The sequence below is a fragment of the [Zimmermannella] alba NBRC 15616 genome, from assembly GCF_001570905.1.
Classification (GTDB): domain Bacteria; phylum Actinomycetota; class Actinomycetes; order Actinomycetales; family Microbacteriaceae; genus Pseudoclavibacter; species Pseudoclavibacter albus.
Genome location: NZ_BCSO01000005.1, coordinates 1 through 57,671, shown reverse-complemented (window position 1 = coordinate 57,671; position 57,671 = coordinate 1). Strand labels below are relative to the sequence as shown.

50 protein-coding genes and 1 tRNA gene (1 of these 51 running past the window's edge) are annotated in these 57,671 nt (G+C 64.5%); 22 read left to right on the top strand and 29 right to left on the bottom strand.

Going from position 1 to position 57,671, the window contains the following annotated elements:
• Positions 1 to 762, top strand: partial view of an AMP-dependent synthetase/ligase gene (locus ZAL01S_RS05080; RefSeq protein WP_066080668.1) — the final stretch only. Its footprint begins 1,062 nt before the window's first position; 762 of the gene's 1,824 nt are visible here — the last part of the coding sequence; its start codon lies off the left edge, out of view; its stop codon occupies positions 760 to 762.
• 60 nt (positions 763 to 822) lie between these two features.
• Here ZAL01S_RS05080 and def read toward each other — a convergent pair whose 3' ends face one another.
• The 3 genes from def to ZAL01S_RS05065 are packed head-to-tail and all read right to left on the bottom strand — an operon-like array spanning position 823 to position 6,118.
• Positions 823 to 1,320: a peptide deformylase gene (gene def / locus ZAL01S_RS05075; protein WP_066080665.1), complete on the bottom strand. Its 498-nt coding sequence runs from the start codon at positions 1,318 to 1,320 to the stop codon at positions 823 to 825.
• Positions 1,317 to 2,708, bottom strand: coding sequence for a mycothione reductase (locus ZAL01S_RS05070; protein WP_066080662.1), 1,392 nt, complete (start codon positions 2,706 to 2,708; stop codon positions 1,317 to 1,319). Before ZAL01S_RS05070 ends, def begins: the two co-directional genes overlap by 4 nt.
• Positions 2,708 to 6,118, bottom strand: coding sequence for a pyruvate carboxylase (locus tag ZAL01S_RS05065; RefSeq protein WP_066080660.1), 3,411 nt, complete (start codon positions 6,116 to 6,118; stop codon positions 2,708 to 2,710). Before ZAL01S_RS05065 ends, ZAL01S_RS05070 begins: the two co-directional genes overlap by 1 nt.
• Positions 6,119 to 6,244: 126 nt before the next feature.
• Between ZAL01S_RS05065 and ZAL01S_RS05060 the strand changes: the two genes are divergently transcribed.
• The gene (locus ZAL01S_RS05060; RefSeq protein WP_066080658.1) at positions 6,245 to 7,036 is read left to right on the top strand and encodes a ParA family protein; all 792 of its coding nucleotides are present in this window, start codon (positions 6,245 to 6,247) and stop codon (positions 7,034 to 7,036) included.
• Between the two features lie 75 nt (positions 7,037 to 7,111).
• Here the strand turns inward: ZAL01S_RS05060 and ZAL01S_RS05055 are convergent, their stop codons facing one another.
• The 3 genes from ZAL01S_RS05055 to ZAL01S_RS05045 form a co-directional block, all read right to left on the bottom strand.
• The gene (locus ZAL01S_RS05055; protein ID WP_066080656.1) at positions 7,112 to 7,651 is read right to left on the bottom strand and encodes a MerR family transcriptional regulator; all 540 of its coding nucleotides are present in this window, start codon (positions 7,649 to 7,651) and stop codon (positions 7,112 to 7,114) included.
• A gap of 174 nt (positions 7,652 to 7,825) precedes the next feature.
• Positions 7,826 to 8,533 (bottom strand): transcriptional regulator FtsR, encoded by a 708-nt coding sequence (gene ftsR, locus ZAL01S_RS05050; RefSeq protein WP_066080654.1) that lies wholly within the window; start codon positions 8,531 to 8,533, stop codon positions 7,826 to 7,828.
• A 1-nt stretch (position 8,534) separates the two neighbouring features.
• Entirely contained in the window at positions 8,535 to 9,029 is a 495-nt protein-coding gene (locus tag ZAL01S_RS05045) for an FHA domain-containing protein (protein WP_066080839.1), read from the bottom strand.
• 119 nt (positions 9,030 to 9,148) lie between these two features.
• Between ZAL01S_RS05045 and ZAL01S_RS05040 the strand changes: the two genes are divergently transcribed.
• A complete protein-coding gene (locus tag ZAL01S_RS05040; protein WP_244875340.1) occupies positions 9,149 to 9,988 on the top strand; it encodes a DUF3097 family protein in 840 nt (279 codons plus the stop codon).
• Here the strand turns inward: ZAL01S_RS05040 and ZAL01S_RS05035 are convergent.
• Complete coding sequence (locus ZAL01S_RS05035; RefSeq protein ID WP_066080652.1) at positions 9,963 to 10,562, bottom strand: CDP-alcohol phosphatidyltransferase family protein; 600 nt, start codon at positions 10,560 to 10,562, stop codon at positions 9,963 to 9,965. The genes ZAL01S_RS05040 and ZAL01S_RS05035 overlap by 26 nt on opposite strands.
• 83 nt (positions 10,563 to 10,645) lie before the next feature.
• On the opposite strand from ZAL01S_RS05035, the gene ZAL01S_RS05030 reads away from it, so the two are divergent.
• From ZAL01S_RS05030 to ZAL01S_RS05020, 3 genes are read left to right on the top strand one after another with little or no spacing between them, the layout of a single operon-like run.
• Complete coding sequence (locus ZAL01S_RS05030) at positions 10,646 to 11,149, top strand: hypothetical protein (RefSeq protein ID WP_066080651.1); 504 nt, start codon at positions 10,646 to 10,648, stop codon at positions 11,147 to 11,149.
• Between the two features lie 9 nt (positions 11,150 to 11,158).
• Positions 11,159 to 12,322 carry an exonuclease SbcCD subunit D gene (locus tag ZAL01S_RS05025; RefSeq protein WP_066080648.1) on the top strand — a complete coding sequence of 388 codons (1,164 nt, stop codon included), beginning with the start codon at positions 11,159 to 11,161 and terminating at the stop codon, positions 12,320 to 12,322.
• Positions 12,319 to 15,588 (top strand): AAA family ATPase, encoded by a 3,270-nt coding sequence (locus ZAL01S_RS05020; RefSeq protein WP_066080645.1) that lies wholly within the window; start codon positions 12,319 to 12,321, stop codon positions 15,586 to 15,588. The genes ZAL01S_RS05025 and ZAL01S_RS05020 overlap by 4 nt, the downstream gene beginning before the upstream one ends.
• On the opposite strand, the gene ZAL01S_RS05015 is transcribed toward ZAL01S_RS05020, so the two are convergent.
• Positions 15,589 to 16,764, bottom strand: coding sequence for an acetyl-CoA C-acyltransferase (locus ZAL01S_RS05015; RefSeq protein ID WP_066080833.1), 1,176 nt, complete (start codon positions 16,762 to 16,764; stop codon positions 15,589 to 15,591). It abuts the gene before it with no gap.
• A 114-nt stretch (positions 16,765 to 16,878) separates the two neighbouring features.
• Between ZAL01S_RS05015 and ZAL01S_RS10480 the strand changes: the two genes are divergently transcribed.
• The 7 genes from ZAL01S_RS10480 to ZAL01S_RS04980 all read left to right on the top strand — a co-directional run bounded on the left by ZAL01S_RS10480 (position 16,879) and on the right by ZAL01S_RS04980 (position 25,280).
• The gene (locus ZAL01S_RS10480) at positions 16,879 to 17,595 is read left to right on the top strand and encodes a MarR family transcriptional regulator (RefSeq protein WP_217995469.1); all 717 of its coding nucleotides are present in this window, start codon (positions 16,879 to 16,881) and stop codon (positions 17,593 to 17,595) included.
• Positions 17,596 to 17,948: 353 nt separating this feature from the next.
• Positions 17,949 to 18,155: a cold-shock protein gene (locus ZAL01S_RS05005; protein ID WP_066080643.1), complete on the top strand. Its 207-nt coding sequence runs from the start codon at positions 17,949 to 17,951 to the stop codon at positions 18,153 to 18,155.
• A 131-nt stretch (positions 18,156 to 18,286) separates the two neighbouring features.
• Positions 18,287 to 19,348, top strand: coding sequence for a CobW family GTP-binding protein (locus ZAL01S_RS05000; protein WP_159421596.1), 1,062 nt, complete (start codon positions 18,287 to 18,289; stop codon positions 19,346 to 19,348).
• A gap of 314 nt (positions 19,349 to 19,662) precedes the next feature.
• Positions 19,663 to 21,003, top strand: coding sequence for an MFS transporter (locus tag ZAL01S_RS04995; RefSeq protein WP_066080638.1), 1,341 nt, complete (start codon positions 19,663 to 19,665; stop codon positions 21,001 to 21,003).
• Positions 21,004 to 21,175: 172 nt separating this feature from the next.
• Positions 21,176 to 22,570 carry an MFS transporter gene (locus tag ZAL01S_RS04990; RefSeq protein WP_066080635.1) on the top strand — a complete coding sequence of 465 codons (1,395 nt, stop codon included), beginning with the start codon at positions 21,176 to 21,178 and terminating at the stop codon, positions 22,568 to 22,570.
• 89 nt (positions 22,571 to 22,659) lie between these two features.
• Complete coding sequence (gene ectB / locus ZAL01S_RS04985; RefSeq protein ID WP_066080632.1) at positions 22,660 to 23,922, top strand: diaminobutyrate--2-oxoglutarate transaminase; 1,263 nt, start codon at positions 22,660 to 22,662, stop codon at positions 23,920 to 23,922.
• A 155-nt stretch (positions 23,923 to 24,077) separates the two neighbouring features.
• Positions 24,078 to 25,280 (top strand): cobalamin-independent methionine synthase II family protein, encoded by a 1,203-nt coding sequence (locus ZAL01S_RS04980; RefSeq protein WP_066080629.1) that lies wholly within the window; start codon positions 24,078 to 24,080, stop codon positions 25,278 to 25,280.
• Positions 25,281 to 25,305: 25 nt separating this feature from the next.
• On the opposite strand, the gene brnQ (ZAL01S_RS04975) is transcribed toward ZAL01S_RS04980, so the two are convergent.
• Positions 25,306 to 26,667, bottom strand: coding sequence for a branched-chain amino acid transport system II carrier protein (brnQ, locus tag ZAL01S_RS04975; protein WP_066080626.1), 1,362 nt, complete (start codon positions 26,665 to 26,667; stop codon positions 25,306 to 25,308).
• A 226-nt stretch (positions 26,668 to 26,893) separates the two neighbouring features.
• On the opposite strand from brnQ (ZAL01S_RS04975), the gene trpB reads away from it, so the two are divergent.
• Positions 26,894 to 28,081, top strand: a complete 1,188-nt coding sequence (gene trpB, locus ZAL01S_RS04970; RefSeq protein ID WP_066080624.1) for a tryptophan synthase subunit beta — start codon at positions 26,894 to 26,896, stop codon at positions 28,079 to 28,081.
• Positions 28,082 to 28,090: 9 nt separating this feature from the next.
• Here the strand turns inward: trpB and brnQ (ZAL01S_RS04965) are convergent, their stop codons facing one another.
• Positions 28,091 to 29,512, bottom strand: a complete 1,422-nt coding sequence (gene brnQ / locus ZAL01S_RS04965; RefSeq protein ID WP_066080621.1) for a branched-chain amino acid transport system II carrier protein — start codon at positions 29,510 to 29,512, stop codon at positions 28,091 to 28,093.
• A 217-nt stretch (positions 29,513 to 29,729) separates the two neighbouring features.
• Here brnQ (ZAL01S_RS04965) and ZAL01S_RS04960 point away from each other — a divergent pair, with 217 nt between their 5' ends.
• The 3 genes from ZAL01S_RS04960 to ZAL01S_RS09755 all read left to right on the top strand — a co-directional run bounded on the left by ZAL01S_RS04960 (position 29,730) and on the right by ZAL01S_RS09755 (position 33,307).
• Complete coding sequence (locus ZAL01S_RS04960; RefSeq protein ID WP_083523095.1) at positions 29,730 to 32,033, top strand: PhoX family protein; 2,304 nt, start codon at positions 29,730 to 29,732, stop codon at positions 32,031 to 32,033.
• Positions 32,034 to 32,124: 91 nt separating this feature from the next.
• On the top strand, positions 32,125 to 32,727 hold the full coding sequence (locus tag ZAL01S_RS04955) for a putative glycolipid-binding domain-containing protein (RefSeq protein ID WP_083523079.1): 603 nt from the start codon (positions 32,125 to 32,127) through the stop codon (positions 32,725 to 32,727).
• The gene (locus ZAL01S_RS09755) at positions 32,651 to 33,307 is read left to right on the top strand and encodes a class I SAM-dependent methyltransferase (RefSeq protein ID WP_306301591.1); all 657 of its coding nucleotides are present in this window, start codon (positions 32,651 to 32,653) and stop codon (positions 33,305 to 33,307) included. Before ZAL01S_RS04955 ends, ZAL01S_RS09755 begins: the two co-directional genes overlap by 77 nt.
• A gap of 54 nt (positions 33,308 to 33,361) precedes the next feature.
• Here the strand turns inward: ZAL01S_RS09755 and ZAL01S_RS04950 are convergent.
• Positions 33,362 to 33,435 (bottom strand) — tRNA-Pro (locus ZAL01S_RS04950).
• Positions 33,436 to 33,569: 134 nt separating this feature from the next.
• Here ZAL01S_RS04950 and ZAL01S_RS04945 point away from each other — a divergent pair.
• Both ZAL01S_RS04945 and ZAL01S_RS04940 read left to right on the top strand, forming a co-directional pair.
• On the top strand, positions 33,570 to 34,772 hold the full coding sequence (locus ZAL01S_RS04945) for a CobW family GTP-binding protein (protein ID WP_066080619.1): 1,203 nt from the start codon (positions 33,570 to 33,572) through the stop codon (positions 34,770 to 34,772).
• A gap of 23 nt (positions 34,773 to 34,795) precedes the next feature.
• Entirely contained in the window at positions 34,796 to 35,701 is a 906-nt protein-coding gene (locus tag ZAL01S_RS04940) for a 3-methyladenine DNA glycosylase (RefSeq protein ID WP_083523077.1), read from the top strand.
• Between the two features lie 27 nt (positions 35,702 to 35,728).
• Here the strand turns inward: ZAL01S_RS04940 and ZAL01S_RS04935 are convergent, their stop codons facing one another.
• Positions 35,729 to 36,502, bottom strand: a complete 774-nt coding sequence (locus ZAL01S_RS04935) for a dimethylarginine dimethylaminohydrolase family protein (protein ID WP_066080616.1) — start codon at positions 36,500 to 36,502, stop codon at positions 35,729 to 35,731.
• 171 nt (positions 36,503 to 36,673) lie between these two features.
• Complete coding sequence (locus ZAL01S_RS04930; protein ID WP_066080613.1) at positions 36,674 to 38,128, bottom strand: glyceraldehyde-3-phosphate dehydrogenase; 1,455 nt, start codon at positions 38,126 to 38,128, stop codon at positions 36,674 to 36,676.
• A 190-nt stretch (positions 38,129 to 38,318) separates the two neighbouring features.
• On the opposite strand from ZAL01S_RS04930, the gene ZAL01S_RS04925 reads away from it, so the two are divergent.
• Positions 38,319 to 39,290: a helix-turn-helix transcriptional regulator gene (locus tag ZAL01S_RS04925; RefSeq protein ID WP_066080610.1), complete on the top strand. Its 972-nt coding sequence runs from the start codon at positions 38,319 to 38,321 to the stop codon at positions 39,288 to 39,290.
• A gap of 42 nt (positions 39,291 to 39,332) precedes the next feature.
• On the opposite strand, the gene der is transcribed toward ZAL01S_RS04925, so the two are convergent.
• The 7 genes from der to ZAL01S_RS04890 form a co-directional block, all read right to left on the bottom strand.
• Positions 39,333 to 40,847, bottom strand: coding sequence for a ribosome biogenesis GTPase Der (gene der, locus ZAL01S_RS04920; protein ID WP_066080607.1), 1,515 nt, complete (start codon positions 40,845 to 40,847; stop codon positions 39,333 to 39,335).
• A gap of 9 nt (positions 40,848 to 40,856) precedes the next feature.
• On the bottom strand, positions 40,857 to 41,579 hold the full coding sequence (cmk, locus tag ZAL01S_RS04915; protein ID WP_244875339.1) for a (d)CMP kinase: 723 nt from the start codon (positions 41,577 to 41,579) through the stop codon (positions 40,857 to 40,859).
• Positions 41,576 to 42,658, bottom strand: a complete 1,083-nt coding sequence (locus tag ZAL01S_RS04910; protein WP_066080601.1) for a prephenate dehydrogenase — start codon at positions 42,656 to 42,658, stop codon at positions 41,576 to 41,578. Before ZAL01S_RS04910 ends, cmk begins: the two co-directional genes overlap by 4 nt.
• Positions 42,655 to 43,458 carry a pseudouridine synthase gene (locus ZAL01S_RS04905; protein ID WP_066080824.1) on the bottom strand — a complete coding sequence of 268 codons (804 nt, stop codon included), beginning with the start codon at positions 43,456 to 43,458 and terminating at the stop codon, positions 42,655 to 42,657. Before ZAL01S_RS04905 ends, ZAL01S_RS04910 begins: the two co-directional genes overlap by 4 nt.
• A gap of 353 nt (positions 43,459 to 43,811) precedes the next feature.
• The gene (gene scpB, locus ZAL01S_RS04900) at positions 43,812 to 44,423 is read right to left on the bottom strand and encodes an SMC-Scp complex subunit ScpB (RefSeq protein WP_066080599.1); all 612 of its coding nucleotides are present in this window, start codon (positions 44,421 to 44,423) and stop codon (positions 43,812 to 43,814) included.
• Positions 44,413 to 45,228, bottom strand: coding sequence for a segregation and condensation protein A (locus tag ZAL01S_RS04895; RefSeq protein WP_110467131.1), 816 nt, complete (start codon positions 45,226 to 45,228; stop codon positions 44,413 to 44,415). Before ZAL01S_RS04895 ends, scpB begins: the two co-directional genes overlap by 11 nt.
• Positions 45,229 to 45,248: 20 nt before the next feature.
• Positions 45,249 to 46,076 (bottom strand): ParA family protein, encoded by an 828-nt coding sequence (locus ZAL01S_RS04890; RefSeq protein WP_244875342.1) that lies wholly within the window; start codon positions 46,074 to 46,076, stop codon positions 45,249 to 45,251.
• Between the two features lie 525 nt (positions 46,077 to 46,601).
• Between ZAL01S_RS04890 and ZAL01S_RS04885 the strand changes: the two genes are divergently transcribed.
• The gene (locus ZAL01S_RS04885) at positions 46,602 to 47,114 is read left to right on the top strand and encodes a hypothetical protein (RefSeq protein WP_159421594.1); all 513 of its coding nucleotides are present in this window, start codon (positions 46,602 to 46,604) and stop codon (positions 47,112 to 47,114) included.
• A gap of 108 nt (positions 47,115 to 47,222) precedes the next feature.
• A complete protein-coding gene (locus ZAL01S_RS04880; protein WP_159421593.1) occupies positions 47,223 to 47,567 on the top strand; it encodes a hypothetical protein in 345 nt (114 codons plus the stop codon).
• Between the two features lie 122 nt (positions 47,568 to 47,689).
• Here the strand turns inward: ZAL01S_RS04880 and xerD are convergent, their stop codons facing one another.
• From xerD to ZAL01S_RS10445, 9 genes are read right to left on the bottom strand one after another with little or no spacing between them, the layout of a single operon-like run.
• Positions 47,690 to 48,622: a site-specific tyrosine recombinase XerD gene (xerD, locus tag ZAL01S_RS04875; RefSeq protein ID WP_066080587.1), complete on the bottom strand. Its 933-nt coding sequence runs from the start codon at positions 48,620 to 48,622 to the stop codon at positions 47,690 to 47,692.
• Positions 48,604 to 49,248 carry an NUDIX domain-containing protein gene (locus ZAL01S_RS04870; RefSeq protein ID WP_066080584.1) on the bottom strand — a complete coding sequence of 215 codons (645 nt, stop codon included), beginning with the start codon at positions 49,246 to 49,248 and terminating at the stop codon, positions 48,604 to 48,606. Before ZAL01S_RS04870 ends, xerD begins: the two co-directional genes overlap by 19 nt.
• A 5-nt stretch (positions 49,249 to 49,253) precedes the next feature.
• On the bottom strand, positions 49,254 to 50,969 hold the full coding sequence (locus ZAL01S_RS04865; protein WP_244875337.1) for a CTP synthase: 1,716 nt from the start codon (positions 50,967 to 50,969) through the stop codon (positions 49,254 to 49,256).
• A gap of 11 nt (positions 50,970 to 50,980) precedes the next feature.
• Positions 50,981 to 52,693: a DNA repair protein RecN gene (gene recN, locus ZAL01S_RS04860; protein ID WP_066080581.1), complete on the bottom strand. Its 1,713-nt coding sequence runs from the start codon at positions 52,691 to 52,693 to the stop codon at positions 50,981 to 50,983.
• Positions 52,690 to 53,652 (bottom strand): NAD kinase, encoded by a 963-nt coding sequence (locus tag ZAL01S_RS04855; RefSeq protein WP_244875336.1) that lies wholly within the window; start codon positions 53,650 to 53,652, stop codon positions 52,690 to 52,692. The genes recN and ZAL01S_RS04855 overlap by 4 nt, the downstream gene beginning before the upstream one ends.
• Entirely contained in the window at positions 53,649 to 54,512 is an 864-nt protein-coding gene (locus ZAL01S_RS04850; RefSeq protein WP_066080578.1) for a TlyA family RNA methyltransferase, read from the bottom strand. Before ZAL01S_RS04850 ends, ZAL01S_RS04855 begins: the two co-directional genes overlap by 4 nt.
• Entirely contained in the window at positions 54,509 to 54,682 is a 174-nt protein-coding gene (locus tag ZAL01S_RS10290) for a hypothetical protein (protein WP_159421592.1), read from the bottom strand. Before ZAL01S_RS10290 ends, ZAL01S_RS04850 begins: the two co-directional genes overlap by 4 nt.
• Entirely contained in the window at positions 54,679 to 55,734 is a 1,056-nt protein-coding gene (locus tag ZAL01S_RS04845; protein ID WP_066080575.1) for an HAD-IIA family hydrolase, read from the bottom strand. Before ZAL01S_RS04845 ends, ZAL01S_RS10290 begins: the two co-directional genes overlap by 4 nt.
• On the bottom strand, positions 55,734 to 57,434 hold the full coding sequence (locus ZAL01S_RS10445) for a hypothetical protein (protein ID WP_066080572.1): 1,701 nt from the start codon (positions 57,432 to 57,434) through the stop codon (positions 55,734 to 55,736). The genes ZAL01S_RS04845 and ZAL01S_RS10445 overlap by 1 nt, the downstream gene beginning before the upstream one ends.
• Positions 57,435 to 57,671 lie beyond the last annotated feature (237 nt).

The window sequence follows — 57,671 nt, the reverse complement described above, 5'->3', positions numbered from 1 at the left end:
AACCACCTCGGTCACTTCTACCGTGCCATCGGCGTCATCATCCTCGAGGGATACGGCCTCACCGAGACGACCGCGCCGATCAGCGTCAACGTGCCGTCGCACTCGAAGGTGGGCACGGTTGGCCCGCCGCTTCCCGGCTGCTCCGTCGCCGTCGACTCGGATGGCGAGATTCTCGCGAAGGGTGTCAACATCTTCCGCGAGTACTGGAACAACCCCGAAGCCACGAGGAACGCCTTCACGGAGGACGGCTGGTTCCGTACCGGCGACCTCGGTCAGCTCGATGATGATGGCTACCTCACCGTCACGGGCCGTAAGAAGGAACTCATCGTCACCGCTGGCGGCAAGAACGTCTCGCCGGCAACACTTGAGGACCCGATCAATTCTGACCCGATCATCGGCCATTGCGTCGTCGTCGGCGACAAGAAGCCGTTCATTGCCGCGATGATGACCCTCGACCCGGCGATGCTCACGAACTGGCTCGAAAACCAGGGCGAGGACCCCACGATGTCGCTCGCTGAGGCCGCGCAGAACCCACGCGTGCTCGCCCACATCCAGCACACGATTGACCGTGCGAACACGCGCGTCTCGCGTGCGGAGTCGATCCGCAAGTTCGTCGTGCTCGACCAGGAGTTCAGCGAGGACGACGGCACGCTCACGCCAAAGCTCTCGATTCGTCGCCACGTGATTCTCGAGAAGTACGCGGGCGTCATCGACGGCATCTACAACGTTGCCCCGCCTACGCGCGGCATCTCGCTGAAGTAGCGCAGAACGCGAGTGGCCCCGAGGATGCGCCCTCGGGGCCACTCGCGTGTTTGGCGTCGCTTAGCGCAAGAACCAGTCCGTCTCACGCAGCTCACGCATGGCTTCGCGTCGGCGTGGCTTCTCGAGGCGCTCGAGGTAGACCATGCCATCGAGGTGGTCGGTTTCGTGCTGGAGGATCTGGGCCATGAGGCCCGTGCCTTCGAGCACGATCTCTTCGCCGTCGAGGTTGATGCCGCGGACTCGGCAGTACTCGTAGCGCGGCGTCTCGCACCAGAGGCCGGGCACCGAGAGGCATCCTTCGCCGATTTCGCGGAGCTCGCCGGATCGCTCTTCCACGACCGGGTTGATGACGTAGCCGATCTCGCCGTCGCAGTGCCACGAGAAGACGCGCCAGGTGGCGCCGATTTGGTTGGCGGCGACGCCTGCGCGGCCTTCCATGTGGGTGGTGTCGAGGAGGTCCTGCACGAGGGCTCGGATGCCGTCGTCGATCACCTCGACTTCGCGAGTTGCTTCGCGCAGGACCGGGTCGCCGTAGAGGCGGATTTCGCGGATGCTCACAGTTGCTCCTCGAGCTTCAAGAGGGCGTTTTCAACGATTTCTGTTGCGGCGGGATGCGGCCAGTACTGACCCCGTGCAAGGCCATGCACGCTCTGGCCGAAGCTGGCGGCCTGCACGAGCGGCTGCAGGAGGATACCCGCATCCGGGCCGATAATGTGCGCGCCGAGGAGCGTGCCGCTCCCCCGCTCGGCAACGATTTTCACGAAGTGCTCGCTGTCGGCGAGGGCCCAGCCCCAGGCTGTTGCGCCGTAGTCGCAGCGTGCTTCGACCGCATCGCGGCCGTCGTCGTGTGCCTCAGCGAGCGTGCGTCCGAAGGTCGCGATTTGCGGTGAGCTGAACACGACGAGCGGGATAGGTCCGAGCACGCCGCTCGGCGCCTCGGCTCGGCCAAGGTCATGCAGGATGCTCTGCACGGCAACACGGGCCTCGTGGTTCGCCACGTGCTTGAGCTGTGCCGTGTTCGCGCTGTCGCCGACCGCCCAGATACCGGGAACCGGCTCACCACCCCGAAGCACGCGCTGCTGCTCGTCGACGACAAGGGCACCATTCTCGCGGTGGTCGAAGCCGAGTTCCTGGGTGCCGAGCCGATCGGTATTCACGACGCGGCCTGCCGCCACGAGGACATGATCGACCGTGAGCTCGTCTCCATTCGACAGGGTGAGCGTGACGCCGTCCGCGGTCGTGACGGCGCGCGTCACCTCAGTACCGAGGTGCAGGCCCCAGCGTCGCTTCGCCGCCTCGGTAAAGCACGCGCGGACCTCGTCATCCACGCCGCGCAGCAGCTCAGAGCGGTGAATCTGCACGACCTGCGTGCCGAGCCCCGCAAACATCGCGGCAAACTCGCATGCGATCGCCCCGCCGCCGATGACGGCGAGGCGCTCAGGCTGATTGTCGAGGCGAAGGATGGTGTCGTTCGTGTGGATGCGATCACCGAGCGGAAGCGCAGCAAGCTCACGCGGACGAGATCCCGTTGCAATGACGAGCCGGTCGAAGGTGATCCGCTCCCCCGATGCGCTCTCCAGCTCGTGCTCGCTGGTGAGGCGCACATGTTCGCGTAGCAGCGAGATGTTCGGCTCGCCCGAAGCACGGTACTCCTCGCCACCCTCCGAGATCACGTCGATCCGCCCGAAGACACGGTCCCGAATTCCCTGCCAGTCATAGCGAATCTCATCACTCGTCGCATTGAGCACATGACGGGCCTCGGCGACCTCGTGCGCGATCTCTGCCGGGTGGACGAACATCTTCGTCGGGATGCAGCCGACGTTGAGGCACGTGCCACCAAAGTGCACGCCGTCGTCAACGACGAGGATCTGTTCGGACGCGAGCGCGGGCCCGGGAATGGAGTTTCCCGAGCCCGCACCGATGACCACAAGGTCAAAATGACGCATTACGCACCTTCGGGTGTAAGGACGAGGATGAGATCACCGCCCGAGACTCCGCCCGAGGTGACGGCGATGCGTTCCACCGTACCGGCATGCGGCGCCGTGATGCCCGCTTCCATCTTCATCGCCTCGATCGTGGCGACCGTGTCACCGACCTCCACACGCTGGCCAACCTCGACGCGCGCGGTGACCGAGCCGGCGAACGGTGCGGCGATGTGGGCGGGGTTGCTGTGATCGGCCTTCTCGCGGCCTTCATCTGCTGCCTCGATGCGACGGTCGCGCACCATGACCGGCCGGATGCGGCCGTTGAGGCTCGCCATGACCTGACGCATGCCCTTTTCATCCGGTGCACCGATGGCTTCGAGCTTGATGAACAGCTGCACGCCCTTCCAGATCTCGACGACGTGCTCGTCACCGGTTTCCAGACCGTACAGGTAGTCGATCGTGTCGAGCTTCGAGATGTCGCCCCACTTGGCGTCGACCGCTTCGAAGTCGGCCGTCGGCTTCGGGAAAAGCAGACGGTTGAGGGTCTGGCGACGCGTTGCCGAGTCGCTCTCGAGTGCCTGCTCGTCAGCCTCCGAAATCGGCTTGATCTCGGGCTTGACGTTGCGACCCTCGAGCACCTTCGTGCGGAAAGGCTCGGGGAAGCCGCCCGGCACCTCACCGAGCTCGCCGGCGAGGAAGCCGATGACCGAGTCGGGGATGTCGAAGTGGCGCGGGTTCGCCTCGAACTCTGCCGGGTCGGCCTCGACTGCGACAAGGTGGAGGGCGAGGTCGCCGACAACCTTCGAGGAGGGCGTCACCTTCGGGATGCGACCGAGGATGCGGTCTGCCGCCGCGTACATGTTTTCGATGTGCTCGAAGCGGTCAGCGAGACCGAGCGCGATGGCCTGCTGGCGCAGGTTCGAGAGCTGGCCGCCCGGGATTTCGTGCGTGTAAACGCGTCCGGTCGGGCTTTCGAGGCCCGACTCGAATGGCGCGTACACGCGACGGATGGCTTCCCAGTAGGGCTCCATGTCGGCGATGGCCTGGAAGTTGAGCCCTGTGTCGCGCTCGGTGTCTTCGAGCGCGGCAACCAGAGCGGATGCTGCCACCTGGCTCGTCGTGCCAGCCATCGGTGCGCTCGCCACATCGACAGCGTCGACACCCGCGGCGCTCGCAGCAAGGAGCGTCGCAAGCTGGCCGCCAGCGGTGTCGTGGGTGTGCAGGTGGACGGGCAGGTCGAAGCGCTCACGCAGTGCCGTCACGAGCTTCGTGGCGGCGGCGGGACGCAAGAGGCCTGCCATGTCCTTGATGGCGATGACGTGTGCGCCAGCCTCGACGATCTGCTCTGCGAGACGCAGGTAGTAGTCGAGGGTGAATTTGTCTTCGGCGGGGCTTGCGAGGTTGCCCGTGTAGCAGAGGGCGGCCTCAGCAATGGCCTTGTCCTGTTCGAGGACGGCCTCGATCGCCGGACGCATCTGGTTCACGTCGTTGAGGGCGTCGAAGATGCGGAAGATATCCACGCCGGTGTCGGCGGCTTCCTTCACGAAGGCGCGCGTCACGGCATCCGGGTAGGGCGTGTAACCGACCGTGTTGCGTCCGCGGAGGAGCATCTGCAGCGGCAGGTTCGGGGCCGCTTCGCGCAGCTGTGCGAGGCGCTCCCACGGGTCTTCACCGAGGAATCGGAGGGCCACGTCGTAGGTGGCGCCACCCCATGCCTCAAGCGAGAAGAGGTTGGGAGCAAGCCGTGCCATGTACGGGGCAGCAGCCACGAGGTCACGCGTGCGCACGCGGGTCGCGAGCAGCGACTGGTGCGCGTCACGGAAGGTCGTGTCGGTCACAGCGAGGGCGGTCTGCTCGCGCAGGCGCTTCGCGAAGGCGGTCGGCCCGAGTTCGAGGAGCTCGTCCCGGGTACCGCGTGGCAGCTCACGCTCGAGGACGGCGGGGTCGAGCTTCGTGGCCGGGTCGATGAGGTTCTTCGGCCGCGGACCGTTGGGCTCGTTGACGGTGACATCTGCCAGGTATTGCAGCAGCTTCGTACCGCGGTCGCGCGAGGGGCTGTACTCGAGCAGTTGTGGCCGCTCGTCGATGAAGCTCGTCGAGAGGTCGCCCTTGCGGAAGCTCTCGTCGGCGAGCACCGACTGCAGGAACGGGATGTTGGTCGCGACACCGCGGATGCGGAACTCGGCGAGGCCGCGACGGGCACGGCGCACAGCCTGCTCGAAGTCGCGTCCGCGGGCGGTCATCTTCGCGAGCATCGAGTCGAAGTACGGCGTCACCTCCGCGCCAACGGCAACCGAACCACCATCGAGGCGGATACCCGCGCCACCAGCTGAGCGGTACGTCGTGATCTTGCCGATGTCGGGGCGGAAGCCCTGCGCCGGGTCTTCGGTCGTGATGCGGCATTGCAGTGCGGCACCCCGAATGGTGAGCATGTCCTGGCTCAGGCCCATGTCGGCGAGGCGGTCACCGGCGGCAATGCGCATCTGTGCCTGGACGAGGTCCACGTCGGTGATCTCTTCGGTGACGGTGTGCTCCACCTGAATTCGAGGATTCATCTCGATGAAGACATATTCACCGGCGCGTGGGCCAGCCGTGTCGAGGAGGAATTCGACGGTACCGGCGTTGACGTATCCGATCGAACGGGCAAAGGCGACGGCGTCGCGTGTCATTGCCTCACGAATTGCCGGGTCAAGACCAGGAGCCGGAGCAATTTCCACAACCTTCTGGTGGCGCCGCTGCACGGAGCAATCACGTTCAAAGAGGTGAATCGTTTCGCCGTGGCTGTCGGCAAGAATTTGCACCTCAATGTGGCGCGGGCGAATGACGGCCTGCTCGAGGAACATCGTCGGGTCTCCGAATGCGGTCTGCGCCTCGGCCATGGCCGACTCGAGGGCAGCGCGGAGGTCTTCACGGCGCTCGACGCGACGCATACCGCGTCCGCCACCACCGGCGACGGCCTTCGCGAAGATCGGGAAGCCGATCTCGTCAGCCTGGTCGATGAGGGCGTCGATGTCGGTGGACGGCGGCGTCGATGCCAGCACGGGGACACCTGCTCGGATGGCCTGCTCCTTGGCGTGCACCTTGTTGCCGGCCGATTCGAGCACCTCGGCACGAGGGCCGATAAAGGTGATACCTTCAGCTTCGGCGGCTCGCGCAAGTTCCGGGTTTTCCGACAGGAATCCATATCCGGGATAAATCGCATCCGCGCCGGAAAGCTTTGCGACGCGAAGAATTTCCTTCACATCGAGATATGCCCGAACTGGCTGCCCCTTTGTGCCAATTTGGTAGGCCTCGTCAGCCTTCAGACGGTGCAGTGAATTGCGGTCCTCATAGGGATACACCGCAACCGTACTCGCGCCGAGTTCCACCGCCGCGCGGAATGCGCGAATTGCGATTTCACCTCGGTTCGCTACAAGAATCTTGGAGAACACGCGGTCCTTCTTTCGCGTCTTGAACGGAATAGAAACCAGCCTATGCCCGGGGCTTCCTGGCCTGAACCGGGGCCAAGAAAGTTTGTATAGATCGTGCGTCCACCCTGGCGCGGTACCCTTTGACTCGTGTTCGTGCTCTCCATCTCCTCATTGAAGGGCGGCGTCGGTAAGACGACCGTGACGCTTGGCCTCGCTTCCGCGGCGTGGGCCCGTGGTCTCCGGACCCTCGTGGTCGACCTCGACCCGCAAGCCGATGTCTCCACCGGTCTCGACGTCTCACCCGAGGGAACCGGTTCCATCGCCGATGTCCTCGAGGACCCGAGCGAGGAGAACGTGCGCGGTGCCATCGTCCGTTCCTCCTGGAGCGAAGGCGACGAGCGCATCGTAGATGTCATGCTCGGCAGCCCCGCAGCGATCAACTTCGACGGCCCTCACCCAACGGTGCGTGAGATCTGGCGTCTCGAAGAAGCGCTCGCCCTGCTTGAGCCGGAATACGATCTCGTCCTCGTCGACTGCCCGCCCTCGCTCAACGCCCTCACCCGCACGGGCTGGGCGGCATCCGACCGCGTCGCCATCGTCACCGAACCGGGTCTGTTCTCGGTGGCAGCAGCCGACCGTGCCCTCCGCGCGATTGACGAGCTGCGTCGCGCGCTCAGCCCGCGCCTGCAGCCGCTCGGCATCATCGTGAACCGTGCCCGACTCCAGTCGGTCGAGCACCAGTTCCGCGTGCGCGAGCTGCGCGACATGTTTGGCCCGCTCGTGTTGCCGCCGTTCCTTCCCGAGCGCACGGCCCTGCAGCAGGCACAGGGCGCGGCAAAGCCCGTGCACCTGTGGCCGGGCGATTCGGCCGAGGAGATGGCCGAGCACTTCGACCGTCTGCTGGACCGCGTGCAGCGAGCAGGCCGGCTCAAGCCGTAACGCCCCATACAACGAGGGCCCCGCACTGCTGCGTGCGGGGCCCTCGTTCGTGGCTGGTCGTTGTGGTGGGTTCGCTTAGCTGGCGCGACGGGCACGACGAGCGGCGAGCTCGTCCATCGGGTCGATCTGGTCGCGTTCGACACTGTCAAGCGTGGCCTCAACCTCTTCGTACACCTTGCCGACGGCGATACCGAAGACGCCCTGGCCTTGGTGGAGCAGGTCGATGACCTCGTCGGTCGAAGTGCAGAGGTAGACGCTGGCACCGTCCGACATGAGGGTCGTGCGAGCAAGATCGACGATGCCGACCTCGTGGAGCTGCTCAACCGCGGAACGAATCTGCTGCAGCGAGATGCCAGTCTCGAGCAGTCGCTTCACGAGCTTGAGGACGAGGATGTCCCGGAACGCGTACAGTCGCTGCGAGCCAGAGCCGGAGGCGTTGCGCACAGTCGGCTCGACGAGGCCCGTGCGGGCCCAGTAGTCGAGCTGGCGGTAGGTGATGCCAGCAGCGCGTGCCGCAACGGCGCCGCGGTAGCCCTGAGTCGGGTCAAGGTCTGGCAGGCCGTCGGTGAACAACGGCTCGGCGTCCATGCCGCCTTGGTGCCCGTGCTCGCTCATGCTGTCAGCCCTCTCGTCCCGTTTCTTCGGTGGTGGTTTTCACGGTAGCGCCGACCTCCCCCATCCCGAGGGAAGCAAGCCCTCGTGTGACAGGTGTGTCGCATGTGACGCACACCAACAACCCCCGAGTTTAGGCGAGAGACGGGCCTGTGGCCAGGGTGAATAACAATGCTGTTATCTGCGGCGCTCAGGCGCGTCTTCCCGAAGCGCCGAGCGGACGAGCGACTGGCGCACCTCAGCGAGGTGCCCCGCGATCTCCTGCTGCTTCGCCCGAGTTGCCGAGTCGCGACGCTTTCGGCCGGGGCCGAGCGCCTGCTCAATGAGGCCGAGCTCGTGCTGCGCCGCGGTGCGGAAGGCACGAAGGTGACGCGGCTCAATGCCATCGCGCTCGAGCGCCACAAGCGTCCGAAGCATGGAGAGGTCGTCCTGGTAGTACGGACCGGCCGCAGCGATGAGTCCGGCACTCACCGCCTGTTCCATGAGACGGGGCGTTGCTCCGGCACGAGTGACAAGACCCTTGCGGTCAAGCTCAGCGCCGGGTCCGAGGATGCTCTGCGGAGCGGGCTTGGGTTCAGCACCGGGCAGGGCCGGATTCAGGCCGCGGTCGCGTTCGTCGAGGTATTCGCCGATGACCTTGAGCGGCAGGTAGAGGTCGCGCTGCATCGAGAGGATGAGGCGCACACGGTCGACGTCAGCATCCGAGAACTTGCGGTATCCCGACGAGGAACGTGCCGGGTGCAGGAGCCCTTGATCTTCAAGGAAGCGGAGCTTGGAGGGGGTGACTTCGGGGAATTCAGCGGAGATTCGTTGCAGCACCTGCCCAATGGACAGTCTTGCTTCGGTGCTGAGCGAACGGTCCGCGGCGGCGGCGTTCGCGGGCACTCTACTCAGCCTGCCCCGGTGCGGTCGTGTCGAGCGGCGAGCTGTAGAACGTGAGGCGGAACTTGCCGACCTGCACCTCGCCACCGTTAGTGAGGACGACCTGGTCGATGCGCTCACCGTTGTAGTAGGTGCCGTTGAGCGAGCCGAGGTCGCGCATGTGGAATTCGCGTCCGTGGCGCGTGAATTCTGCGTGGCGGCGTGACACCGTAACGTCGTCGAGGAAGATTTCTGCGTTCGGGTGGCGGCCAGCAACCTGGCAGTCCGTGTCGAGCAGGAAGCGGGCACCGACGTTGGAGCCACGGCGGACGATGAGCAGAGCCGAGCCGGAGGGCAAGGCGCTGATCGATTCCATCTCCTCGCGCGAAACGCCACCGGCAATGAGTGCAGCCAGCTGAGCCGAGAAGTCGCCCGTGAACGACATCGTCGACGACTGGTTCGCCTCGCCGATGGAGTCGCCCTTCGGAGTTGCACCCGTGGGCTCGTCGGTGCCGTTCATGAATTGCTCCTTCGTGTTGCGCGGCACGCAACGGCAAGCCGTCGCATGCTGACCACTCATTGTGCCTGGAATCGCTGGGAATTGTCGAACCGGATTTTGGCTCATCTATGCTCGGTTCAGTGCACGACGATCGATACGATGGCGACCCGGTAGCAAAGATGCGCGCGGCACGAATGCCGCAAGAACCGCGGAAACTCCCGATCAAGCCAGGGCTTTGGCTCGAAGAAGCATCCACTGGATTCTATGGTCAGTTGGTCGGCGCAGACCGGCGGGACGTCGTGCTGCGCGATATCGACGGCATGAAGCGCACCTTCCCCTTTGACGGCGTGTTCTTCGATGAAGACGGCCCCGTGAAGCTCGCTCCCCCAGTGAAGGCACAGCCCCAAGCCCGAGCTCGCAGCCGTTCCGGCTCGTTCCACGTCGCGGATGCACCCGCCCGCGTGGCCCGCGAAGGCCGCATCTTCGTCGAGGGTCGCCACGACGCAGAGCTCGTGGAGCAGGTCTGGGGGCACGATCTCCGCGTCGACGGTGTCGTCGTCGAATATCTCGAGGGCGCCGACCACCTGGAAGAGGCCCTCGCTATGTTTAAACCGAACGAGCGTCGACGCGTGGGCGTCCTCCTTGATCACTTGGTCCCCGGCAGCAAGGAGCAGCGCATCGCGGATGCTGTTGTCGCGAAGCAGCCGGCCGGTTCCATCCTCATCGTCGGGCATCCGTACATCGACATTTGGGAGGGCGTGAAGCCTGCCCGAATTGGTCGCGATGCGTGGCCAGCCATCCCCAAGGGACAGTCGTGGAAGCATGGCGTGTGCCGCGAGCTTGGCTGGCCCGCCGAAGAGCAAGCGGATATCGCCCGCGCCTGGCAGCACATCCTGTCGCGGGTGCGTGACTACCGCGACCTCGAGCCCGCGCTTGTGGGCCGCGTCGAGGAACTCATCGACTTCGTGACGGCACCCTAGCCGGCTTCATGCCATCCGTTCGCGTGGGGTGCTCGGGCGAAGCTGAGAGATACCGCTTCGCATAGCCAAAGGCAGCCACTGCGTGAAGGAGCGTTCCGAGCACCAGCAGGCACAAGGCCGCGGTACGCAGCGTTTTGCTCGACACTTCTGGCGCAAAACTCACGATGTGCAGTGGCATCGCAATCATGAGAAGTGCGGTGCGAATCTTGCCAATCCACGTCACACGGCCTTCGCGGACACGGTGCATGCGCGCGAGGCCAATCCCGCCGAGCACGAGGTCGCAGCCGCCAATGACAGCGATGCACCACCACGGAAGATAACCCGCAACAGTGGCGGCGGCTCCAATGATGAGCACACCGAGACGGTCCGCGATGGGGTCCAGGATCTCCCCCACGCGACTCACCTGTTTGAGCACACGAGCGAGTGCGCCATCGATCCAGTCGGTCGCACCAAAGAGGGCCAGGGCGATCGTGGCGGCAAGCTCGGATCCCGGCCGCAGCAGCGCGAGCGTGAGCGGCACAAAGATGATGAGCCGCGCGAGCGAGACCGCGTTCGGGATCGTCCACCACCGCATCGGTGGATGCTCATGGGGACCCGGCATATCGCCATCCTAGGCGAGTCGATCGCCAGGCCTTGATGCGGGCGTACGATGCCGCTATGCGCCGTCTTCCTCCTCTCAGCGTGCTCCTCGCGACCATCGTCGTCCCAGCAATCTGGATTGGCATGCTCATTGCCATCGACGCGATCGAAGCGCCACTCAAGTTCACGGCCCCCGGCATCACGATCCCGCTCGGTCTCGGCATTGGGCGCCGCGTGTTCTTTGCCTTGAACGTCGCCGAAATGATCCTCGCCGTGACATGGTGCGTGCTGCTTCTCAAAGGACGGGCGCTGCGCCGTCTCGGGAAACCACTTGCCTGCGCCGCCGCGCTCTTGCTCATCAAAGTCCTCGTCATTCGTCCGTTGCTGTGGTCGTACACGGATGCCGTACTCGCTGGCACGTCAGCAGGTGGGTCGCCGGTGCACTTCCTCTACGTCGGCTGCGATCTCGTCCTGGGAGTTGTGCTGTGCTGGGCTGTGCGGCACGGCATTCGCTCGCTGGAGCTCGCTGTCGACGGCGGAGCCGCACCGCCCGCAGAATCGAATGTCGGTGGTACCTCGTAGCCTGATCGTGTGAAGCTCCTCCACACCTCCGATTGGCATATTGGCCGCACCTTCCACGGCTCCTCGACGCTCGACGCGGCGCGCACAGTCCTGCACGCGATCGCCGATCTTGCGCGCGAGAACAAGGTCGATGTCGTTCTTGTGCCGGGTGACGTGTGGGATTCGACGACACCGTCCGCCGAGGCCTATCGCGTGCTCCAGGAGGGGTTCCGGCTCATCCGCGCGGCCGGCGCACAGCTCATCGTCACGAGCGGCAACCACGATTCCGCGGTGCGCCTCGGCTATCAGGCAGAGTGGGCAGCTGCGGCCGGCGTCCACGTCATCACCGACCCGGCCCGCCTGAGCGAGCCAGTCATCCTGCATGATGAACACGGGCCCGTCGCGTTCTTCGGGGTGCCCTACCTTGAGCCGCTCATGATTCGTCACCTCGAAGGGGCCGACGAGGTTCGAACGCAGCGTCAGGCCCTCGAGTGGGCCCTCGAACGCATTCGTTCGACGGGTGCGCCAGGTGAGACTCGCAGCGTCGTGCTCGCGCACTGCTTTGCGGCGGGGCTGAGCGATGAGATTCGCGAGAGTGACTTTGAACGTGACATCACCGCAGGAGGGCTCGATGTCGTGCCGGTGAGCTGCTTCGAAGGAACCGACTACGTCGCTCTCGGACACATCCACACCCGCGCCACTCTTGCGCCGAGCGTTCGCTATTCGGGCTCGCCGTTGCATTACTCCTTCACGGAGGCAGGTCTCGACCGCGGTGCATGGCTCGTTGAGCTCGATGCCGAGGGGCTCCACGAGGTGACGTGGCTGACGCTCCCCGTGCCTCGCCAGCTCGCAGTCCTTCGCGGGACGCTTGGGGAGCTCCTCGGCGACGCATCATTCGCGAAGCACGAAGATTCCTGGGTGAAAGCGGTTCTCATCGATCCTCAACGCCCGCTCGATGCCATGCGCACGCTGCAACAGCGCTTCCCCCACTGCGCCGTCCTCGAATATGCGCCCGAGGGCGCTCCGGCTTCCTCGTCGCGCACTTCCCCCAAGCTCGTACGGCAGCTGCGCGACCCACTCCAGGTCACGCTCCGCTACCTCGAAGACGTTCGCGGTGCTGAGCCTTCACCCGAGGAAGTGGCAATCCTCAAGCGCGCCGTCGACGAGCTCACGGCAGAACGGAGTGCCCGATGAAGATGCTCACGCTCAGACTCGTCGCGTTCGGCCCGTTCCGCGACGAACAGACCATCGATTTCACGGCCTTCGACGATGAACGACTCTTCCTCATCGCTGGCCGTACGGGTGCCGGCAAGTCAAGCATCCTCGACGCGATCGTCTTTGCCCTGTTCAATCGTGTGCCGCGCAGTGCGAACGCGACTGACTGGAAGGGTGTGCGCAGCCACTACGCCGATGTCTCGGTACGCACCCGTGTCGAGCTGGAGTTCGCACATGATGGCGAGCGCTACCGTGTCACGAGAGAGCCTGAACATGAACGTCCGAAGAGCCGAGGCACCGGGACGACGACCGACAAGGCAACGGCCTCGCTCGAGCGCTGGGAGCAGGGTGCGTGGATCGGCCGCGCCCACGGGCCGCGCGATGTCGGGAAGGTGCTTGACGATCTCCTCCCCTTGAGTGCCGATGAATTCCTGCAGGTGGCCCTCCTCGCCCAGAACCAGTTCCAGGCATTCCTGCAAGCGAATTCCGCCACTCGACAAACGCTCCTCGCCCGTTTGTTCGATACGCGTGAATACCGCAACATTGGTGAGCGGATCGATGCCTGGCGCCGTGCAGCGCACGAGGAGCACGCTCAGGCACGGATGACCTTCGTCAACGAAGTCCATCAACTCGAGGCGTTCCTCACGGAGCTTGCCGATCTCGGCGGCGAGACAGAAGCCGTACTTGCCCGCCACGAGGCGCCAGAGGCTGAGGCCACGGGCGCACAGGCTGTGGAGGAAACCACTCCTCCGACCGCGATAGCGGAAGGAGCGGCTTCTTCGGACGCATCAGACTCAGACCAGGCGGCGGCCGAAGAGGCTGCTCTGGCGCTCGGCTTCAGCGCGTGGGAGCTTCGTGGCGAATCGGCACGCATCGCGGCCGTCGAGCGTGAGCGTCTGCACGGATGGCGTTCCGTCCACGAGCAGTTCGAGCGCGCCATAGCTGACGTGGAGTCGCGGCTCGAGAAGGCTCGGGCCGACGAGCGTGACGCGGAACGTGCCTTCGCTGCGCGAGCGTCGATCGCAGCAGCCGAGCAGACGCGTCGCGAACTGGAGAGTGAGCGCGATGCTCACGAGCAGCGGGTCGCTCAGCTTGAGCATGCCCGCGCGGCCCGCGAGGTACTCCCCTTTCGAAATGCCGTCGAGCGCGCCGAGCGCGGTCATGACGAAGCCATCCGGGCACGCGCCCGTCGCGAGCAGCGTCTCGTGGCGACCATTGACGCCGTCGCAGAGCTTGGGCCTCACAGCACACCGCTCAACGCCCTTGCGCGCGAAGCGATGGCGAAGCGCGACGGCACACTCACCGATCAACTCGCTGAGGCGTTGGAGCAGCTTCGCGATGAGTTCCGCGGCCGCCTGGAACTCATCACGCGCTGTCAGGAGCTTGAGCGAGAACGCGGCGAGCTTGAGGCCCGCGTCGCCGTGCTCGCTGAGCAGGCTGAAACGCGGGCCGTTGAACGCGCCTCGTTGCCTGGCACGGTCACCCGTCTCACCGCTGAGCGCGACGAGGCCGTCACGCTCGCGGCCCGGTCTGAAACGCTCACCGGGCAACTCGCCGCCGCCCGAGAACGTCACGATCTCGTGCTGAGTCTTCCCCAGGCCGAAGCACGTCGGCAAGAGCACGGCGAGAGCTACGCCGCAGCCACGCGTCGACTTGCCGAAGCCGAGGCCGCGCATGCACGAGCATTGGAGGACTACCTCGCCGGTACGGCACTCCGGCTCGCCGACAAGCTGCGAGACGGGGAACCATGCCCCGTCTGCGGCGCTACGGGACACCCGTCTCCCGCACAGGGAGACGCTGACGAGCGTGCCGTCACGGCCGACGACGTTGATGCTGCAGCGGCCTGTGTGGCAGAAGCCCGCACGGATGCAGATGCACATCGAGATGCGTTCAGCTCCGCCGAGCATGCTCTGACGACGCTGCGCGCACAGCTCGACGGCCTCGACGAGCACGCCAGCAGCACGGCCATCACCGCATTAGAGGAGGATCTTGCCCGAGCGTCGGAGGCACACGACCGCGTCGAGGTGCTCCGTGCCGAGATCGATCGCGCGACGGTCCGGCTGCAAGAACTGCACGAGGCCGAGGCTCGCGGCGACGCCGAACGAACCGCCCGTGAACAGGCCTTCCAGGCGACCACGGATCAGCTCGAGCAGCTCGTCCCACAGCTACCGGCGGAGGGTGACACCCACCCAGACGCAGCGCTCGCCGAGCTTGGCACGTTCCAGACAGTCGTTCGTGAATTCGACCGTGCCTGCCTTGCCGAATGCCAGGCCCAGCAGCGTCACGTCGACGACCGTCGAGCCTTCACTGCCGCACTCGAAGAGAGCCCCTTTGCCGATGCCGACGCGCTCGCGCAAGCTGTCATCTCACGTGAAGAGCTGTCCGAGCTCGATGCGCAGGTCACCCGCTTCCTCGAAGCGCAGGCTCGAGTGGCTGCCGTCATCGACGACGAACAGCTTCGTGCGCAGGCAGCATCCAGCACATTGGCCCCTGACGACGCTCGAGCACGGAGAGAAGCGCTTGGCCAAGAGTTGCAAGCTCAGCAGAGGCTCTTCACCCGGTTCACTGACCGACTCGAGCAGAGCGAACAACTGGGCGAGCGGCTCGATGCCCATATCCGCTCGTGTGCGGCTCAGGCGGCACGCGCCGAAGAGCTCACCCGACTCGCCCAAGACATTCGCGGCACGAGCGTGAGCGACCGCACAATGGGTCTCGAAAGCTACGTCCTCGCCGCCGAACTCAGCGACATCATCGAAGCGGCAAATGTGCGCCTCCACGAGATGAGTTCTGGCCGCTACGAGCTCCAGCACGATGGCGAACAGCACGGCGCCGCCCGCTTCGGCCTCGGCATCCAAGTGCTCGACGCGCACACTGGCCGAGCCCGTTCTGCAGCATCCCTCTCCGGCGGCGAAACTTTTCTCGCCTCGCTCGCTCTCGCGCTCGGACTCGCGGATGTCGTCTCAAGCCGCGCCGGTGGCGTGAGCCTCGACACCCTCTTCATCGACGAAGGCTTCGGCTCCCTCGATCAAGAGACACTCGCCACCGCCATGAACGTCCTCGACGAGCTCCGTCGCGGCGGACGGACAGTGGGTGTCATCTCCCACGTCACGACGATGCACGAAGCGATCCCAGCCCAGCTCGAAGTCGTTGCGACCCCGAGCGGCGAGAGCATCATCCGCCCGCCACGGTTCGGGACAGAACTCCTGCGCCCAGCGGCAGGTGGTGACTCCGAGAGCGGGAGCTAACTAGAGCGCCTCGAGCAGGATGCCGGAGCCCTGGCCGCCACCACCGCAAATGCCCGCGGCGCCGAGGCCGGTTCCGCCACCATCACGAAGTCGCAGCGCAAGGTGCCCCACAATGCGGGCGCCTGAGGCACCAATCGGATGGCCAATCGCGATCGCCCCGCCGTCTGGGTTCACGATCGCGGGATCCACGCCGAGGAGCGCCGTCGACTGCACCGCGACAGCGGCAAAGGCCTCATTGATCTCGACAAACTCGAGCTCGGCAAGATCACGCTCCGCCTTCGCGATCGCCATCTCAATCGCACGTGCCGGTTGCTCGTGCAGGGACACATCCGGCCCAGAAACACAACTCGTCGCAAGAATGCGGGCAATCCCAGCAATGCCCCGCTCCGATGCAGCCTCCTCGCTCATGAGCACGAGCGCCGCAGCTCCATCGGTCAACTGCGAAGCATTTCCGGCAGTAATCGTCCCGCTCTCAGCAAACGCGGGGCGCAAGCGGCCCAGCGATTCCGCGGTCGTGCCTGGACGCACCCCATCATCGACGGCCATCTCGACACGTTCCTTGCCACGCGGCACCGTCAACGGTGCGATCTCGCCCTCAAAACGGCCTTCGCGCTGTGCCTTCTCAAGCAGTTCATGCGAGCGCGCTGCCCACTCATCCTGTTCCTCGCGAGTGAGACCGATCTTCGCTGAGTGTTCCTCCGTCGATGCACCCATGGAGCGAGCCTCGAATGCATCTGTGAGCCCATCGTGCTCCATCGTGTCGACGAGCTCGACCGAACCAAACTTCGCGCCCTGGCGCAGCGCCGCAACGTGCGGGGCACGCGTCATCGACTCTTGACCGACGGCAATGACCACATCGGCTTCGCCCGCCCGAATCCGGCGGTCCGCATCTGCGATCGCCTCAAGCCCAGAAAGACACACGGCATTCACCGTGATAGCAGGCGACTCAAGCGGCACCCCAGCCGCAACCGCGGTCTGCCGCGCAGGATTCTGACCGGCCCCCGCCTGCAAAACCTGCCCGGCGACAACTAGCTCCACCTCGTCCGCACTCACGCCTGCATTCGCCAAGGCCGCCTTCGCCGCATGCGCGCCAAGCTCGTGCGCAGCATGATGAGCGAGTGACCCGCAGTACTTCGCAAACGGGGTCCGTGCATAACCGGCAATGATTGTCGCCACGAGGCTCTCCTTGTCGTTCGTCTCCGCCACACTGCGGGGATGCCCTTCGATGCTCGCACAGGCCAGGCTGAGGCTTCGATGTACGCAGGCGCGGTGCGGTGGGAGAATGTCTGTATGTCCACGCAGACGCCATCGGCGGCGACACCGTCCGAATCCCCAGTCGAACCTCGATGGCTCACGTCTGACGAGCTCGAACACTGGGAGCGATTCGTCGCCGTCCTCGAGCTTTTGCCCGCCGCGATTGACGCCCAGCTCAAGCGCGACGCCGGGCTCACGCATTTCGAGTACTACGTGCTCCACATGCTCGCGGAGTCCCCCGACGGTGCCATGCAGCTCAAGCGCCTCGCCGCCCGCACGAATTCCTCGCTCGCCCGCCTGTCTCGGGTTGTCTCCGGGCTTGAAGTGCGCCAGGCAGTGACGCGCCGACGCCACGACTGCGATGCCCGCGCGAGCGACGCGCTCATCACCGACGCTGGCCGCCAACTGCTGGTCTCGACGGCCCCGCAGCACGTCGCCTACGTGCGCAGCACGATCGTCGATGCCCTCACGCCGGAACAGTTTGCGACTCTCGGAGCCATCAGCGAGCAGCTCCTGGACCAGCTCGACCCGAAGCGCGAACGCTTCTACCGCGGCAAGGGTGACGATCGCACGCCACTGCCAGAGCTGTCCGCGCCAGCCCGCCGCGCCCTCGAAGCCGCAGGCATCACCTCGCTCGACGAACTTGCCGGCACGGCACGCTCCCGCATCGAAGCGCTCCATGGCGTTGGTCCCGCAGCACTTGAGCGCATCGACCGTGCCCTCGAAGCAACCGGTCTCGTTCCCCTCGCCTAGCACGCAGACTGTCCCCAGGAAACGCTTGGTAGCGATCGGCGCGCCGCCACCGAATGTCGCGTAGTGTGACACATGTTCTCGAGAGCAATCCCGAGAATATGAACTTGCCGCAGCGCGAACCGCGACACCTTCATGTTCTTCGTAAGCCCCTGAGATCGACTCGGCCCCGTCTGGGCAAGCTTTGCTTCGATCTCCGATTTGTCTGTCTCCGCTTCGGCGGTCTGCGTTTCCATGTCGTTCGCAACATCGGTGCAGTACCCGGCAGCAGCGCCTGACACGCGCACTGCGCCCATCAAACCGATGGGATCGCGTCACCGCACCGCACTGGTGCACCGATGGAAAGAGATCAACACATGGCTACTGGAATCGTGAAGTGGTTCAACGCTGAAAAGGGCTACGGCTTCATCACCCCGGATGACGGCTCGAAGGATGTCTTCGCACACTTCAGTGCAATCAACGCCACCGGCTACCGCTCGCTCGAAGAGAACCAGCGCGTTGAGTTCGAGACGACCCCCGGCCCGAAGGGCCCGCAGGCCGAGAGCATCACGCCCGTCGCGTAGTTCTCTCCCACAACGTTCACGCTGCGCCCGAGCATCTGCTCGGGCGCAGCGTCGTTATCTCCGCCGGTGTGCAGCTTCGCTCGCCGCTGACTATGCTCGTGCGCACGTCCCGAGGCAGAGTGAGAGGCACGATGACGCAACTCCGAGTCCCCGTGGTGGTGCTCTCTGGGTCGCTCGGGAGCGGCAAGACCACGATCCTCAATCATGTTCTCGCGAAGGGCGGCGGCCGCGTCGGCGTCATCATCAACGACTTCGGCGCAGTCGATGTGGACTCGCTCCTCGTCTCGGGCCACGTTGACGCAGCCCGCTCCATTTCCGGCGGATGCCTGTGCTGTCTTGCCGACACGAGCGGCCTCGACGATGCCCTCCAGTCGCTGAGCCGCCCAGAGCTGCAACTGGATGTCATCGTGCTCGAAGCATCGGGGCTTGCCGAGCCTCGACAGCTCGCGCGCATGGTCATGTCCTCACCCGTGCCGCGCGTTCGCTTCGGCGGGATCGTGGAAGTGCTTGATCTCGCCACCTTCTCGAACCACAAGGACGCCACGCTGCTGATCGCCCCAGACCGGCTCCGGGTCGCCTCCCTCATCGTGCTCAACAAGCTTGATCAGTGCGATGACGTGGACGAACTCACCCGCCGCATTCAAGCGCTCGGCGCCGAGGCTCCCCTGGTCACGGCATCCTTTGGCCGCATCGATCCCGCACTCCTTTACGATGCGAGCGCGCCTCGCGAAGACGCGCCCGACGAACTCCCCCTCGCAGCGCTGTTCGCAGAGGACGACGAGCACGAGCATCACCACCATGCGCAGTCCGTGAGCATCTGCGATCCGAGGCCCGCGCATCCTGCCCGTCTGTTGGACCTACTCTCGAGCCTTCCGGCTGGTGTCGTGCGCGCCAAGGGCATCACCTGGTTCAACGCGCCGGGGCATCGCCGCTTCGAGTTTGTTGCACAGGCCGTCGGCGGCTGGCGAGCCTTCGAGCAGCGGCCACGACCACGCGACCGCGAGCGCGAAACACGCCTCGTGCTCATCGGCGAGGACCTTGACGAGCAGGAGCTGCAACAGCTGCTCGAATCGTGCTTGGACGACCCCGCCACGGAGCGTCAAGAGCCCGACCTGTGGGGCGTCCTGCGCTACACGCTCGGTCGGCCCGACGATGGAACCGAGCCAGACGAGTTCCCAGCGCTGGATCATTAGGCTCAAGTCATCAACGGGCTTCATGAAGATCGGCCGTTTCTTCCTCAAGATGGACAAGATGATCGGCAAGGAGTTCGAACGTGGTCTCGAGCGTCTGCGCCGCACAGTGACCGAGCACGCTGCGTAGCCGAGCGATGGCTGCGCTCGCCGTGGGTGAGCGCAGCCATCGCTGTGTCGTGGGGACATGTGCCCTAGGCGAATGTGAGAGCGGCCGTTAGGATCACTTCGTTCGCCCTCGGATGCCATGAAAGCCCGCGGTGCGAGTTCTTGACCACGCCCCAGTGGCGACGTTGCCACGATGCGGAAAGGCCCCCATGACCCAAGACACCACTGCGCTGCACGCTCCCACTTCGACAGCCCGAGCCATCGGGAACACGCTGAAGGGTTCACTCGGCAACCTCATTGAGTGGTACGACGTCTACGCCTACTCGGTCTTCCAGACCTACTTCAAGGACCAGTTCTTTGCCCCGGAAGACGAGAACGCTGACATCTACATTTGGGCGGGTTTTGCGCTCACGTTCCTGGCGCGCCCACTTGGTGCCTGGTTCTTCGGCCGATTTGCTGACCGTCACGGTCGTAAGGCGTCGCTCACGCTCTCGGTGACGATCATGGCGATCGGCTCACTCGCCATTGCCATCCTCCCCACCCGCGTGGATATTGGCGTGTGGGCGGCCGTGCTCCTCATGTTCATTCGACTTGTGCAGGGCTTCGCCACCGGTGGCGAGTATGCCGCGAGCGCGACGTACATGTCGGAGGCGGCAACCGCGAACCGTCGCGGCTTCTTCTCGTCGTTCCAGTACGTGACGCTCGTTGGCGGTCACGTGCTCGCACAGCTCACGCTGCTGCTGCTCACGGCCTTCATGTCAAAGCCTGAGCTTGAGGCGTGGGGTTGGCGTATCCCGTTCTTCATTGGTGCGATTGGCGCGCTCATTGTGTTCTGGCTGCGGAAGACGATGGATGAGTCACTTTCGAGTGAGTACCTCGAGAAGGTTCGTACCGGTGTGATTACCCAGACCGGCACGGTGAAGGAACTCTTCCTGCACTACTGGAAGCCGCTGCTCGTGTGCTTCCTCTTCACCTTCGGCGGAACGGTCGCCTTCTATACGTATTCGGTCAATGGACCGGCGGTCATCAAGGCGACCTTCAAGGAAACGGATCCAATGATCGCGAACTGGATCAACCTGGCGAGCCTCACCTTCTTCATGCTCATTCAGCCGATCGGTGGCCTCATTTCGGACAAGATTGGCCGCAAGCCCGTCTTCCTTTTCTTCGGCGTCCTCGGCGTCGCGTGGACGTGGGTGGTCCTTACGTTCCTCCCGCAGCAGCAGAACGGCTGGATGGCATTCCTCATGATCTGCGTGAGCTATGTCATCCTCACCGGATACACCTCGATCAACGCCATCTTCAAGGCGGAGCTCTTTCCGGCGCACGTCCGCGCCCTCGCGGTTGGCCTTGGCTACGGTCTTGCGAACTCGATCTTTGGTGGCACCTCGCCGATGATCTACCAGCTCGCGAAGGCAAACGGGGCGACGGTGTGGTTCACGGTGTACGTGACGTTCTGTATTTCGGTGACGCTTGTGACGACGCTCGTCGTCATGCGGAACAAAGGGGAAACCCACCTCGATGTGGAGCAGGGACGCGCCTACGAGAGCTAGGCCCTTCTCCGCGAGTGCACCCCACCGAGTCAAGCGGTGGGGTGCACTCGCGGTTTCCGGGTTCTCGGGTTAGGCTGCCCCGAAGCGCACCAGCGCCTGCACCACAGGGTTGTCAATGGCGATGACCAGGCGGTGCAACGGACAATGACGACCGTCGCTCGAAGGGTCAACGATGACAACTTCTGCTGCAACCCCGCGTACCCTGCGCACGCCGCAAACTACCGGCCGGGCCATCGCCAATACGTTGAAGGGCTCGCTCGGCAATCTCGTCGAGTGGTACGACGTGTACACGTACTCCGTCTTCCAGGCGTACTTCAAGGCCAGCTTCTTTCCGAAGGATGACCCAAATTCCGATATTTGGGTGTGGGCTGGCTTTGCGGTCACGTTCCTCGCGAGGCCCCTCGGCGCCTGGTTCTTCGGCCGCTTTGCCGACCGTCGTGGCCGTCGTGCGGCGCTCACGCTCTCGGTGTCGGTGATGGCACTCGGCTCGCTCACGATCGCGCTCTTGCCGACGCGGGAGGCCATCGGCATGTGGGCTGCTGCCGCACTCATGCTGCTGCGCCTCATCCAGGGGTTCGCGACCGGCGGCGAGTACGCCTCCTCGGCGACGTACATGTCTGAGACGGCAACTGCTCGTCGACGCGGGTTCTTCTCGTCCTTCCAGTACGTAACACTTGTGGGTGGCCACGTGCTCGCACAGCTCACGCTCCTCGTCCTGCAGTCGTTCATGGGCAAGCAGGGCCTTGAGGATGGCGGCTGGCGCATCCCGTTCTTCATCGGTGCGGTTGCTGCGATGATCGTGCTGTGGCTGCGCAGCTCAATGGATGAGACGCTCTCGACGGGTTCGATCGAGGCAGTGAAGTCGGGTGCCGCTCGCGGAGCAGGTTCAGTCATCGAACTCGTGAAGCACTATTGGAAGCCGATGCTCGTCTGCTTCCTCTTCACCGCTGGCGGCACGATCGCGTTCTACACGTACTCGATCTCGGGCCCGGCGATCATCAAGTCAACGTTTCAGGATGCTGACCCGATGATCGCGAACTGGATCAACCTGGGCACGCTCACCTTCCTCATGCTGCTGCAGCCGATCGGTGGCCTCCTCTCCGACAGGCTCGGACGGAAGACCGTGTTCATGTTCTTCGGCATCACGGCGCTCGTGTGGACGCCGATCGTGATTGCGCTCCTGCCGCAGCAGACGGATCCGGCGATGGCAGCGTTCCTCATCTCCGTCAGCTACGTGTTCCTGACCGGGTACACCTCGATCAATGCCATTTTTAAGGCAGAGCTCTTCCCAGCCCATGTGCGTGCGCTCGGTGTTGGGCTCAGCTACGGCATCTCCAACTCGATCTTCGGCGGTACCGCCCCGATGCTCTACGAGTGGGCAAAGAAGGCGGACACCATCCCGGTGTTCACCGGGCTTGTCATGGCGGCGATTCTGGCGACGCTCATCACGACGATCCTCGTCATGCGCAATCGCGCGGCTTCCCACTTGGATGTCGAACAAGGACACGCCACGACGATCGGTGAGCGCGTCGATTTTGACCGCGAGGACATGCTCGTTCGGAGCTGAGTGTCGCAACAAATGTTCACCGTTCGCGGGGCTTCCGGGTCTACCCTCGTCGAGGTGGCTGCGATCGCAGCCGATCGGAAGGAGTTGCTATGCACGGTCTTGAGACCATGAACCGTATGGAGTCGGAGGTGCGCGGCTACGTTCGTGCCTTCCCGGTGGTGTTTGAACGCGCCCACGGATCAACCCTCGTTGACGAGGATGGCCGTGAGTACCTCGACTTCTTTGCCGGTGCTGGCGTGCTCAACTACGGGCACAACAACCCGGCCTTCATCGAGGCACTCCAGCAGTACCTCGCTGATGGCGGCATCATGCACGGTCTCGACATGGCGACCGTTGCCAAGCGCAACTTCCTCGAACTGCTCGACGAGAAGATCCTGAAGCCCCGCGGACTCAACTACAAGGTGCAGTTCACCGGGCCGACCGGCGCGAACGTCGTTGAGGCGGCGCTCAAGGTCGCCCGCCAGGCAACGGGCCGCTCGAACGTCGTCGCGTTTACGAACGGTTTCCACGGCCTCTCGATGGGTGCGCTCGCTGCGACCGCCAACGCGAAGTATCGCCGTGCCGGTGGCGCAACCCTCCCTGAGGTGACGCGTCTCCCCTACGACCGCTACCTCGGTGAGGATTTCGACACGCTCGACCTCTTCGAGAAGATGCTCGAGGACACTGGTTCGGGTCTTGATCTTCCGGCCGCTGTCATCGTCGAAACGATCCAGGGTGAGGGCGGCCTCAACGCCGCTCGCCCGGAGTGGCTCAAGCGCCTGCGTGAGATCACCGAGCGCCACGAGATCCTCCTCATCGTCGACGACATCCAAGCTGGTGTCGGCCGTTCGGGTAACTTCTTCTCCTTCGAAGAGTCGGGCATTGTGCCGGACCTCGTCACGGTGTCGAAGTCGTTGTCTGCTTCGGGCCTGCCGATGTCGATCCTGCTCATGAAGCCCGAGGTGGATGTCTGGGAGCCGGGTGCCCACACCGGTACCTTCCGCGGCAACAACCTCGCTTTCGTGACCGCTGCGAAGGCTCTTGAGCTGTACTGGTCGAACGACGACTTCGCAGCCGAGGTGCGCCGCAAGCACGACGTCCTCAAGACCCGTCTCTCGGCTCTTGCTACGGATTTCCCTGCCGCCGAGTTCGAGGTTCGCGGTCGCGGCCTCATGATGGGCGTCGCGAGCGTGAAGATGCCGGAGCTCGCAGGCCAGGTGTCGGCGGCAGCCTTCCAGCGTGGTCTCATCATCGAGACCTCGGGTGCCAAGGACGAGGTACTCAAGTTCCTGCCCTCGCTCACCATCACCGACGAAGAGCTCGAGCACGGCCTCGCGATCGTTCGCGAATGCCTCGAGGAGCTCGTGAAGTAACACCTCCACACACGAGCGTGGCGCCGCACCAAGCCTGGTGCGGCGCCACGCTCATTTCGTTGTGTGACGGGATGTCACCGTCCGTGACGGCTCGGCTCGCGACCGCACGGGAGCCCGGGTCAGGCTGGGAAAACCCCAAGGAAAGGACTTCCCCTATGACCGAGATTCGTACCTCCACAGCCGGCAGCCTTCCCCGCACGGATGCCCTGCTCGCGGCCAATGCCGGTCGCTCATTCGCCGATGATGGGTTCACCCTCGAGCGAAGCCCCGAACACGATGCCCTCACCCGTGCAGCCGTGGCTGATGTCGTGGAGCGCCAGCGCGCGCTCGGCATCACGTTTCCCGGCGATGGTGAGTTCGGCAAGGCGATGTCAAACCCGGTCGATTACGGGGCGTGGTGGGCGTATTCGTTCCAGCGTGTGAACGGCTTGACCCTCACCGAGTTTGACCCGTTCAACGGCCCGGCGGTGCGCTCTGAACCGGGCAACATTCGTCTCACGACAATGGCGGACCGCCGCGACCGCGAGCGCTTCCCGCGCGTGTACGCTGACCCGACGAGCGGGGCCGTGCACGGCAAGAAGGCGACGGGGATTCCCTCCACGACGAGCGCGCTGAGCTACCGCGGGCACGACGCCGTCGCGAACGACATCGCGAACCTCAAGGCTGCACTCAACGACAACGAGGAGGGTTTCCTCACCGCGATCGCGCCCGCATCCGCATCCCGCATCCGGAACGAGTTCTACGCGAACGACGATGAACACCTGCACGCCTGGGTGGAGGCACTCCGCCCAGAATACGAGGCGATCGTCAACGCCGGGCTCACGCTTCAGCTCGATGATCCGTACCTCGCGGAAAGCTGGGACCAGATCAACCCGGAACCCAGCGTTGCCGACTATCAGGCGTTCATTTCGAGCCGTGTTGAGGCACTCAATGAAGCGCTCAAGGGGCTTCCGAAGGAGCAGCTGCGTCTCCACCTGTGTTGGGGCTCGTGGCATGGACCTCACACAACTGACATCGAGATTCGACACATTCTGCCCGTCATTTTGAAGGCCAACGTCGGTCAGATCTCGTTCGAAGCGGGCAACGTTCGCCACGAACACGAATGGGTGCACTGGCACGAGGCGAAGCACCTTATTCCCGATGATCTCGTCCTCGTACCCGGGGTCGTCTCACACGCCACCAACGTCGTCGAGCATCCCGATCTCGTGGCGCAGCGGCTGCGTCATTTCACGGAGCTTGTCGGCAAGGATCGCGTCTTTGCTGCCACAGACTGCGGTCTCGGCGGCCGAATCCACCCGGATATCGCCTGGGCGAAACTCGAATCGCTCGGTGAGGGCGCCCAACGGGCCAACAAGTAAGGGAGCCGGATGGCCGGCGGTTGCGCTAGGCAGCCGCCGGCTTCTTCGTGCCCGAAGCGAAGGCGATCACAAGCGACACCGCGAGGGCGAGGAGCGCTGGCGCGACCCATCCGAAGCCGAGCTCGTAGCCGGGCAGAACTGCCTTGCACACCTCAACAAGCGACGAGAGGCCTGGGACGTCTGGTGCGAGCTGTGCGATGTCGAGTAGGGAGGCAAGCGCCGTCACCGTGATCGTCACGACGTACACGAGTCGCTTGCGGGCGACGACAGGACCAAGGAGCGCGAGCACGATGAGCATGATCGCAATCGGGTAGAGGAATCTCAGCACCGGCACCGCGGCGCCAATGATCATGTCGAGACCAACGTTCGCGAGAGCGCAGGAAATGACGCTAAAGACGATGACCCACGCTCGTTGTGAGAGCGCCTTCGGGAACATCTCGGCGAACATCTCCGAGCAGGCCGTCACCAGCCCAATCGCGGTCTTCAGGCAGGCGACGAGCATGATGGCGGCAGCCAGCGCCATACCGATGGCACCGTAGTAGTGGTTCGCGGTCGTCGAGAGCACCACAGCGCCGTTGACGTCGCGGCTTTCAAGTCCCGTCGCGGTGGCACCCATGTAGGCAAGCGATGAGTAGATGATCGCCATGAGCAGGGCCGCAATGAGCCCGCCCTTGGTCACCGCAGTGGCCATCCTCTTCGGGTCAGTCACGCCACGCTGGCGGACGGCTTCAAGGATGACGATGGAGAACGCGAGCGAGGCGAGCGCATCCATCGTGTTGTAGCCGTCGAGCAGGCCCTGTGCGAAGGGCTGGCTCGCGTAGTCACCGATCGGCGACTCGGAAGCTGCGCCCATGGGTGCGACGAAGGCGGCGATGAGCACCGCAGAGAGGAGGACGATGAACAGCGGCGTGAGGTACTTGCCGACGTAGTCCATGAGCTTGCCCGGGCGAAGTGCCGCTGCCGTGACAAGACCAAAGAACACGAGGCTGAAGAGGAACAGCCCCCATCCTCCGAAGCCCTCCGGCAGGAGGTTCGAGAAGCCCATCTCGTAGGAGACCGTTGCGGTACGGGGCACGGCAAAGAACGGGCCGATCGTCAGGTAGAGCGCGGCGGTGAAGAACACCGCGAAGCCCGGGCTCACTCGGGAGGCAAGCTCGTGCAGGCTTCGCGTCTCTGATCGTGCTGCAGCAATGACACCGATGATGGGCAGGCCCACCGCGGTGAGGAGGAAGCCAAGCGTCGTCCACATCGTCGCAGAACCGGACTGCACACCAAGGCTTGCCGGGAAGATGAGGTTTCCCGCGCCAAAGAAGAGTCCAAAGGTGAGCGATGCAACCAGCAGCGTCAGGCCGGAGCCTGCCTGCTTCTCTCGGGTGGTAGACGACATGACTCCTATTGTCCCGCGCATTCACGCACATAACGACATCCCGCACGTGTTCCTGTACCAAGGGGCCAGGAACATGCGCTACGCTTCGTGACATGTCACGCAACGCAATGCAGAGCTGGTGGGCCGCCTAAGGGCGGACCCCTCTTGTTGCTGACGCACACGAGCCGCCCGAAGGGGCGGCTTTTCTTGTGTCTCTTCGGGAACGACACCACCGAAAGGACACACCATGACCGAACAGCAGGCCCCCGGATTCTTCGGCAACTACGGCGGATCTTTCCTCCCGCCCCACCTTGTGGAGCCGATGCGCGAAGTTGCCATCGCCTACGAGGAAGCCCGCCAAGACTCGACGTTCCTCGAGGACTACCAGGCGCTGCTCTCGCGCTACGTCGGCCGCCCCTCGCTCCTCTACCGCGCTGACCGTCTGAGCGAGCACGTCGGTGGTGCCCGCATCTACATGAAGCGCGAGGACCTCAACCACACCGGATCGCACAAGATCAACCACTGTCTCGGCGAGGCGCTCCTCGCGAAGCGCATGGGGAAGACGAAGCTCATTGCCGAGACCGGTGCGGGCCAGCACGGTGTTGCCCTCGCCACTGCTGCGGCGCTCCTTGGCCTTGAGTGCGAGATCCACATGGGTGCGATTGACGTTGCCAAGCAGCACCCGAACGTGGTGCGCATGAACATGCTCGGCGCGAAGGTTGTCTCGGTTGAGGAAGGCGGTGCCTCGCTCAAGGAAGCTGTCGATTCTGCGTTTGCAACCTTCGCGGCATGTCCCGAGGAGTATCTCTTTGCGATCGGCTCCGTGGTCGGTCCGCACCCCTACCCGAGCATGGTGCGTGATTTCCAGAGCGTCGTCGGCCGCGAGGCCCGCGCGCAGTTCCTCGAAGCAGAGGGACGTCTTCCGGATGCGGCTGTCGCGTGCGTCGGCGGCGGTTCGAACGCGATGGGCCTGTTCAGCGGGTTCCTCGAGGACCAATCGGTGCAGCTGTACGGCGTCGAGCCGGGTGGTGAGGGCCTTGACACGGCACGCCACGCCGCCACGATGTCGCTGGGCACGCCTGGCACGCTCCACGGCATGGCGACGCGAGTGCTGCAGACTGCGGACGGCGAGCCAGCACCCGTCCACTCGATCGCATCGGGGCTTGACTACCCGGGCGTCGGCCCGCAGCACGTCTACCTCAATGAGACGGGCCGGGCACACTACGTGGCCGTGACGGACGAGCAGACGCTTGAGGCGTTCCAGACGCTCACGCGATGCGAGGGCATCCTGCCCGCGCTCGAGAGCTCGCACGCGGTCGCCTACGGCTGCTTGCTCGCGCGCGAGCTAGGGCCTGAAGCCGCCATCATCGTGAACCTGTCGGGCCGCGGTGACAAGGACGTCGACTACGTCGCCGAGGTCCTCGCCACCCGCTAGGCAGCTTCGCTACGGGCGCTGCGGCTCGTCTGCCGTGGCACCCGTCACGTTGCGACGCGCAAGCATCCGCTCAACGAGAGTCCCGATGGCCATGCCGAGTACCGACGGCAGGATCCATCCGAGGCCGAGCTCGTAGCCCGGCATGATCGCCTTGGCGACGCCCGTCACGGCATCCACGAGCGGACCGCTCGGCAGCAGCTGCACGAGGTCGAGGAGCGAGGCGATCACCGTGACGATGATCGTGACGCGGTATGAGATGGCACCCGAGGCAATCTTGTCTCCGAGGAGCGCCAGCACCACGAAGACGATCGTGAGCGGGTAGAGGAAGCGCAGCACCGGCAGGGATGCGGCAATGATCACGTCGAGGCCGACATTCGCGACGAGCACCGACACGATGAGAAAGACCGCGACCCACTGACGCTGGGTGAGGGCACGAGGGAACATTTTCGTGAAGGTTTCCGAGCCTGCCGTGATGAGACCAATGGACGTCTTCAAACAGGCGACGAGCATGATGGCGCCCGCGAGCGCCGAGCCGATCGCGCCGTAGTAGTGGTTGGAGACGAGCCTCAGAATCGTCGCACCGTTCGCGCCGGGTGCGGCGAGCGCGCTGGCCGTTGCGCCCATGTAGCCAAGCGCGAGGCAGAGGATCGCCATCGTGATCGCCGCGACGATGCCGCCGCCGGTCACCGTCGCCGCAATCTTCTTCTGCTCGGTGACGCCGCGTCGGCGGACGGCATCGATGATGACGATCGCGAAAAGCATCGCGCCGAGTGCGTCCATGGTGTTGTAACCGCCGATAATGCCGGTCACGAAGGGATGCTCGGACGCGGATGCCGTGGGCTCGGGCAGGGTCGTGGTCATGGGTACGACGACTGCCGCAATGAGCACTGCTGCGAGCAGCACAAGAAACAGCGGCGTCAGGAACTTGCCGACGTAGTCCATGATCTTGCCGGGCCGGAACGCTGCGAGGGCGACGAGCGCGAAGAACACGACGGTGAAGATTGCGAGAGCATACGGTGCTGCATCCTTCGGAACGAGTGCCCCGACTGTCATCTCGTACGACACCGTGGCGGTGCGCGGCACGGCAAAGAACGGTCCGATTGTGAGGAACAGTGCCGAGCAGAACACGAGCGAGAAGCGCCGGCTCACTCGTCCGGACAAGCCCACGATGTCGTTCGGGGCGATGCGGGCTGCAGCAATCGTGCCGAGAACGGGAAGACCAACCGCCGTCAGCAGAAAGCCGATGAGGGTGACCCACATGGCAGCGCCGGCGTCGTGACCGAGGCTCACGGGGAAGATCAGGTTTCCGGCACCGAAGAAGAGCCCGAAGATGAGCGATCCGGTGAGCAGGCTGTTCGTGAGGAACGTCTTGGGCCCTCGCTCGGAGGGGGTTGTCGACGTCGCGTCGTCGACCGCAGCAGCAGATGGCATTGGCCTATTCTCACGCGCCGCCCGTTGTGGCGCACGTTTTTTGTGCCCGCCACGCCGAAGGCATTGTTATCAAGCGGCAACCTAACGTTCAATTTGCGGCGAGGGTTTCGCAAATTCACGGTCTTCGTCGTCAGGGATGCTTGCGCGGCAGTCAGTCTGAACCCCATCTGCCCGGAACCCTGAGGAGTACGACGTGACCGATGTGAACCCTCGCCGCATGCTGCCCATGGCGGACTATGTCCGCGGTAAGCGCAGCCCGGTGACCTGCCAGCTCAAGTGCGCCAACCAGTGCCTCGGCGAGGTGTGCAATACCTCGGACAACGGCTACTTCCGTGACATCGCTGGTGCGGCGATCTCTCGTCGCGCCGCCCTCGGTCTCGGTGCTGGCGGCGTGTTTGGTGCTGTCGCGCTCAGCATGTTCGGTGGCCCGCGCCGTGTGGAGGCGGCATCGCCGCTCATGGCTCAGAGCGCCCAGACCGACCCGAACATGCCGTTCACGCGCATCGACCCGGTCCACTTCGAGACGGACGAGCTCACGGTCCCCGAGACCTTCGCGTGGGTGCCGCTCATCCGTTGGGGCGACCCGCTCTTCGCGGACAGCCCGACGTTCGACTCCATGAACCAGACCGCTCAGGCTCAGGCGAAGCAGTTCGGTTACAACTGCGACTACACGGACGTCATCCGCCTCGACGACCTCAACGCGCTCCTCGTCGTGAACCACGAGTACACGAACGAGAACATCATGTTCCCGGCTGACCAGCTCGCGAACGACCTCGACCGCGTGCGCAGCGTCGGTCGCGCAGCACACGGCTTCTCGGTCGTCGAGCTCAAGCGTCCGCGCGTTGACGCTCCGTGGGAGGTCGTCGTTGGTGGCGCGAAGAACCGCCGCTTCACGACCGACGAGACCGAGTTCGTCTTCACCGGCCCGGCTGCTGGTTCGGACCTCCTCAAGACGGTTGAGGGCGACAAGGTGCGCGGAACGCTCGGCAACTGCTCCGGTGGCACAACCCCGTGGGGTACCGTCCTCTCGGGTGAAGAGAACTTCCACAGCTACTTCCGCAGCGCTGGCACCTCGGCAACCGACAAGCGTTACGGCCTTGCCGACGCGGAGACGGTTCGCGGCTGGGAGCACCAGGACCCGCGCTTCGACGCCCGCAACGCTGGCTACGAGAACGAAATCAACCGCTTCGGTTGGATCGTCGAAATCGACCCGATGGACCCGACCTCGACCCCGCGCAAGCACACCTCGCTCGGCCGCTTCAAGCACGAGGGTGCCAACATCCGCGTCGACGAGAACAACGCAGTTGCTGCCTACTCGGGTGACGACGAGCGTTTCGACTACCTCTACAAGTTCGTTTCGGCGAACAAGTACGTCGAGGGTGACCGCGCGCACAACCTCACGCTTCTGGAGAAGGGCAGCCTCTACGTCGCGAAGTTCACGGGCAACTCGCCTGCCGCCGAGATCGACGGCTCCGGCAAGCTCCCCTCGGACGGCGCCTTCGACGGCACCGGCGAGTGGCTCCCGCTCATGGTGAACGGCAAGTCGGTTGTGGACGGGTTCTCGGACGTCGAGGTGCTTGTGTACACGCGTCTTGCCGCTGACAAGGTGGGCGCAACGAAGATGGACCGTTGCGAGGACGTCCAGCCCTCGCCGACCACGGGCAAGGTGTACGTCGCCTGCACGAACAACTCGAAGCGTGGCGCGGATGGCAAGGCCGCCGCGGACGAGGCGAACCCGCGCACTGACAACCGCGACGGCCACATCATCGAGATCACCGAGAACGGTGACCGTGCTGACGCGACGATGTTCCGCTGGAACATTCTTATCGTTGCCGGTGACGTTGCACAGGGCGACGCCACCTACTTCTCGGGCTACCCGGCCGACAAGGTCTCGCCGATTTCCTGCCCCGACAACCTCGCCTTCGACTCGCAGGGCAACCTCTGGATCTCGACCGACGGTGCTCCCGATGGCATCGGTTACAACGACGGTCTGTTCCGTGTCGGTCTTGAAGGCACCGAGCGTGGTCTCGTCGAGCAGTTCCTCTCGGTGCCGCGCGACGCGGAGACCTGTGGCCCGGTCGTCCACGACGACGAGAAGCACGTCTTCGTCGCAGTGCAGCACCCGGGTGAGGAGGGCACTTTCGAGGAGCCGCACTCCTACTTCCCCGACTACGCTGCGAACGGCGCCCGTTCGATCACGAGCGAGCCGAATGCCACGAACTTCGCTGGGCCGCGTCCGACGGTTGTTCAGGTACTCCCGGCCGTTGAGCTCCAGCCGCAGCCGACCGAGACTGCGACTGCCGCTCCGACCGCAGCCCCGACGAGCACCGAGACTGCCTCGGCTGCCCCGACCGCTTCGGCAACGCCGGCTGCTGGCGACGGCAGCCTCAGCTCGACCGGTGTTGACGCGAATGCAGGCAGCGCTCTCGCTGGTGCCGCAGCTGCCCTCGGTGCAGGTGCTGCACTGTTCCTCGCTCGCCGCGACCGCGGCCTGAAGGGCGACCTCGAGCAGGACGCGTAAGGCTCCACCGAGGCGGGTCCGGTCCAGAAGTTTCACTTCTGGACCGGACCCGCCTCGGTGTCCTCCGTTCATCGTCTGTTACCTTCCCGGCATGACGGCACATTATGAGTGGGAGCTCACCGAGGAACCTCAAGCCAGTGTCACCGCTGATGTCCTCTGGCAGATCAACTCCTTCGCAGCCAGCGGCACGCATCGCGCACATCGCTATACCGCCACATGGCAACTCGATCTTGCTGAGGATTGGGTGACCCGCTCCCTTGAGATCGTTACCACCGGCAGCGGATGGAACCGTCATCTCGCGCTGACACGCGATGACAACGGGCATTGGCACGATGACGTCGGAATGATCGGTGAGCAGCCAACGGCACTCGGAGCTCCTGGTATCGCCGATGATGTAGATCTCAGCCAGGCCCTCGATTGCGACCTCGGATTGTGCCCACTCACGAATACGATGCCGATTCGACGACTCGGCCTTCACACGCAGCCACACGCTGTGCAGCCGCTCATCATGGCGTGGGTCGAGGTACCGTCGTTGCGTGTTATTGCCTCCGACCAGTACTACGGTTCGCCGTCTGTCGATGGCCTCGTGACGTACGCCAGTGGCACTCGGCAGGTAAATGTACAGCTCAAAGTGGACCGGCAGGGCGTTGTGCTTGACTATCCCGGCCTCGCGAAGCGGACTTCGGATGCGTGAGGTCTCCGAAGCTTATGGGCGACGCAGCGACGAGTATGTTCGGGCGCTCGGTTCTCTGGACAGCACGCATGCTGAAGATCAGAAGCTTATTTCACGTTGGGGACGCCAGATCAAGGGTCCAATCATTGACGTCGGGTGCGGCCCCGGCCATTGGACCGAGTTCCTGACCGCCCAGGGTTGCAACGTTCGGGGTATTGACCCGACCGTTGAATTCATTACTTCAGCTCGGCAGCGATTCTCACAATGCCGTTTCGCTCTCGGCAGCGCTGAGTCCTTGCCAGCAAACTCAGCGATGGGAATCCTGGCTTGGTACTCCCTCATCCATCACGATCCAGTGCGCCTCGACATAGCGCTGCAGAGCTGCCATGCCGCGCTATCACCCGGCGGTAGCTTCCTCGTTGGGTTCTTTACCGCACCGGCCCACGCCCCTTTTTCACACGCTGTAACGACCGCATATTTCTGGCCTTTGAACGAGTTCGTCTCATGTATCGAGCATGTGGGATTCACTGTCTTGGAGACACATGAGCGTCACGACACGACGTCACGCCCGCACGGTGCGATCGTGGCACAACGTTCGTGACGGGCTCATTCCGTGGAAACGACAAAAGCCGCTGGTTTCCCAGCGGCTTTCTCGTCGGGCTGACAGGATTTGAACCTGCGACCCCTTGACCCCCAGTCAAGTGCGCTACCAAGCTGCGCCACAGCCCGTGGCATTCCGCACTCGCGTGCGTGCAACCAGGACAGACTACCGCATTCCAGCAGCGAGGGCGACCACAATCCCACACGGCGCGCCACCCCTACACTTATGAGGATTCGTTCTCAACTCGCGCGTCTGGAGTGTTATGCCAAAGCAGGTTCCCGTGACCGTTTTGAGTGGGTTCCTCGGTTCTGGCAAGACGACGCTCCTCCACAGTCTCGTCACGCAGTCCGCGAAGCAGGATCCGCCGGGACGTGTCGCCATCATCGTGAACGACATGTCATCCCTCGATGTGGATGGCGTCGTCGCCGAGGGCACCGAGGTCGTGAGCCCCTCGCTCGGCAACTTCGCGGCGCTCAACGACGGCTCGATCCACGAGGCCGAACTCCTCGAGCGGCTGCGTGAGGAGACCGACCGCATCCTCGAGGGCTATCGTCCTGACCACCTCATCATCGAAACCTCGGGGTCGACGAGGCCGTGGCCGCTCATCCGTTTTTTGCGGACGCATCCCAAGCTTGAGCTGCGCGGATTCCTGTCACTCATTGACAGCGCAATGCTGCGCGACGACTTCGCGCTCGGCCACGCCATCGTGCCGAGACTGCAGCAACACCTTCAGCAAGGAACGCGCGGCATCGAAAACCTCATGGCTGAGCAGCTCATGTTTGCAAACTGGATCTTGCTCACCAAGCTCGACAAAATCAGCGATGAGGACGTGCAGGAGATCGCGAAGGCCATCTCCCCCATCAACCCGTTCGCCGCGATCAGTGGCACGAGCTACGGCAACATCCGCTACGCCGATGTCATGAAGGCGCCGCCATATGATGCGCGACGCGTGGCGCAGCTCGGGCGCGAACTCGACGACGCCGATGCGCAGGCTGGTCGCGAGGACGGCATCGCCTCGCTCGTCATCGACACCCCGCGCGGGTTCCATCCGGAGCGCCTCCACACCGCCTTCACCGAGCAGCTCCCCCAAGGCCTGTACCGCAGCAAGGGATTCTTCTGGCTCCCCGCACGTGACGATCTCGTCCTGCTCTGGAATCAAGCCGCGGGAGGTGTTGGGCTCGAGGCGCTCGGATACTGGAAGGCCGGCATCCTCACGCACGACGGTTCCCGCCTGAACGATGATGAGCGACGCGTCCTCGAGGCAACGCTCGCACGGCTCGATCCCCTCGTTGGCGACCGACGGACGCAAATCACCCTCATTGGCGAACGTGACGACACCGTCGCCTTTGAGCAGGTGCTCCGAGAGTGCCTCCTCTCCGATGAGGAGCTCGTTGAATGGGCAGAGGGGCACGACTTTGCCGACCCGTGGCCCCGCAGCACCGTCACGCTCGGCACACCCGACTAGCGGGCGGCGATACCCTGGATGGCATGCTCTCGACCGCTGCCACCATGCCGCGCACACACCTCGCGCGCGACGACTGGCAGCGCGCAGTTCGCGAGCACGCCGAGCGCGCCGATGCTCTCACCGGCGAGTGGCGCAGCGTGCGTGACCGTCACGAGAAGCACGCAATCGAAGACTTCCTCTTCAGCTACTACTCGGTGAAGCCGTCGATCCTTCGCCGCTGGCACCCGGGCCCCGGAGTCGTACTGGATGGCGCTCAGGATGCTCCGCACACCGCCTGGCGCTGGTACCGCAGAGCTGGTGCTGACGCCGTCGAATTCGATGCCGCCCAGTTCATGGCCGACCGCGGCAGCACCGTCGACTTCATCGAATACCTCACGAAGCGCATCCTCAATCGCCCCGCACGATTTGGCTGCTTCGGTCTGCACGAATGGGCCATGGTGTACCACGAGGACGAACACCGGCATCCCCTCCCCCTGCGCCTTGGCGAGGCCGGAACGGATGCCGTCGTCGACGGGCACAAGATTGCGTGCAGCCACTTTGACGCGTTCCGCTTCTTCACGCCGGACGCGCGACCGCTCAACGCCATCCAGCCCTGCCGCGAATCCCAGCCTGAGCTCGACCAGGCCGGCTGCCTCCACGCAAACATGGACATCTACAAGTGGGCGACGAAGCTTGGCCCCGCGATCCCTGGAACGCTTCTCCTCGACGCCTTCGAGCTCGCCCGCGAGATTCGCTACACCGACATGCAGGCCTCGCCCTACGACGTGAGCGCCTTCGCTCTCCCAGCGATTCCCGTCGAGACCCCCGAAGGCAAGGCCACCTACGTGGAGCTGCAGCGCGACTATGCAGCCCGGGCACAAGACCTGCGCGTGCGAATGCTCAACGCCATTACGGCACTCCGGACACACGCAGCGGCCCAGGCTGCGTGAACCTGGGCCGCTGCTGTGAGGCACTCCTTAGAAGCGGAGCGACATGCAGGTGAGGCTACCCGTGATCTTCTCGAACTCCGAGGTGTTGATGAGGACAACCTCGTAGCCGGCGTCACGAATGGCCTTCTCGGTCTTCGGGAAGCCTTCCGGAACGATGACGGTGCCGTTGATCCAGAGGCTGTTCACGGCGTAGTACTCGTCGTCGTCCACGACGATCTTGTTGTAGTCGGCGAATGCCGGGTGGTTCTCATATGCCTTGGCGACGATGAGATCCTTCTTGTCCAGGTACACAACGTCGTCCTTGAGGTGAAGAATGCCTTCCACCTTCACCTTTTCACCGGTCATGCCGTGTGCTTCAAGAATCTTGATGATCTGGTCAGCAGCGGCATCGTTCGTGCGGTGCGAAATACCGATGTAGTAGTGGTCACCGACCATGAGAATGTCACCCGGGTCAACCGTGCCCGGGTCAACAACTTCTTCAATGGTGTCGTAGTGCTCAGCAAGGGCGGCACGGAGGTCCGGGAGCTTCACCTCGTCGCGGCGGGTGTCAGCACCGGGGCGGGAGATGATGGCAACGCCGTGCGGGGTGCACAGGGCGTTGTCTTCAATGAAGACGCTGTCCGGGGAGTCTTCAGCGGACTCAAGCACAGTCACCTTGAGGCCGAGCTCGCGAAGGATCTCGACGTAGCGCTCGTGCTGCTTGAGGGCGAGCTCGTAGTCCGGCTTGCCCATCTCCGGGGTCTGGCTAATGCCATCGATGAGGCTCCGTGAAGGAGTGCGTGCGATTGCGGTGGTAAACATCCGAACCTCCATGATGTGTGGCTGCTTCATACTCTGGCGAATGCAGTCGAAAGGCCAACAACGCATCCAAATGATGCGTATTCATTTTATTTCTGCGAGCCTCAGCTACTCGCCTTTTTGGAGAAAGAATGACGCCCCGGCCGTCATCGACCGGGGCGTCATAGTGGAAAACTACGCGATTTCCGAAATCTGCTTGCGGTGCGGAAGAACCGGAGGCAGCACGCCGCCGAGGAGTTCCATGATGCGCACCACCTGCATCGAGTAGCCGAACTCGTTGTCGTACCAGACGTAGAGCACGAGGTTCTTGCCGTTGGCGATCGTGGCGAGGCCGTCGACGATGCCGGCGCGGGTCGTGCCGACGAAGTCGTTCGAGACAACCTCGCTCGACTCGATGTAGTCGATCTGCTGGCGCAGGTTCGAGTTGAGGGCGATCTGACGGAGGTAGTCGTTCACCTCATCGCGCGTGGCTTCCTTCTCGAGGCGCAGGTTGAGGACCGCCATCGAGACGTCCGGGGTGGGAACGCGGATGGCGTTACCGGTGAGCTTGCCAGCGAACTCCGGGAGGGCCTTCGAGACGGCCTTGGCGGCACCAGTCTCGGTGAGGACCATGTTGAGCGTTGCGGCGCGGCCACGGCGGGCGCCCTTGTGGAAGTTGTCGATGAGGTTCTGGTCGTTCGTGAACGAGTGAACCGTCTCAACGTGGCCGTGCTCAACACCGAAGCGGTCGTTGATGGCCTTAAGGACCGGGGTGATCGCGTTCGTCGTGCAGGATGCTGCCGAGATGATGCGGTCGGTGTCCTCGATGCCCTCGTGGTTGATGCCGTGGACGATGTTCTTGAGGTCGCCCTTGCCGGGAGCCGTGAGGAGAACGCGCTTGACGCCCTTCGACTGGAGGTGCTGCGAGAGGCCCTCCTCGTCACGCCAGCGGCCGGTGTTGTCGACGACGATGGCGTCGTTGATGCCGTACTGCGTGTAGTCAACGGTGGCCGGGTCGTTCGAGTAGATGACCTGGATGAGGGTGCCGTTGGCGAGGATCGTGTTGTTTTCCTTGTCAACGGTGATGGTGCCGTTGAAGGGGCCGTGGACCGAGTCACGCTTGAGCAGGCTCGCGCGCTTCTCGAGGTCGTTCTCCGAGCCCTTGCGCACGACGACGGCGCGGAGGCGGAGTCCCTTGCCACGGCCAGCGTGCGAGATGAGGATGCGGGCGAGGAGGCGGCCGATGCGACCAAAGCCGTAGAGGACAATGTCAGCGCCCGAGGTTTCGGTGCTCGATCCGACAACTTCGCCGAGCTCGCGGCCGAGGAAGGCAGCGAGGTCGCCGCCCTCAGCGTCGAAGCGGTAGGCGAGCTGACCCACGTCGATCGAGGCGGTGCCGAGGTCCATCTCGACGAGACGCTCGAGGATGGGGAGCGTCTTCTCGAGCTCGAGCTCGGTGTCGTTGACCTGCTGTGCGTAGCGGTGCGCCTGCAGGATCTCGATCGCCGAGAGGTTGATGAGGCGCTTGCCGTGAATGGAGGTGACGACGTTGTTCTCGCGGTAGAGCTTCCCGATGAGCGGGATCATCTTTTCTGCGAGGGCAACGCGCGAGAGCCACCCGGCCTGCGCCTGAACGAACGTGTCCGTCATGGATTCATCCTTCTGTGGTGCGATCGAGCGGGTATTCCCGCAGCGACCAGCCTACCTGCCACAGCGACTGCATCGATCGCCGGCACACGCCACCCGCAAAAGATGTTTCACCTCGAGTTCGTTTGCGGCGCTGGGATGAGTTGCCGGTTGCCGAGAATCGAATGTCGGTGGTCCCCCGCACACTCAAAGCATGACCCACGCACCGGCACTCACAGTTCTGAAGCAACTCCGCTCCTTCCCGTCATGGACGGTCGATGAGCTGGCTCTCAAGGTCGGCTGCGACCGCAAGACGCTGCTCAAGCACCTCGATCTCCTTCGCAAGCTCGGCTTTGCCATCGAGCACGACAAAACGTCCGCGGCATCGGGCGGCGGCCTGGTGTCACTCCACGACAGTGATGTGTTGCCGCCGCTCACGCTCACTGACGAAGAACGCGTTGCGTGTGCCGCTGCCTTGACGATCGCTACTGCCAGCGCGACCCACCACGATGCATCATCGTTGAAGCATGCGGCACAGTCAGCGCTTCAGAAGCTACGTGCGCTCGGGCCGCTCATTGAGCGGCGTGTCTTGCCCGAGCTTGCCTCGGAGTTGCCCTTTGGCCCGTCCTCAGTCATCCCGACGGTCGAGCTTGAACAGTGCCTGCAGGGCATCCGCCGACGTCGGACCCTGCGCTTCCGCTTTACCGACAAGAACGGCTACACCTCACACCGGCACGTTGAGCCACACGCGGTCACGCCGGGCCACGGCGGCTGGCTGCTCCTCGCCTTCGACCTCGACAAACACGACTGGCGGACGTTCTCGGTGAGCGGCATGGAGCAGCTGGAGTCCGGCATGCCGTTCACGCCGCGCCCCAAGGCCACGTTCGGCGTTGGCCCGGCACCGTTCGGCGCGCCGCCCCTCTGGCTTCACCAGCTGCACGTCGTGCTTGACGCACCGCTCGAAGAGGTGCTCGTGAAGCACCCCAAGCTTGCGAGCATGCTGCAGTCAGGTTCCAACAACACGACGGTGCTCATTGCCGGTACGAACGACCCGCAGGCTGCGCTCATGACGCTCGCACGCCTCGGCATGCCGTTCCGGGTACTCGGTGGCGCCGAACTCGCTGCTGAGGGCGAAGCGCTCATCGAGCGCATCCGCGCAGCATTCCCGGCCGCAGCGGAAGGATAGACCCTCCTCGCTGCAGCGCGGCCGGGATGCTGCGGTACTCCCCTACTTGCGGCGCTGGCGCTTCTCGCGAACGCGCATGTTCACGACGATCGGCGAGCCTTCGAAGCCGTACACCTCGCGTAGGCGTCGCATGATGAAACGGCGGTAGCCCGGGTCGAGGAAGCCGGTCGTGAAGAGCACGAACGTCGGCGGCTGGGTCTGCGCCTGCGTACCGAACAGGATGCGCGGCTGCTTGCCACCACGCAGCGGGTGCGGGAACTCCGCCACGAGCTCGGCAATGAACGCGTTGAACTTGCCCGTCGGGATGCGCGTGTCCCACGAGTCAAGCGCAAGCTCGAGGGCAGGGACGAGCTTTTCAAGGTGGCGTCCGGTGCGGGCAGAAATGTTGACGCGCGGTGCCCACGCGACGTGTGCGAGATCACGCTCAACTTCGCGTTCAAGCTGCCAGCGGCGCTCGTCATCGAGCAGATCCCACTTGTTGAAGGCGAGCACGAGCGCACGACCCGACTCGAGCACGAGATCAATGATGCGCAGATCCTGCACACCGATCGGCTCCGTCACATCGAGCACGACCACCGCGACCTCGGCCTTTTCAAGGGCCGCGGTCGTACGAAGCGAAGCGTAGAAGTCGGCGCCTTGCTGCAGGTGCACGCGCTTGCGAATACCCGCCGTGTCGACAAACCGCCACACCTTGCCGCCGAGCTCAATCTGCTCGTCGATCGGGTCACGCGTCGTACCGGCGAGGTCGTTCACGACGACGCGCTCTTCACCGGCAGCCTTATTGAGGAGGCTGGACTTGCCGACGTTCGGGCGGCCAAGGATTGCGACGCGGCGCGGGCCACCAAGCTCTTCCTTCGCGACCTTCGACACCTCGGGAAGCTTCGTCATGACGAGGTCGAGAAGGTCTGCGACACCGCGTCCGTGGAGGGCCGACACCGGCATCGGCTCGCCGAGGCCAAGGCTCCAGAGCACGGCAGCGTTCGGCTCCTGCACCGCGTCATCCACCTTGTTCGCAACGAGGACGACCGGACGATCCGTCTGGCGAAGCAGACGCACCACGTGCTCATCCGTCGCCGTCGGGCCAACATTTGCATCAACAACGAAGAGCACCGCGTCGGCTAGATCGATCGCGATCTCGGCCTGCTGCGCGACCGACTTGTCGATGCCGCGCGCGTCCGGCTCCCAACCGCCCGTGTCGACGAGCGTGAAGCGACGGTTGCCCCACTCCGCCTTGTACGAGACGCGGTCGCGTGTCACCCCGGGGGTGTCCTCAACGACCGCCTCGCGGCGGCCAATGATGCGGTTCACGAGCGCGGACTTGCCAACGTTCGGGCGGCCTACCACGGCCAGCACCGGCAGAGCCGGCAGCTGCACGTAGCCATCGGCACGTTCCTCGCCAGCTTCAAGCAGCTCGAGGTCTTCGTCATCGAGTTCGTACTCGCCAAGACCAGCCCGAAGCGACTCGGCACGCTGCTCGGCAAGCTCCTCGTCAACGTTCTGCAGACGCTCAACAAAGCCCTCGTCGGGACCCAGCTCGTCGTAGTCCTGCTCGCTCATGCGTGTTCCTTAGATTGTTTCGGGCGCATCAGGGCGTGCTGCGCGGATGAGGTCAATCGTGCGTTGGACGCTTTCCTCAAAGTTCAAATGCGTGGTGTCCACCAGCGTGACGCCCTCCGCGGGGGTCAAGAAGTCGACAACCTGTCGGTCCTTGCGGTCTCGTTCAATGACCGATGCGACCACCGCCTGTGCGGCCTCGCCGCCCTTTTCCGATGACCGACGTTGGATGCGAACCGCCTCGTCAGCGGTCAACAGGAGGCGAACCGGTGCGTCCGGTGCCACCACGGTCGTCAGGTCGCGCCCCTCGGCGATGATACCTGGCGCGGCGGTGTCGTGGAGCAGCGTTCGGAAAAGTTCCGTCAGCGTCGCACGCACTTCCGGGATGCGGGCCACGGCGCTCACCTTGCTCGAGAGCTCCGTCGAGCGAATCGTCTCCGTGATGTCGTCCTCACCAAGGCGCACCCACCGCTCGTCAGGGTGGAGAGCGATCGCATACTGCTCGAGGAACTCGTCGAGCTTCGGCACGAGCTGTTCCGGCACATCCGCCGCGTCGAGGTCGATGCCCATGCGCATGGCAAAGCACGCGAGCGCACGATAAGCGGCACCAGTGTCGAGCAGTTCAAATCCGAGGCGACGGGCGGCCTCGCGGCTCACACTCGACTTACCGCTGCCGGCGGGGCCGTCGATGACGACGACGATCGGGGCGGTGCTCGCTCCAATAATCGGGCTCACTGCGCGATCCTCCATCCCTGCGCTTCAAGGGCTTCCGTCAGTGTTGCGCGAGCCTCCGGGAGCACGCTCACTTCGACCAGGCCAACCTCGGCGCCCTGGCTGTGATCCATGCGCAAGTCTTCGAGGTTGATGTTGCTGTGTTCAATGTCCGCGAAGAGCTTCGCGAGCTGGCCGGGGCGGTCCTCGACCAGCACCGTGACGGTCGCGAACTGACGGCGCCCACCGTGCTTGCCAGGGATGCGCTGCACGCCCTCGGCTCCCCGCCGCATCCGCTCTGCCACTAGCAGGCGCGAGCCATCAGCCTCAAGCTGTTCGAGCGCTGCAGCCACCTCGGAAATATCCTGCTCGAGAGCGCGCAGAATCGGCGCCACCCGAGGACCGTTCGCGGCAAGAATTTGCACCCACAGGTTGTCGTCGCTCGCCGCGATACGGGTCACGTCACGAAGTCCCTGCCCGGCAAGCGCTGCGGCATTGTGCTCGTCGTCCACGAGTCGTGCCGCAAGCAGCGAGCTCACGATCTGCGGCGCGTGCGAAATGAGCGCCACGGACTCATCGTGAGCCCGTGCATCGAGCGTGACCGTGTTGGAGCCGAGCAACTCCGCGAGCGCCCGCACCGTCTCCATGGCGCCCTCGCGCTCGCCGCCGTGCGGGGTGATGACCCAGGGGCGCCCGATGAAGAGGTCGGCGCGAGCAGAGAGCGGGCCTCCGGTTTCGCGTCCCGCCATGGGGTGCCCGCCGAGGTAGCGGCTGAGGTCGCTGCCGCGTTCCCGGAGCTGCTCAAGCGGTTGCAGCTTCACCGAGGCGACGTCAGTAACGAGCGCCTCCGGCCAGAGCTCAAGCTGCTCGGCGATCACCGCTGCGGTGACATCCGGCGGCACGCACACGACGACAAGGCTCGGGGCCGCGCTCGTCTGGGCGATCGGGATGCCGGCGCGCAGCTCGTGGGCCAGTCGCTCGTTGTTCGGCGACGCGTCTGAGAGCTGTACTTCGAAGCCTGCGCGAGTAAGGCCAAGACCAATGCTCGTCCCGAGCAGGCCCGTGCCGATCACGCGGACGGGGCCTGTGAGGGCGTGACTCATGCGTCACCTCCCTGTGTGCCCGTGACCGCGCCCTGTTCAGGGCGCTTCGCGGCACGGCGAGCGAGCGTGAGAAGCTTCCCGAGTTCGTCCTGCGTCACTTCGCGGCTCTCCCCCGCGCGCAGGCTCCCGAGGTGGAGCGGCCCGAACGAACGACGCACGAGCTCGGTGACGGGGTGCCCGACCGCATCGAACATGCGGCGAACGATGCGGTTGCGCCCGGAGTGAAGCGTCACTTCGACGAGGCTTGCGCCGTGGCCCGGCTGGTCGGCGAGGATCTTGCCCGAGTCAATCTTGATCGGGCCGTCCTCAAGCTCGATGCCTCGCAAGAGCTTCTGCAGCGTCTGCGCCGTGACGCGCCCCTTCACCTTGGCGATGTACGTCTTCTCAACGCCGTAGGAAGGGTGCGCGAGGATGTTCGCGAGTTCGCCGTCGTTGGTGAGCACGAGCAGGCCGCTCGTTTCGTAGTCGAGCCGACCAACGTTGTAGAGGCGTTCGCTCCATTCGCGTGTGAACTCGCGCAGGTCACGTCGACCGTGTTCGTCCTTCATAGTGGAGACGACACCGGTGGGCTTGTTGAGGATGACGTAGCGCATCGACTGGTCGAACTGCACGGCGGTGCCATCCACGTACACGCGGTCACACGTCGGGTCGATGCGCGAGCCAAGCTCTCGCACGATCTTCCCGTTCACTTCGACGCGGCCTTCGGTGATGTACTGCTCGCACACGCGGCGACTCGCGACGCCCGCGTTCGCGAGGGCCTTCTGGAGGCGCACGCGGCCATCGTCTTGGCCGGCGGGCATCGGGATGTCGTCGAAGTCCTCGAGGCTCCATCCGCCCGCGGGCTTGTGCTGCTGGGCAGCCCGGGCGGCGTCGCCGAGTTGACGCTCATCACGATCGCGGCCGCGCGGTTCGCTGTCGCGTCGCGTCACGCCGCGGCGTGCATCCAAGCGCGGGCGACGCTGTTCCCCTGTTGCACCGCGCGTGGGGCCTTGCTCGCGGCGACGCGATCCAGATGCACCCGCACGGTCATCGCGGCGCGGAACCGAGCCGCCGCGCGAGGAGGCGTTCCGCTTGGGCGCACGGCCCCGTGCTTGCTCGTCTCGTCCGGAACGGCCCTCGCCGTTGCGGCGGTCTCGACGCTCATATCCACGGTTCATGCCATCTCCTCCTGCCAGTCCCCGAGATCGTGGCCATCAGCCAGCAGCGGAGAAATCTTCGGGAGATCCTCCAGCGAATTGATGCCCAGCACCTCGAGGAACCGGTCGCTTGTCACGTACAGCGTCGCGCCGGTGACTCCATCTTGCCCGGCCTCTTCGAGAAGGCCACGAGCAACAAGCGTTCGCACGACAGAATCCACATTGACGGCGCGCACATTCGCCACCTGCTGGCGGGTCACCGGCTGCCGGTAGGCGATGACCGCGAGCGTCTCAAGCGCGGCCTGCGAGAGCTTTGGTGGTTGACGCGTGACGATGAAGTCTTCGAGTACCTCGTCGTACGTATCGCGCACGTACAGCCGCCAACCACCGCCGATCTCGCGCAGTTCAAAGGCGCGTTCGATGCCATCCACGCCGTCGTAGTCGGCTTGCAGTTCGGCGAGCGCGTCTCGCACCTGTGCCACGGGTGCACCGCAGGCGGTCGCGAGCGCGACGAGGCTCGTTGGTTCGTCAGCGAGAAAGAGCATCGCTTCGAGGGCACGCGTCAAGGGAATGCGGGCCGCCTCGACAGCATCCTGCTCGTCACTCGCTGCCTGTGCGTCAGTGTTCATAGTCGGCCCCCAAGCTTGCGAGTTCGTCGTCACTCCAGTGTTCCGCATCCCACGTAATGTGGAGCGGCCCGAGCGGCTGCATTTGTGAGAAGGTCACGGCAGCTCGCCGGTACAGCTCAAGCACCGCGAGGAATCGGGCAACCACGATGCCCGGTTCCCCCACGTCACGGATGAGGTCACTGAACGAGATGGGCCCGTCGTGCCCGCGCAGCCTCGACACGAGGTGGGCTGCCTGTTCGCGGATGCTTACGAGGGGCGCGTGCAGGTGATCAAGTCCCACGGTCTCGGGTGCCCGGGGTGTGAGCGCAACCGTCGCGAGCGCGGCGAAGTCGTCGAGGCTCAGCGTCCACACCAACTCGGGTGCCCGGTCGCGAAGGCGCGGCTCGACCGGCACACTGCGGCCGTATCGCTTCGACTCGTTGGCGAGCTGTGTCGCGAACCACGCGCTCGCTTCCTTGAAGGCGCGATATTGCAGCAGGCGTGCGAAGAGCAAGTCGCGGGCTTCAAGCACGGCGACGTCTTCGGCGTCAACGTAATCGCCCTGCGGCAAGAGGCTCACGAGCTTCATGTCGAGGAGGGTCGCTGCGACGACGATGAATTCGCTCGCGACATCGAGCTCATACTCTTCCATCGCCGTCAGGTGAGCGATGAATTCATCGGTAACTTTGCTGAGCGCCACTTCGGTGATGTCGAGTTCGTGCTTGGCGATGAGGCTCAACAGCAGGTCGAAAGGGCCCTCAAAGTTTGCGAGCTCAACGCGAAAGGCGGGAGCGTCGCTGGCGAGTTCCGTTGCGTCAGCGGCCACTGGGCTGCTGGATGACACTGCTACGCGACCGCGCCGCGCGCCACGAGTTCGCGCGCGAGCTGACGGTAGGCCTCGGCAGCGTTGTGGTTCGGCGCGAACTCGACGATGGGCACCCCGGCGACGGATGCGTCGGGGAACTTCACGGTCTTGCCGATGACGGTCTCGAACACCTTGTCTCCGAAGGCGTCATAGACGCGGTCGAGCACCTCACGCGAGTGGAGGGTGCGGCCGTCGAACATCGTGGGCAGGATGCCGTCGAGCTCAAGTGAGGGGTTCAGTCGGTCCTGCACCTTCTCGATCGTCTCGACCAGGAGTGCGACACCGCGGAGAGCGAAGAATTCGCACTCGAGCGGGATGATGACGCCGTGGCTTGCCGTGAGTGCATTCACGGTGAGCAGGCCCAGCGAAGGCTGGCAGTCGACGATGATGACGTCATATTCGTTGCGGACCTTCCGCAGCACGCTCGCGAGGATCTGCTCGCGAGCGACCTCAGTCACCAGGTGCACTTCGGCTGCCGAGAGGTCGATGTTCGCCGGGATGACGTCAAGCCCCTCCACTTCGGAGTGCTGGATGACCTCGTGCGGGTCTTTCACGGCGCCGACGAGAAGTTCGTAGATTGTCGGCTCGTCGTGGGCAGAGATGCCGAGACCTGCTGAGAGCGCACCCTGGGGGTCAAAGTCCACACACAGGACGCGGCGGCCGTACTGGGCGAGCGAAGCGCCGAGGTTGATCGTCGTCGTCGTCTTGCCGACGCCGCCCTTCTGGTTGCACATGGAGATGATGCGTGCGGGCCCGGTCCCCTCCAGCGGGGCCGGCACGGGGAAACGGTGATAGTTCGTCGTGGACACGGCCTCAGCGGTGCGGGCGTTGGGGTTCGCAGCAGGCAGTTCGGTCACGACGTCGTCCTCCCGTGGTTCGAGTTCGTCAAAGCCCGCAAGTGGTTCATCATGCTTCGGCGTCTTGGCCACGCGACGCCTCCTCACGGGTCGATGCTCGGTGCCTTTGATCGTATCGCCCGGCGCATGGTTTCCCTCCGGGACGTCCAGGAAGACAAGAAACGCTCCTTGGATCCACTTCAAGCTGTGCTTGAGGGTCAAACCATGCTTCGCGCTGATGTGTGACAACGGCCAGCACGCGACAATGAGGCTATGTCCGTCCTGTCTCGCGTCACCCGGTCATCGTTGCGCTCACCATGAGTTCGTGCTAACTCTTCGCGAGCCCCGACCCGATGGTGCACGAAATCTCATGAACTGCTCACTCCATGCCTGAAGTGGCGACGATCTTCATCGAGGGCAGCAGTATTGAGGGCGGCCTCTCCGGTCTCCGGCGATGTCTACCTCGCGGCATGCACGGTTCTCGTCTGCGCACCACTCGTGACTGCCGCCACACCCGCCGACGATTTTCGGCCGCCGATCGATGCCTACTTCACGGCGCACGATTTCCTCCACCACGATGAAACCGAGGCGCTCACCAGCGCGGGCCGCTCGGTGATTGCGTCCGGCACGCAGTACCACGTCAACGCGCAGCAGGGCATCCTCGAGGACATTGCCAATGTGCACGGCCTCATCGAGGAGCACTACGACGACAGCACGCTCATGGACGTCACGATGATCTGGCGTGACGACAAGTACCTCGCGATTCGCACGGTCGGTGGCACTGATTCCTCGCACGGCTGCACGACCGAACAGCTCACCGAACTCGCCGAGATTGCATGGGAGTATCTCGAGTGCCAGACGATCGAACAGACGCCAACCATCGTGGTCGCGTCCAACGCCCAAAAAACGGGCGCTGAGAACGACACATCACTCGAGCAGGCCCGCATCGACAAGGTTGAGCTGCCGTCGTGGGGCACGGTCAAGGCCCGCGTCCTCACTGCGCGTCTGTGAATCCGGCAGCGCGAGCGCTGCGCTTCGGTAAGGCAGCCTGCAGAGCGAGGCAATGTCAGCGTGCGTGGCTGACGCGTCGGTTTTCTCGCAAGCGGGCACAGCATGAACGTGAGTCACTTGAATATGGTGCGACGGATGGCCGTCGTCATGTGGGCGCTCGCTCTCGTCGCGAGCCTGACCGCCTGTTCGTACTTCACAGACGTGACGTCTGCAGGCGCGGAGCTGGAACTCGCAGGTGACGCCATGCCGGAAGTGGCAACCGCCTCGGCTTCAGAGTTCAACGATGAGGGCTCGATCTACCTCAAGGGCACCTTCATCCTCGTCAAGGACTGCACCCGCGACGATGCCGAACGGGTCATCAATGCCCTGGTGGACAAGGTTCGCACGCTCGAACACTTCGAGGAGCTGCACGTCGAAATCTACGTGAACGGAGAGAACGGCCTCCTTCCCTAAGAAGCCTTCAGCAGAGGACGAGCTCGCAAGGCTCCAGGCCATCGAGCTGCCAAGCTGAACGAATGTGCGCCTTCGCTACGTGAGCATCGAGAGCGCTGGCCGCGTCGTGATGTAGCAGCCGGTCAGCGCGCATCCGAGAGTGCGCGTGGGTGGCTCGTGACGTACATGTCGCGCAGGGCATCCCGTGTCACGAGCGTGTAGATCTGCGTCGTCGCCACGGAGGAGTGTCCAAGCAACTCTTGCACGACGCGCACATCCGCGCCGCCCTGCAGCATGTGGGTGGCGAAGGAATGACGGAGCGTGTGCGGCGAGATCTTGTCACTGAGTTCTGCCCGCTTTGCCGTGTTCGCGAGCACGTGCCACGCGCTTTGGCGTGAGAGACGCCCGCCTCGAACGCCAAGGAACAGCGCCGGTGTGAAGCTGCCCTTCGCCGAGAGTTCAGGCCGCGCACGCACGAGGTATTGCTCGAGCGCGGCTTTCGCGTAGCTGCCCACAGGGATGAGGCGCTGCTTGTCGCCCTTACCTCGCACACGCAGCACGTCGAGGTCGGCAACGTCGTCGACGTTGAGGTTCACAAGCTCGGAAATGCGTGCCCCGGTGGCATACAGCAGCTCGAGCAGCGCGCTGTCGCGGAGGGCGACCGTCGTCTCACCGCGGGCAGCAGCGAGGAGGCGTTCCACTTCGTCCACGGTGATCGCCTTTGGGAGGCGCGAGGGCTGCTTCGGTGCACGCAGCTCTGCCGCAACGTTCTCGGCCACTGCCTCCTCGTCCAGCAGGAAGCAATGGAAGCTGCGGACGGTCGACACCATCCGTGCAACCGACGAAGCTGCCAGTGGCTGCTCCCCCGCACGAAGCGACGCGAGAAAGTCCTGCATATCTGCGGCCGTGACGTCCGCGAGCTTCGTGCGGCCCGCATCCGCTAGCCACCGTACATAGCGGGTGAGGTCTCGCCGATAGGCAGCGACCGAATGTTCGCTCAGGCCTCGCTCGATGGCGACGTGCCGGAGGAAGCGTTCTTGCCAGCGGGCAAGTTCGCTCACGCCTGGTTGCCCCATGGTCCTGGAGGTCGAGTGGGCCACGGTTCGTCGGCGGGCTTCACGTCGCTCCAGTTCCGCGACCGCGCGGTTGCAAGACTCAGGATGCCGATGACCGCCGAGGGGTTGTGGAGCTGGCCACGCTGCACCGCATCCACCGCATCATCGAGTGACACCCACCGGCGTTCAATATCGGCCTCTTCTTCGGTGCGTGCAAAGACTTCGGGAGCCTGGGCGATGTCGCGGGCGAGATAGATGCGGATCGACTCGTTGTTTCCACCGGGCGTGGTGAAGAAGTCGATGAGCGTGTGCCAGCTGCCGGCCGTCAGATCGGCCTCTTCGGCAAGTTCACGCTGAGCAGCGGCAAGAGGCGCTTCACCGGCAGCGTCGAGCAGGCCCGCCGGAAGCTCCCAATCGCGCATGCGCACGGGGTGGCGGTACTGGCGGATGAGGAGGATCCGTTCCTCATCATCCATCGCCATCACCGCCACGGCACCCGTGTGGTCCACGAACTCGCGGGTGATCTCACCGTCGCCGTACTGGAAACGCTCGCTGACAATGTCCCACACGTAGCCCCGGTGGATGACCTTGCGGTCAAGAATCTGGGGCTCGTCGAACTCATCAGCGAGCGTTTCCGGCGTCGACATGGACCTTAGGCGTCCTCGTCCCGCGAAACCTCCGGCTCCACCTCGATGAGGCGGCTCGCGCGCTGACGCTCAAGACCAGCCGCGATGAGGCCTGCGAAGAGCGGGTGTGCGCGGTTCGGGCGCGACATGAGTTCGGGGTGTGCCTGGGTGGCGATGTAGTACGGGTGGACGTCGCGTGGAAGCTCCACGAACTCCACGAGCGTACCGTCAGGCGAGGTGCCCGAGAAGACGAGGCCTGCCGCTGCGATGCGGTCGCGGTACTGGTTGTTTACTTCGTAGCGGTGACGGTGGCGTTCAGACACATCAGTGCGACCGTAGGTCTCCGCAGCGAGCGAACCTTCAGCAAGCTTGGCCGGGTAGAGGCCGAGGCGCATCGTGCCGCCCATGTCGCCGCCGGAGATGATCTCCACCTGCTCCGCCATCGTGGCGATGACCGGCTCGGAGGTTTCCGGGTCGAACTCGGTCGAGGAAGCACCTTCGATGCCAGCGAGGTTACGGGCAGCCTCGATGACCATGCACTGCAGGCCAAGGCAGAGGCCGAGCGTCGGAATCTCGTTCTCGCGCGCGAACTTGAGTGCGCCGAGCTTGCCTTCGATGCCGCGGATACCGAAACCGCCAGGAACGCAGATCGCGTCGACGCGGCTCAGGTGCTGGGCAGCGCCTTCCTGCGTCTGGCACTCGTCCGAGGGAATCCACTCGATCTTCACGCGCGATTCATTTGCGAAACCACCGGCGCGAAGCGCCTCGGTGACCGAGAGGTAGGCGTCCGGGAGGTCGATGTACTTGCCGACGAGGCCGACCGTGACGTCGTGCTTCGGCTCGTGGACTGCCTTGAGCAGGCGCTTCCAGTCGTCCCACTGGAACTCACCGGCAGGGAGCTTGAGCTGTTCGATGATGACCTCGTCAAGGCCCTGATCGCGCAGCGCCATCGGGATGTCGTAGATCGACGGGAGGTCAACCGTGTTCACGACCGCGCGCTCGTCGACGTCGCACATGAGCGCGATCTTGCGCTTGTTGGCCTCGGTGACGGGGCGGTCCGAGCGCAGCACGAGCGCGTCCGGCTGGATACCTGCGGAGCGAAGGGCGGCGACCGAGTGCTGGGTCGGCTTCGTCTTCTGTTCACCCGATGCACCCATGAACGGGACGAGCGAGACGTGGACGAAGAAGACGTTGTCGCGGCCAAGCTCGTGGCGCAGCTGACGTGCCGCCTCAATGAACGGCTGCGATTCAATGTCGCCGATCGTGCCGCCGACCTCGGTGATGATGACGTCGGGGCGCGGCTTCTCGGATGCCTGCAGGCGCATGCGGCGCTTGATCTCGTCGGTGATGTGCGGGATGACCTGCACGGTGTCGCCGAGGAACTCGCCGCGGCGTTCACGAGCGATAACCGTCGAGTAAATCTGACCGGTGGTGACGTTGGCGGCCTGTGTGAGTTCCACGTCGAGGAAACGCTCGTAGTGGCCGATGTCCAGGTCCGTCTCGGCACCGTCGTCAGTGACGAAGACTTCACCGTGCTGGAACGGGTTCATCGTGCCCGGGTCGACGTTGAGGTACGGGTCAAGCTTCTGCATGACGACGCGAAGTCCGCGCGCCGTCAAAAGGTTGCCGAGGCTTGCTGCCGTCAGACCCTTACCGAGCGAGGAGACAACACCGCCCGTCACATAGATCTGCTTGACCGGGGGCTGGCCGGAAATGGCCTCATTGAGAATCGCGTCGCTCACGGGCTTCCACCCTACTCCTTTACGGCGGCCAAGGTGAGGAGCTCCTCGGCGTGGGCGCGCCCCGTGTCACTTTCGGCGAGTCCCGAAAGCAGTCGGGTCATTTCATCCACGCGTGCTTGGCCTGTCAACGGTGTGATGTTCGAGCTTGTCACATTGCCGTCGCTGCTCTTCGCGATCTGCAGGTGGTTGTCAGCGAAGGCAGCAACTTGGGCGAGATGCGTGACAACGATGACCTGCGTATGACGACTCAGGCGTTGCAGTCGACGGCCGATTTCGATCGCGGCCGCACCACCGACGCCGGCATCCACTTCGTCAAAGACGAGAGTCGGCACGGGGTTCGCTTCGGCAAGGACCACTTCGAGGGCGAGCATGATGCGTGAGAGTTCGCCACCGGATGCCCCCTGTCCGAGGGGCACCGGTGCTGCGCCTGGATTCGCGGCGAGCAGGAACTCGATGCGGTCGGCGCCGTGGCGCTTGATGTCTTCGGCTGGAGTGACGCGAACCTCGAGGTGTGCGTGCGGCATCGCGAGCGCCGTAAGTTCTGTCGTCACGCGATCAGCGAGCTCGCCGGCTGCTGCCGTGCGGGCGTCTGTGAGCTTGGCAGCGTGGCTGGCGAGTTCGCTGTTTGCGGCTTCGGCGCGCTGTTCGAGATCTGCGATGCGATCGTCGTCGCCGTCAAGTTCAAGGAGTCGGCGCCCTGCTTCCTCGTAGCGCGTGTGGACGTCGTCAAGCGTGGGTCCGAAGCGCGTCATGAGATCGTTGAGCTTCGCGAGCCGCTCGTTGAGCTGCTGCAACTCCCCCGGTGTATCGCTGTCGAGTTCGCTCACGTAACTTGCGATCTCTAGGGATGCGTCGTCGAGCGTCAAGCGGGCGCTCTCAACTCGTTCGGCGAGTTCACGCAGTCCGCTGTCGTTGTGGGCGGCGCGCTGCAATGCCTCGCTCGCGGTCGCCAGGAGTTCGAGCGCGGGACGCGCATCCAAGTAGGCCTCGCTGCCGCGCAGTGCTTCCAAAGCAGTCTGCACGTCGATGCGGATGTCTTCCAGGTGCGTGAGCCGGTCGATGCGGCTGCGCAGCTGCTCGTCCTCACCCGGCTGAGGCTGAACGGTTTCAACGAGGTCGATCAGCACGCGAAGGGCTTCGGCTTCGTTCTTGCGTTCGTATTCCGCTGCGCGCAGGCGTTCAGCTTCGGCGCGCGCCGCCTCACGCTCATCCCAGGATGTCGCGACGGCGTCAGCGAGTTCGAAGATGGTGTCCGGACCGAATCGGTCGAGGGCGTCCCGCTGTGCGGATTCGGAGCGCAGTCGCCATTGTTCGGCTTGGCCGTGGACTGCAACGAGTTCCTCACCGAATTCGCTGAGCATCCCGACGGGCACGCTCTTGCCGCCGAGCCATGCCTTGCTTCGCCCAGAGTCAACAAGCTGCCTCGTAATGAGCAGTTCCGCGGTGTCGTCGCTGAGCTCATCAAGCTGGCCGCCGGCGTCTTGCACGCGCGCTTCGAGATGTCCACCGCGCGGGATGCTCCAGCGCGCGTCGATCGAGGCTCGCTCGTGGCCGTGACGGATCGTGCCGCTCTTCGCCCGGCCGCCGAGGAGGAGTCCGAGCGCCGTCACCACCATCGTCTTGCCGGCACCCGTTTCACCCGTAATGGCGGTGAAGCCCGGGCCGAGCGGAAGACTTGCTCGGTCAATGACACCGAGGCCGTCAATGTCGAGGTCGAGAATCACGGCTGATCTGCCTCGCCTCGCCAGCCCGCGATGGGGAGCTTGAACTTGTCAACGAGGCGCTTCGTGAAGGGGCCTTCGTGAAGGCGTGCGAGGAGCACGGGGTGGTCGCTTCGACGGGCCGTGACTCGGGTTCCGGGCGTGATCTCGATGCTGCGGCGTCCGTCACAGCTGAGCACGGCACTCGAGCTCGTGCGGTCGAGGAGGTCCACGACGAGCGTCGAGTCCTTCCCGACGACGATCGGCCGGGCAAAGAGTGCGTGCGCGCAGATCGGCACTGCGAGGAGTGCTTCGACACCGGGCCACACGATGGGGCCACCGGCCGAGAAGGAGTATGCGGTCGAGCCGGTCGGTGTCGCGAGGATGACGCCATCGCATCCGAAGCTCTCCAGCGGCTGCCCGTCGACCGCGATGATGACTTCGACCATGCGCTGCCGGTCAGCCTTCTCAAGGGCCGCTTCGTTGAGTGCCCAGGTGGTGTGGGGTTCCTCGCCGGGGCGTTCCACGGTCACCGAGATGGCGAGGCGTTTCTCGACCTCGTAGTCGCGGTCGAGGACACGTTCAAGCAGCGTGGAGATGGATTCGCGCTCGCTCTCGGCGAGGAACCCAACGTGGCCGAGGTTCACGCCGATGATTGGCACGCGCGCTGCCCGCACGATTTCTGCGGCGCGAAGAATGGTGCCGTCACCACCGAGCACGATGCACAGCTCAAAGTCATCCAGTGGCGCGCCCTCGTCGAGGTTTTCGATGCGGGCGTCAGCGACACGGTCGGTGTGGCGTTCAAGTTCACTGCGCGTCGTGGATTCGAGTACCGGGGTGACGCCCGCGTCGAGCAGGCGATCCATCACCTGGATTGCCGCGTCGATTGCTTCTTGCCGCCGCGTGTGGCTCACGATGAGCATCTTCCGCGTGGCGGGTGTCTGCGTCACTTCGCTCGAAGTCGTCACAGCTGATGAGGTCACGACGTTCCTTTCCGCGGGCGACGTGCCCCGCCAAGAACGAGCGCTCGAAGCCGCTCGTTCCATTGTTCCGGATGACGTTCTGGAGCTTCGTGAGCTTGGCCGAATCGCGCAACAAACTCTCGGTTCCCGTGGGTGCCGAGCACAGGAGACTCCATAATGTGCTGCAAGCCGAGGCCGAGGTCGAAGGCGTTCCAGATGACCCGTTCGACCCCGTCGAGGGCGAGGAGCGGGTCGGTCACGATTCCGCCCTTGACGCCCTGACGTCCGACCTCGAATTGCGGCTTGATGAGGAGCACCCAGTCGCGATGTGCGGGGGTGCTCGCGACGAGCGCGGGCAGCACGTGCGTGAGGGAGATGAAGGACACGTCGCCCACGATGAGGTCAATCGCTTCCGCGCCGACGCTCCCCCAGCGGCTGCTCGCGGCGATGCACTCGTCGAGCCGTGCTGCGGTGAGGTACCGGGCGTTCTCGCCCTCAATGACGGCGGCACGTGGGTCGCTGCGGATGAGGGGATGCAGTTGCGCGTGGCCCACATCCAGTGCCGCGACGCCAGCGGCACCGCGTTCGAGCAGCACCTGCGTAAACCCGCCAGTGGATGCGCCAACGTCGAGGCAGTAACGCCCCTGGGCAGTGAGGTCATCCTGCGCTTCGAACATGGCGAGGAGCTTTCGGGCAGCGCGTGAGACGTAGCGTTCCGGCCCGTCAACGGTGAGTTCGTCGCTGTCTTCGACCTTGATGGAGGGACGGATGACGGGCACGCCGTTCAGTCGGACAATGCCTTCACTGATAGCGCGCTGCGCAGCGGATCGGCTTCGAGCGAGCTCCCGCTGGACGAGTGCAACGTCGAGGCGTTCGCTCACGCTGCGGGACCTTCGAGCAGCTTTGTGAGCTCGCCGTGGATCTCGCCAAGTGCGGCGGCACGCTCGGCAAGTGGGGTCTCGTCGAGTTCGGTCAGACGTGCTCGGATTTCGGTGACCGCCTGCGTCACCTCGTCGAGCTGTTCCTCTGCGTGTGCGGCGATCTCGCTCACGCGGCCAGCCAGTCCTCGTGCAGAACGTCCGGAACGCGCAAGGTGAACACCATCTTGTTTGATGCCGCCACGGCAGCCGAGGCTGCGCGCAGGAGATTGAGCCGGTGCTCGCCCTCGTGCTCAACGGTGACGGTGATGCCGTCGATTCGGACGCTCGCCTTGCCCACGCGTGCACGCCAGGCATCCGTGCCGAGCGTGTCGACGACCATCTCCGGGTACGGCTCGGCGAGCTGGCCGAGGTGCTCGATGATGTAGCGAGGACGTTGGTCGGCCGCTGCAGCAAGCACCTGCTTCGGGCGGTCAACGCCGGTGAGGACGAGCACGCCGTCGATGCCTGCGCGATGGGAACCGAGGATGTCCGTGTCGAGCCGGTCACCGATCATCAGCGTCTCGTCGGCGCTCACGCCGAAGCGTTCAAGCCCGAGCGAGAACATGTGCGACTCGGGCTTTCCGGCAACGATCGGCAGGCGTCCGATGGCGGTGTGGACGGCCGACACCAGCGTGCCGTTGCCGGGGGCAATGCCGCGAGCGACCGGGATCGTCCAGTCCTGGTTCGTCGCAATCCAGGGGATGTCGCGGCCAGCGAGCGCGAAGGAAGCTTCCGCGAGGTGCACCCAGCCCACGTCCTTGGCAAAGCCCTGCATGACCGCATCTGGCTCGTCGTCCGCGCTTCGCGTCACGCGGTAGCCGGCACCTTCAAGAACCTCGGTGATTCCCGCTCCACCAACAACGAGCACAAGCCCGCCCGGTTCAAGGTGTTCGGCGAGCAGTTTGACGGCGGCGTGCGGGCTCGTGACCACCTGGCGCTCCTCCGTGTTGCTGAGGCCGATGTCGCGCAGTTGCGCAGCCACCTGCGCCGCCGGACGGGATGCGTTGTTCGTAAGGAACGCGAGCTGCACGCCCTGTTGCTCAGCACTGCTGAGGGCGTCGACGGCTCCCGGGATGGCATGGCTCCCCCGGTAGACGACGCCGTCGAGGTCTGCGAAGACGGCACGGCGCCCCGCAAGCGGAGCTGGCCCGAGCTGCGTTGCCTTGTTACCGAAGCCAAACATCAGTTCTTGTTCGTGTCCTCGTCGTCAAAGTCGAAATCGAAGGCGAGCGTCATCTCCTGCGGCAGTTCGTCGTCGGATGACGGTGCGGGTTCCGTATCAGCAGGTGCTTCGGAGACGGTTTCAGCAGATGCCTGAACAGACGCTTCAGCCGGTGCATCAGCGTCGCTGTCCACGATCGGGGCAGCCGCTGCACCGCTGATGGCTTCACCAGCGGCTTCTGCTTCTGCTTCTGCTTCTGCGCCAGCGTCGCTGTCAGCAGAGTCCTGCTGTTCCGACTTGTCCGCCTCATCCGTGGTGAGAGAGTCGTTCTCCTGCGCCGAGTCCTCGTCGACCGGAACGTCGACGAGTCGTTCTTCGTAGGGTTCGCCGTCGAGCGTCTCAGTGACGATGGTCATCGTCTCGTGCTCGTCGTGTTCGGCTGCTTCCAGCGCAGCAGCTGCCCGCTCCGATGCGCGACGCCACCGCTTGGCTTCATCGGCGCGGCCGAGTTCCTCGAGCACTTCCGCGTAGGCGTCGAAGAGTGCCGGGCTGAAGCTAAAGGCGCGACGGTCGTCGAGCTCCGGGACCTCGAGCTCAGCAAGCGCCAGGTCGGCCTGGCCGAGATCGAGGCGAGCGCCGGACATGGCGATCGCCACGTTGACGCGCTGTGCGGCCGGCATGCTCGATCGGTCTGCAGAGCGTCCGAGTTCAAGGGCACGGTCGGCGCGGCCGAGACCACGCTCGGAGTCGATCATCAACGCAAGCTGGTCGTCCTTGCCGGAGATACGGCGGTAGGTGCGCAGCTCGCGAAGCGCGAGCGCGTAGTCGCCGGTCGTGTAGGCAGTGATGGCGAGCGTCTCGCGGCAGATCGCGATACGACCGCCCTTACGGGATGCCGAGATGGCGTGCTGGTGCGCAAGCTCGGGGTCAGAGTCGATGAGCAGCGCAACCATGGCGAGGTGCCGCGCTACGAACTCGGCGTTTTCCTTCGTCAGCGTCTTGAGTTCGACGCGTGCCGCGAACGGCAGGTCGCTTTCGGTGATGCTGTCCGGAATCTCAGGATCCTTGTGCTCGTGACGCACGAAGCGAAGCTCGCGCTCGCGCTCCCGCTGCTCCTGCTCGGTGAGTCCCGGACGCTGTTCCTCGTTGCGCGGGCCGGATGAACGTCCGCCGCGCGTACCCCGGGCGAAGTCACCTCGACCGCGCGGTGCACCTGCACGATCGCTCCGACCGCCGCGCTCACTGCGAAAGCCACCGTCGCGGCGTGCACCACGGAATTCACCGTCAGCTGCACGGCCACGGTTGTATCCGCCGCGTTCGCCGTCAAAGCGGCGTCCATTGCTGTTCTCGCTGCGACGCTTGTCAAAACTCGAGGCGCCATCACGACGCTCACCCCGGTAAGAGCGACGATCCTCGCCTCCACGGAATCCGCGCTCCTCGCGGCTCTCGCGCCAACCGCCTGCGCGGCCATCGCGTGAAGCCCCACGAGCACGGTCGTCGTTCGACCAGCTACGGCCGCGCTCACGCCGTTCACCTGACTCACGACGGGAACCGTAGCTTCGCTCACCGCGATCCTGGCGCGAGCCGTAGCCGCGCTCCGAGGAGCCGCCGCGACGACCGTTGTTGCGTAAGAAGCCGCCCCGTTGCCCGCCACGCGAACCGTAGCCACCCTGACCGGAACGAGAACGATCGCCCCGCGGACCTCCGCGTTCTTCTGACATATGTTCTCCTTCCGATCACTGTCGAGTTATCTCTACGAGAGTACTTGCTCTCGAGCCGTCGCGATACCCGAAACCCGAGTCAGGCCGCAAGGACATCAACGTGCTTCACCACCAAGGGTGGATTCTCGTGGCGCAGCCGCGAGTATCCACCCGTCGCCAGCGCCCCCCGCTCAAGCCACCAACCCCAGACCACAAAAGGGCCATCCGGGAACAGCCCGACCACACAACAAAAAAAAA

Coding starts and splice junctions, on each gene's coding strand:
- ZAL01S_RS05070 (WP_066080662.1), bottom strand. CDS start 2,708: ATGCGTCATTTTGACCTTGTGGTCATCGGTGCGGGCTCGGGAAACTCC.
- ZAL01S_RS05055 (WP_066080656.1), bottom strand. CDS start 7,651: ATGAGCGAGCACGGGCACCAAGGCGGCATGGACGCCGAGCCGTTGTTC.
- ZAL01S_RS05045 (WP_066080839.1), bottom strand. CDS start 9,029: ATGAACGGCACCGACGAGCCCACGGGTGCAACTCCGAAGGGCGACTCC.
- ZAL01S_RS05035 (WP_066080652.1), bottom strand. CDS start 10,562: ATGCGGTGGTGGACGATCCCGAACGCGGTCTCGCTCGCGCGGCTCATC.
- ZAL01S_RS05030 (WP_066080651.1), top strand. CDS start 10,646: ATGCGCCGTCTTCCTCCTCTCAGCGTGCTCCTCGCGACCATCGTCGTC.
- ZAL01S_RS05020 (WP_066080645.1), top strand. CDS start 12,319: ATGAAGATGCTCACGCTCAGACTCGTCGCGTTCGGCCCGTTCCGCGAC.
- ZAL01S_RS10480 (WP_217995469.1), top strand. CDS start 16,879: ATGTCCACGCAGACGCCATCGGCGGCGACACCGTCCGAATCCCCAGTC.
- ZAL01S_RS05005 (WP_066080643.1), top strand. CDS start 17,949: ATGGCTACTGGAATCGTGAAGTGGTTCAACGCTGAAAAGGGCTACGGC.
- ZAL01S_RS05000 (WP_159421596.1), top strand. CDS start 18,287: ATGACGCAACTCCGAGTCCCCGTGGTGGTGCTCTCTGGGTCGCTCGGG.
- ZAL01S_RS04995 (WP_066080638.1), top strand. CDS start 19,663: ATGACCCAAGACACCACTGCGCTGCACGCTCCCACTTCGACAGCCCGA.
- ZAL01S_RS04990 (WP_066080635.1), top strand. CDS start 21,176: ATGACAACTTCTGCTGCAACCCCGCGTACCCTGCGCACGCCGCAAACT.
- ectB (WP_066080632.1), top strand. CDS start 22,660: ATGCACGGTCTTGAGACCATGAACCGTATGGAGTCGGAGGTGCGCGGC.
- ZAL01S_RS04980 (WP_066080629.1), top strand. CDS start 24,078: ATGACCGAGATTCGTACCTCCACAGCCGGCAGCCTTCCCCGCACGGAT.
- brnQ (WP_066080626.1), bottom strand. CDS start 26,667: ATGTCGTCTACCACCCGAGAGAAGCAGGCAGGCTCCGGCCTGACGCTG.
- trpB (WP_066080624.1), top strand. CDS start 26,894: ATGACCGAACAGCAGGCCCCCGGATTCTTCGGCAACTACGGCGGATCT.
- brnQ (WP_066080621.1), bottom strand. CDS start 29,512: ATGCCATCTGCTGCTGCGGTCGACGACGCGACGTCGACAACCCCCTCC.
- ZAL01S_RS04960 (WP_083523095.1), top strand. CDS start 29,730: ATGCTGCCCATGGCGGACTATGTCCGCGGTAAGCGCAGCCCGGTGACC.
- ZAL01S_RS04955 (WP_083523079.1), top strand. CDS start 32,125: ATGACGGCACATTATGAGTGGGAGCTCACCGAGGAACCTCAAGCCAGT.
- ZAL01S_RS09755 (WP_306301591.1), top strand. CDS start 32,651: ATGTACAGCTCAAAGTGGACCGGCAGGGCGTTGTGCTTGACTATCCCG.
- ZAL01S_RS04945 (WP_066080619.1), top strand. CDS start 33,570: ATGCCAAAGCAGGTTCCCGTGACCGTTTTGAGTGGGTTCCTCGGTTCT.
- ZAL01S_RS04940 (WP_083523077.1), top strand. CDS start 34,796: ATGCTCTCGACCGCTGCCACCATGCCGCGCACACACCTCGCGCGCGAC.
- ZAL01S_RS04935 (WP_066080616.1), bottom strand. CDS start 36,502: ATGTTTACCACCGCAATCGCACGCACTCCTTCACGGAGCCTCATCGAT.
- ZAL01S_RS04930 (WP_066080613.1), bottom strand. CDS start 38,128: ATGACGGACACGTTCGTTCAGGCGCAGGCCGGGTGGCTCTCGCGCGTT.
- ZAL01S_RS04925 (WP_066080610.1), top strand. CDS start 38,319: ATGACCCACGCACCGGCACTCACAGTTCTGAAGCAACTCCGCTCCTTC.
- der (WP_066080607.1), bottom strand. CDS start 40,847: ATGAGCGAGCAGGACTACGACGAGCTGGGTCCCGACGAGGGCTTTGTT.
- ZAL01S_RS04910 (WP_066080601.1), bottom strand. CDS start 42,658: ATGAGTCACGCCCTCACAGGCCCCGTCCGCGTGATCGGCACGGGCCTG.
- ZAL01S_RS04905 (WP_066080824.1), bottom strand. CDS start 43,458: ATGCCCGCCGGCCAAGACGATGGCCGCGTGCGCCTCCAGAAGGCCCTC.
- scpB (WP_066080599.1), bottom strand. CDS start 44,423: ATGAACACTGACGCACAGGCAGCGAGTGACGAGCAGGATGCTGTCGAG.
- xerD (WP_066080587.1), bottom strand. CDS start 48,622: ATGGGGCAACCAGGCGTGAGCGAACTTGCCCGCTGGCAAGAACGCTTC.
- ZAL01S_RS04870 (WP_066080584.1), bottom strand. CDS start 49,248: ATGTCGACGCCGGAAACGCTCGCTGATGAGTTCGACGAGCCCCAGATT.
- ZAL01S_RS04845 (WP_066080575.1), bottom strand. CDS start 55,734: ATGTTTGGCTTCGGTAACAAGGCAACGCAGCTCGGGCCAGCTCCGCTT.
- ZAL01S_RS10445 (WP_066080572.1), bottom strand. CDS start 57,434: ATGTCAGAAGAACGCGGAGGTCCGCGGGGCGATCGTTCTCGTTCCGGT.